Origin of the sequence: Neoalteromonas facilis, assembly GCF_002807665.1 — a bacterium.
In the GTDB taxonomy this organism is placed as follows: domain Bacteria; phylum Pseudomonadota; class Gammaproteobacteria; order Enterobacterales; family Alteromonadaceae; genus Alteromonas_E; species Alteromonas_E facilis.
This window is the reverse complement of record NZ_PEAY01000005.1, coordinates 1-57,671: the sequence shown is the minus strand read 5'-3', so window position 1 is coordinate 57,671 and position 57,671 is coordinate 1. Positions and strand designations below refer to the sequence as shown.

52 protein-coding genes, 1 pseudogene and 1 riboswitch (1 of these 54 running past the window's edge) are annotated in these 57,671 nt (G+C 40.3%); of the genes and pseudogenes, 27 read left to right on the top strand and 26 right to left on the bottom strand.

Annotation, left to right across the window (positions count from 1 at the left end; translation table 11 throughout):
• The 3 genes in view from CSH93_RS14820 to CSH93_RS14810 are tightly spaced (each overlapping or abutting the next) and all read left to right on the top strand, a layout consistent with a single transcriptional unit that may run on beyond the window.
• Positions 1 to 773, top strand: the 3' end of a protein-coding gene (locus tag CSH93_RS14820; RefSeq protein WP_100644074.1) for a Z1 domain-containing protein. The gene continues 1,987 nt to the left of window position 1, outside the view; 773 of the gene's 2,760 nt are visible here — the last part of the coding sequence; its start codon lies beyond the left edge, outside the window; the stop codon is at positions 771 to 773.
• Positions 766 to 1,734: a PD-(D/E)XK motif protein gene (locus CSH93_RS14815; RefSeq protein WP_100644073.1), complete on the top strand. Its 969-nt coding sequence runs from the start codon at positions 766 to 768 to the stop codon at positions 1,732 to 1,734. The genes CSH93_RS14820 and CSH93_RS14815 overlap by 8 nt, the downstream gene beginning before the upstream one ends.
• Entirely contained in the window at positions 1,724 to 3,799 is a 2,076-nt protein-coding gene (locus CSH93_RS14810; RefSeq protein ID WP_100644072.1) for an AIPR family protein, read from the top strand. The genes CSH93_RS14815 and CSH93_RS14810 overlap by 11 nt, the downstream gene beginning before the upstream one ends.
• A 90-nt stretch (positions 3,800 to 3,889) precedes the next feature.
• Here the strand turns inward: CSH93_RS14810 and CSH93_RS14805 are convergent, their stop codons facing one another.
• From CSH93_RS14805 to CSH93_RS14795, 3 genes are read right to left on the bottom strand one after another with little or no spacing between them, the layout of a single operon-like run.
• Entirely contained in the window at positions 3,890 to 4,912 is a 1,023-nt protein-coding gene (locus CSH93_RS14805; protein WP_100644071.1) for an HNH endonuclease signature motif containing protein, read from the bottom strand.
• A gap of 1 nt (position 4,913) precedes the next feature.
• Positions 4,914 to 5,525, bottom strand: coding sequence for a class I SAM-dependent methyltransferase (locus CSH93_RS14800; protein ID WP_100644070.1), 612 nt, complete (start codon positions 5,523 to 5,525; stop codon positions 4,914 to 4,916).
• 60 nt (positions 5,526 to 5,585) lie between these two features.
• Positions 5,586 to 5,789, bottom strand: coding sequence for a helix-turn-helix domain-containing protein (locus CSH93_RS14795; RefSeq protein ID WP_100644069.1), 204 nt, complete (start codon positions 5,787 to 5,789; stop codon positions 5,586 to 5,588).
• Between the two features lie 154 nt (positions 5,790 to 5,943).
• Here CSH93_RS14795 and CSH93_RS14790 point away from each other — a divergent pair, with 154 nt between their 5' ends.
• From CSH93_RS14790 to CSH93_RS14775, 4 genes are read left to right on the top strand one after another with little or no spacing between them, the layout of a single operon-like run.
• A complete protein-coding gene (locus tag CSH93_RS14790) occupies positions 5,944 to 6,183 on the top strand; it encodes a hypothetical protein (protein WP_100644068.1) in 240 nt (79 codons plus the stop codon).
• Positions 6,184 to 6,217: 34 nt separating this feature from the next.
• Positions 6,218 to 7,357 carry a site-specific integrase gene (locus tag CSH93_RS14785; protein WP_240615623.1) on the top strand — a complete coding sequence of 380 codons (1,140 nt, stop codon included), beginning with the start codon at positions 6,218 to 6,220 and terminating at the stop codon, positions 7,355 to 7,357.
• Positions 7,347 to 8,195, top strand: a complete 849-nt coding sequence (locus CSH93_RS14780) for a hypothetical protein (RefSeq protein WP_100644066.1) — start codon at positions 7,347 to 7,349, stop codon at positions 8,193 to 8,195. Before CSH93_RS14785 ends, CSH93_RS14780 begins: the two co-directional genes overlap by 11 nt.
• Before the next feature lie 55 nt (positions 8,196 to 8,250).
• Positions 8,251 to 8,817, top strand: coding sequence for a DNA-binding protein (locus CSH93_RS14775; protein WP_100644065.1), 567 nt, complete (start codon positions 8,251 to 8,253; stop codon positions 8,815 to 8,817).
• 486 nt (positions 8,818 to 9,303) lie between these two features.
• Here the strand turns inward: CSH93_RS14775 and CSH93_RS14770 are convergent, their stop codons facing one another.
• The 6 genes from CSH93_RS14770 to CSH93_RS14745 form a co-directional block, all read right to left on the bottom strand.
• On the bottom strand, positions 9,304 to 10,635 hold the full coding sequence (locus CSH93_RS14770) for a serine hydrolase domain-containing protein (protein ID WP_100644064.1): 1,332 nt from the start codon (positions 10,633 to 10,635) through the stop codon (positions 9,304 to 9,306).
• 257 nt (positions 10,636 to 10,892) lie between these two features.
• Positions 10,893 to 11,213: a DUF3718 domain-containing protein gene (locus tag CSH93_RS14765; protein ID WP_100644063.1), complete on the bottom strand. Its 321-nt coding sequence runs from the start codon at positions 11,211 to 11,213 to the stop codon at positions 10,893 to 10,895.
• Positions 11,214 to 11,612: 399 nt separating this feature from the next.
• Positions 11,613 to 12,512: a sensor histidine kinase gene (locus CSH93_RS14760; protein WP_164078387.1), complete on the bottom strand. Its 900-nt coding sequence runs from the start codon at positions 12,510 to 12,512 to the stop codon at positions 11,613 to 11,615.
• 202 nt (positions 12,513 to 12,714) lie between these two features.
• A complete protein-coding gene (locus CSH93_RS14755; RefSeq protein ID WP_100644061.1) occupies positions 12,715 to 13,431 on the bottom strand; it encodes a LytR/AlgR family response regulator transcription factor in 717 nt (238 codons plus the stop codon).
• Between the two features lie 355 nt (positions 13,432 to 13,786).
• Entirely contained in the window at positions 13,787 to 16,984 is a 3,198-nt protein-coding gene (locus CSH93_RS14750; protein ID WP_100644060.1) for a TonB-dependent receptor domain-containing protein, read from the bottom strand.
• A 328-nt stretch (positions 16,985 to 17,312) separates the two neighbouring features.
• Positions 17,313 to 18,833 carry a tryptophan halogenase family protein gene (locus CSH93_RS14745; RefSeq protein WP_100644059.1) on the bottom strand — a complete coding sequence of 507 codons (1,521 nt, stop codon included), beginning with the start codon at positions 18,831 to 18,833 and terminating at the stop codon, positions 17,313 to 17,315.
• A gap of 509 nt (positions 18,834 to 19,342) precedes the next feature.
• On the opposite strand from CSH93_RS14745, the gene CSH93_RS14740 reads away from it, so the two are divergent.
• Entirely contained in the window at positions 19,343 to 19,927 is a 585-nt protein-coding gene (locus CSH93_RS14740) for a hypothetical protein (protein WP_100644058.1), read from the top strand.
• Between the two features lie 295 nt (positions 19,928 to 20,222).
• Here the strand turns inward: CSH93_RS14740 and CSH93_RS14735 are convergent, their stop codons facing one another.
• Positions 20,223 to 22,214: a S41 family peptidase gene (locus tag CSH93_RS14735; RefSeq protein ID WP_100644057.1), complete on the bottom strand. Its 1,992-nt coding sequence runs from the start codon at positions 22,212 to 22,214 to the stop codon at positions 20,223 to 20,225.
• Positions 22,214 to 22,855 (bottom strand): GntR family transcriptional regulator, encoded by a 642-nt coding sequence (locus tag CSH93_RS14730; protein ID WP_100644056.1) that lies wholly within the window; start codon positions 22,853 to 22,855, stop codon positions 22,214 to 22,216. Before CSH93_RS14730 ends, CSH93_RS14735 begins: the two co-directional genes overlap by 1 nt.
• Positions 22,856 to 23,038: 183 nt before the next feature.
• Here CSH93_RS14730 and CSH93_RS14725 point away from each other — a divergent pair, with 183 nt between their 5' ends.
• The 3 genes from CSH93_RS14725 to CSH93_RS14715 all read left to right on the top strand — a co-directional run bounded on the left by CSH93_RS14725 (position 23,039) and on the right by CSH93_RS14715 (position 25,297).
• Positions 23,039 to 23,761, top strand: coding sequence for an NYN domain-containing protein (locus tag CSH93_RS14725; RefSeq protein ID WP_100644055.1), 723 nt, complete (start codon positions 23,039 to 23,041; stop codon positions 23,759 to 23,761).
• A 21-nt stretch (positions 23,762 to 23,782) separates the two neighbouring features.
• Positions 23,783 to 24,442, top strand: coding sequence for a HEPN domain-containing protein (locus CSH93_RS14720; RefSeq protein ID WP_240615622.1), 660 nt, complete (start codon positions 23,783 to 23,785; stop codon positions 24,440 to 24,442).
• A gap of 90 nt (positions 24,443 to 24,532) precedes the next feature.
• Positions 24,533 to 25,297, top strand: coding sequence for an HNH endonuclease family protein (locus CSH93_RS14715; protein WP_100644054.1), 765 nt, complete (start codon positions 24,533 to 24,535; stop codon positions 25,295 to 25,297).
• A gap of 37 nt (positions 25,298 to 25,334) precedes the next feature.
• Here the strand turns inward: CSH93_RS14715 and CSH93_RS18230 are convergent, their stop codons facing one another.
• The 4 genes from CSH93_RS18230 to CSH93_RS14695 all read right to left on the bottom strand — a co-directional run bounded on the left by CSH93_RS18230 (position 25,335) and on the right by CSH93_RS14695 (position 28,083).
• Entirely contained in the window at positions 25,335 to 25,463 is a 129-nt protein-coding gene (locus CSH93_RS18230) for a hypothetical protein (RefSeq protein ID WP_276307708.1), read from the bottom strand.
• A 117-nt stretch (positions 25,464 to 25,580) separates the two neighbouring features.
• Positions 25,581 to 26,603, bottom strand: a complete 1,023-nt coding sequence (locus CSH93_RS14710) for an alpha/beta hydrolase family protein (RefSeq protein WP_100644053.1) — start codon at positions 26,601 to 26,603, stop codon at positions 25,581 to 25,583.
• A 660-nt stretch (positions 26,604 to 27,263) separates the two neighbouring features.
• Positions 27,264 to 27,788, bottom strand: coding sequence for a 5' nucleotidase, NT5C type (locus CSH93_RS14700; RefSeq protein ID WP_164078385.1), 525 nt, complete (start codon positions 27,786 to 27,788; stop codon positions 27,264 to 27,266).
• Positions 27,781 to 28,083: a hypothetical protein gene (locus CSH93_RS14695; RefSeq protein ID WP_100644051.1), complete on the bottom strand. Its 303-nt coding sequence runs from the start codon at positions 28,081 to 28,083 to the stop codon at positions 27,781 to 27,783. The genes CSH93_RS14700 and CSH93_RS14695 overlap by 8 nt, the downstream gene beginning before the upstream one ends.
• 6 nt (positions 28,084 to 28,089) lie before the next feature.
• Positions 28,090 to 28,203: riboswitch (SAM-I-IV-variant riboswitch) on the bottom strand.
• A 176-nt stretch (positions 28,204 to 28,379) separates the two neighbouring features.
• Here CSH93_RS14695 and CSH93_RS14690 point away from each other — a divergent pair.
• Positions 28,380 to 28,796 (top strand): antitoxin Xre-like helix-turn-helix domain-containing protein, encoded by a 417-nt coding sequence (locus CSH93_RS14690; RefSeq protein WP_100644050.1) that lies wholly within the window; start codon positions 28,380 to 28,382, stop codon positions 28,794 to 28,796.
• Positions 28,797 to 28,913: 117 nt separating this feature from the next.
• Here the strand turns inward: CSH93_RS14690 and CSH93_RS14685 are convergent, their stop codons facing one another.
• Both CSH93_RS14685 and CSH93_RS14680 read right to left on the bottom strand, forming a co-directional pair.
• Positions 28,914 to 29,813, bottom strand: coding sequence for a hypothetical protein (locus CSH93_RS14685; RefSeq protein WP_100644049.1), 900 nt, complete (start codon positions 29,811 to 29,813; stop codon positions 28,914 to 28,916).
• The gene (locus CSH93_RS14680; protein ID WP_100644048.1) at positions 29,810 to 35,041 is read right to left on the bottom strand and encodes a hypothetical protein; all 5,232 of its coding nucleotides are present in this window, start codon (positions 35,039 to 35,041) and stop codon (positions 29,810 to 29,812) included. The genes CSH93_RS14685 and CSH93_RS14680 overlap by 4 nt, the downstream gene beginning before the upstream one ends.
• A gap of 576 nt (positions 35,042 to 35,617) precedes the next feature.
• On the opposite strand from CSH93_RS14680, the gene CSH93_RS14675 reads away from it, so the two are divergent.
• Positions 35,618 to 35,803, top strand: coding sequence for a hypothetical protein (locus CSH93_RS14675; protein WP_100644047.1), 186 nt, complete (start codon positions 35,618 to 35,620; stop codon positions 35,801 to 35,803).
• Between the two features lie 259 nt (positions 35,804 to 36,062).
• On the opposite strand, the gene CSH93_RS14670 is transcribed toward CSH93_RS14675, so the two are convergent.
• Positions 36,063 to 37,445 carry a HipA domain-containing protein gene (locus tag CSH93_RS14670; protein WP_100644046.1) on the bottom strand — a complete coding sequence of 461 codons (1,383 nt, stop codon included), beginning with the start codon at positions 37,443 to 37,445 and terminating at the stop codon, positions 36,063 to 36,065.
• Positions 37,432 to 37,710, bottom strand: a complete 279-nt coding sequence (locus CSH93_RS14665; RefSeq protein WP_100644045.1) for a helix-turn-helix domain-containing protein — start codon at positions 37,708 to 37,710, stop codon at positions 37,432 to 37,434. Before CSH93_RS14665 ends, CSH93_RS14670 begins: the two co-directional genes overlap by 14 nt.
• Before the next feature lie 296 nt (positions 37,711 to 38,006).
• Between CSH93_RS14665 and CSH93_RS14660 the strand changes: the two genes are divergently transcribed.
• The 8 genes from CSH93_RS14660 to CSH93_RS14620 all read left to right on the top strand — a co-directional run bounded on the left by CSH93_RS14660 (position 38,007) and on the right by CSH93_RS14620 (position 49,978).
• Positions 38,007 to 39,011, top strand: a complete 1,005-nt coding sequence (locus tag CSH93_RS14660) for a helix-turn-helix transcriptional regulator (protein WP_100644044.1) — start codon at positions 38,007 to 38,009, stop codon at positions 39,009 to 39,011.
• A 141-nt stretch (positions 39,012 to 39,152) separates the two neighbouring features.
• Positions 39,153 to 39,416 (top strand): hypothetical protein, encoded by a 264-nt coding sequence (locus tag CSH93_RS14655; protein WP_100644043.1) that lies wholly within the window; start codon positions 39,153 to 39,155, stop codon positions 39,414 to 39,416.
• Between the two features lie 75 nt (positions 39,417 to 39,491).
• A complete protein-coding gene (locus CSH93_RS14650; protein WP_100644042.1) occupies positions 39,492 to 42,095 on the top strand; it encodes a PD-(D/E)XK nuclease family protein in 2,604 nt (867 codons plus the stop codon).
• Complete coding sequence (locus CSH93_RS14645; protein ID WP_100644041.1) at positions 42,092 to 45,232, top strand: UvrD-helicase domain-containing protein; 3,141 nt, start codon at positions 42,092 to 42,094, stop codon at positions 45,230 to 45,232. Before CSH93_RS14650 ends, CSH93_RS14645 begins: the two co-directional genes overlap by 4 nt.
• A 142-nt stretch (positions 45,233 to 45,374) precedes the next feature.
• The gene (locus CSH93_RS14640; RefSeq protein WP_100644040.1) at positions 45,375 to 46,253 is read left to right on the top strand and encodes an AbaSI family restriction endonuclease; all 879 of its coding nucleotides are present in this window, start codon (positions 45,375 to 45,377) and stop codon (positions 46,251 to 46,253) included.
• 527 nt (positions 46,254 to 46,780) lie between these two features.
• Complete coding sequence (locus CSH93_RS14630; protein ID WP_240615621.1) at positions 46,781 to 47,278, top strand: YqiA/YcfP family alpha/beta fold hydrolase; 498 nt, start codon at positions 46,781 to 46,783, stop codon at positions 47,276 to 47,278.
• A gap of 31 nt (positions 47,279 to 47,309) precedes the next feature.
• Positions 47,310 to 48,605, top strand: a complete 1,296-nt coding sequence (locus tag CSH93_RS14625; RefSeq protein ID WP_100644037.1) for a DUF2130 domain-containing protein — start codon at positions 47,310 to 47,312, stop codon at positions 48,603 to 48,605.
• A gap of 170 nt (positions 48,606 to 48,775) precedes the next feature.
• The gene (locus CSH93_RS14620; RefSeq protein WP_100644036.1) at positions 48,776 to 49,978 is read left to right on the top strand and encodes a hypothetical protein; all 1,203 of its coding nucleotides are present in this window, start codon (positions 48,776 to 48,778) and stop codon (positions 49,976 to 49,978) included.
• Positions 49,979 to 50,340: 362 nt separating this feature from the next.
• Here CSH93_RS14620 and CSH93_RS14615 read toward each other — a convergent pair whose 3' ends face one another.
• The 5 genes from CSH93_RS14615 to CSH93_RS14595 all read right to left on the bottom strand — a co-directional run bounded on the left by CSH93_RS14615 (position 50,341) and on the right by CSH93_RS14595 (position 53,222).
• Positions 50,341 to 50,976: a hypothetical protein gene (locus CSH93_RS14615; protein WP_100644035.1), complete on the bottom strand. Its 636-nt coding sequence runs from the start codon at positions 50,974 to 50,976 to the stop codon at positions 50,341 to 50,343.
• A gap of 27 nt (positions 50,977 to 51,003) precedes the next feature.
• On the bottom strand, positions 51,004 to 51,702 hold the full coding sequence (locus CSH93_RS14610; protein ID WP_100644034.1) for a hypothetical protein: 699 nt from the start codon (positions 51,700 to 51,702) through the stop codon (positions 51,004 to 51,006).
• Positions 51,703 to 51,960: 258 nt separating this feature from the next.
• Positions 51,961 to 52,263, bottom strand: a complete 303-nt coding sequence (locus CSH93_RS14605; protein ID WP_100644033.1) for a hypothetical protein — start codon at positions 52,261 to 52,263, stop codon at positions 51,961 to 51,963.
• Position 52,264: 1 nt separating this feature from the next.
• The gene (locus CSH93_RS18025) at positions 52,265 to 53,011 is read right to left on the bottom strand and encodes a nucleotide pyrophosphohydrolase (RefSeq protein WP_205663361.1); all 747 of its coding nucleotides are present in this window, start codon (positions 53,009 to 53,011) and stop codon (positions 52,265 to 52,267) included.
• 13 nt (positions 53,012 to 53,024) lie between these two features.
• Entirely contained in the window at positions 53,025 to 53,222 is a 198-nt protein-coding gene (locus CSH93_RS14595; RefSeq protein ID WP_100644032.1) for a hypothetical protein, read from the bottom strand.
• 73 nt (positions 53,223 to 53,295) lie between these two features.
• Between CSH93_RS14595 and CSH93_RS14590 the strand changes: the two genes are divergently transcribed.
• From CSH93_RS14590 to CSH93_RS18165, 3 genes are all read left to right on the top strand, one after another.
• Entirely contained in the window at positions 53,296 to 54,429 is a 1,134-nt protein-coding gene (locus CSH93_RS14590; protein WP_164078384.1) for a WYL domain-containing protein, read from the top strand.
• A 403-nt stretch (positions 54,430 to 54,832) separates the two neighbouring features.
• The gene (locus CSH93_RS14585; protein WP_100644030.1) at positions 54,833 to 55,063 is read left to right on the top strand and encodes a ribbon-helix-helix domain-containing protein; all 231 of its coding nucleotides are present in this window, start codon (positions 54,833 to 54,835) and stop codon (positions 55,061 to 55,063) included.
• Positions 55,064 to 55,222 (top strand): type II toxin-antitoxin system RelE/ParE family toxin, encoded by a 159-nt coding sequence (locus tag CSH93_RS18165; RefSeq protein ID WP_240615620.1) that lies wholly within the window; start codon positions 55,064 to 55,066, stop codon positions 55,220 to 55,222.
• Between the two features lie 56 nt (positions 55,223 to 55,278).
• Here the strand turns inward: CSH93_RS18165 and CSH93_RS18160 are convergent, their stop codons facing one another.
• Both CSH93_RS18160 and CSH93_RS18155 read right to left on the bottom strand, forming a co-directional pair.
• Positions 55,279 to 55,458 carry a hypothetical protein gene (locus CSH93_RS18160; protein ID WP_240615619.1) on the bottom strand — a complete coding sequence of 60 codons (180 nt, stop codon included), beginning with the start codon at positions 55,456 to 55,458 and terminating at the stop codon, positions 55,279 to 55,281.
• Positions 55,459 to 55,551: 93 nt separating this feature from the next.
• Positions 55,552 to 55,680 (bottom strand): annotated as a pseudogene (locus CSH93_RS18155) (IS110 family transposase); the annotation flags it as partial.
• Positions 55,681 to 55,787: 107 nt separating this feature from the next.
• Between CSH93_RS18155 and CSH93_RS14570 the strand changes: the two are divergent.
• The 3 genes from CSH93_RS14570 (at position 55,788) to CSH93_RS14560 (ending at position 57,493) form a co-directional block, all read left to right on the top strand.
• Positions 55,788 to 56,321, top strand: a complete 534-nt coding sequence (locus tag CSH93_RS14570; RefSeq protein WP_100644029.1) for a cytochrome b — start codon at positions 55,788 to 55,790, stop codon at positions 56,319 to 56,321.
• Positions 56,322 to 56,433: 112 nt separating this feature from the next.
• On the top strand, positions 56,434 to 56,973 hold the full coding sequence (locus tag CSH93_RS14565; protein ID WP_100644028.1) for a manganese efflux pump MntP: 540 nt from the start codon (positions 56,434 to 56,436) through the stop codon (positions 56,971 to 56,973).
• Between the two features lie 211 nt (positions 56,974 to 57,184).
• A complete protein-coding gene (locus tag CSH93_RS14560) occupies positions 57,185 to 57,493 on the top strand; it encodes a type II toxin-antitoxin system HigB family toxin (protein ID WP_100644027.1) in 309 nt (102 codons plus the stop codon).
• Positions 57,494 to 57,671 lie beyond the last annotated feature (178 nt).

The window sequence follows — 57,671 nt, the reverse complement described above, 5'->3', positions numbered from 1 at the left end:
ACGATGCAGATGTAAACCATCAGCATTTCAAGAGGATCGCCCAATTTCAATCTCATCTCATGAGAGACTATAAAGATACATATAATGAGAGCAATGGAGCTTTAATTTGGGAGGGTGTCGACGCTTCAGAAATCGCTGATTTAGTGAGAGTGTTTGATTTACCACAGACTGATTTCATAAAGATGAGTGACAGTGAGTCTTTGTTAAGTACTTATATAAGAGACCGAGCAAACTCGTATGCCGGTGGAGAGAAATGGACGGTAGCTATTCCCTATGCTTCTAACCCCCGTGGTGTTCATGGGCCTCGAATCAACTTTCCGTTAAGTACTATTAGTGTCAGGGCTTTTTGTCGCCAACGCTTTAACGGTGTAAAAGTGGAAAGTAGCGGGAATTTGAAAGCAACTGAAAAGAATGTTGTAGCTGACTTACCATTCACTGATCTCGTTTGGGGAGAGGATTTGGGTGAAATCAGACGGCAAATCTCAGACCTGAGGAACAGCAATCCAGACGAATCAATAAAGGATCCTAGAGCTATTCTGAATTGCAGGAGGCAACCGATCTTGCTAGTTCATATATTTCAGTATTCGACGAAGGATAATAGTGATATCTCGTTATCAGCTGAAGTACCTGTTGTTAGTCTTAGTCTTGGGTTTACTTCAACAGAGTTTAGACCGAAGGAAAAGCTGTATGCAGCAACTGTGCGACTAATTGAGCAGTTGAGAGAAGTCTCTCAAAATGAAGAAGATGATGACGTGGTAGTAGACAATGATTGATTTTTCTCAAAAATGGGATGACATTGAACTACCGCTTCGCAAAAACATAACAACTAGAATCGCTGCTGATCACGCGTTGGACTTACTTATAGGCTATTCTGAAACAGGTTGTAGGCAATTAAAGCTGCGTTCTGAAGAGCCAATTTTTGATGATGTTGACCTACCAGAGTTCGAAAACATTAGATTAGGTTTGAATGTACTGCCGAGAGTTTACGAACTAAATATGGTTTTAGAAAACAATGACCTTAAAGATCTTTTTTCAGCAATTGCATTTGATCTTGTAAATGCTTCTTCAAATGCGCGCACAAAAGCTGGAGCTGCAGATATTTTTATTAATCGCCTGAACAGATGGGCAGACCTTTTACAGGAAAGATTTCGCAAGGGTTTATCTCTAGCGCAGCAACTTGGTTTATTAGGAGAGTTGTCATTTCTAAAAGATATTCTAAAGCAAAAGTTGGTGTCAAATTCAACGGCAATTGCAGGATGGAGAGGACCAGATGGCGACGCTAGAGATATTTCTTTAGGTGCTATATCGATAGAAGTTAAAGCATCGCTGGCAACAAGCAAGAATGCATTAAAAATCTCATCTTTGGATCAGTTGGATACAGTTGAAAGACGGTTGGTAGTATCACGCTATCAGTTCTCAAAGTCCGATACAGGCGTATCACTCAGCAGCCTCGTGGAGCAAATTTTATTCTTATTGAAACCACACTCTCCAGAGAAAAGCGACTTCTGGAGAAAGCTTTATCTATTGGGCTATGATCCAGACAGCAACTATGTGGAATCCACTTACACTTTTTTAGGTGTGGAAGCTTACTCGGTAGAAAGTGATTTTCCAAGGCTGGTTCCATCAAATGTTGCGCAAGGAATACGTTCTGTATCATATGAGATTGATTGCTCGTTGCTTAGTAAATACCTCATTTCCGACAGTGATCTAAAAAGGATGTTAAATGGCAAATAAGTTATTAGAAGAAGAGTATCACCAATTAGCTCAAGAGATTAAAATAGGAAGCTTGGCTGAGCACGACTTTGAGGTTACACAATTCTTCAACATATATGGACAGATTGCTGCTGAAAATGGCGATACGCCAGACTTAGAGTACAGCCCAATAAGGTTTGAAGGAACGCCGAAATACAGAATAGATGGATATTCATTTGATATTGTTGAAGGAGAAGATAAAGACTCTGGCGATTTATATTTAGTAGTCTGTGATTACTATCAGGAGTCTGAAATGCCTTCCATTAACGCTAAGCACATTGACCAGTCAGTAGATTATGCCGAGCGTTTTTTAAAAAAAGTACATGATGATAATCATTTCAACTCTCTTGAAGAGGAAGATCCTGAATTCCAATTAAGTCTTCTAATAAGGCAACACTACGATAGAATCACACGCATAAGAGTTGTTATTTTCACCAATGGATACTTAAAAACTAGAAAGAACGTTTTTGAAACTAGGCTCGTAGGCAATAAGGTACTGCATGTAAATGTAATCGATCTGGAGAGATTCCATGTCATTTCTTCAACTGGATCGGAACCAATTGAAGTTGATTTTGCCGGTGACTTTGGTGGAGGAGTTGACTGCTTGTCTCCGGAAATAGGGGAGAATAAATATTCCTCATACCTCTTTACTATACCGGGCTCTGTTTTAGCTGAAGTTTTCGCTGTGTATGGGAACCGATTGTTAGAGCAGAATGTGCGTACATATTTACAAGCCCGAACCAACGTTAATAAAGGCATTTTAAAGACTATATCCAATGAGCCAGAGATGTTTCTAGCATACAATAATGGAGTTACTGCTACGGCTTCCGAGGTTTCGATAGATAGTCAAATGAGCGGAAAGCTTGTTATTAACTCAATAAAAAACTTTCAAATAGTAAACGGCGGTCAAACAACAGCATCCCTACTATACGCTCGAGACAGCATGAATAAGGATTTATCTAAAGTTTACGTGCAAGTTAAGTTGAGTGTAATTGATGAAGGTAGAATTGAAACCGTAGTCCCAAAAATCTCTGAGTACGCTAATACTCAGAATAAGGTTTCTCTTGCAGATCTAGCTTCTAATAGTCCTGTTCAAATACAGATCCAGAGACTTTCTGAAAGCGTCACTCCACCACAGAAAGCCGGACATTTACATGTGGTTAAGTGGTTCTACGAGAGATCAAGAGGTCAGTATAGGAGCATGTTTGCGTACAAAAGTGCATCGGAAAGGAAAAAGAAAGAGCTTGAATATCCCAAAGATCACTTAATCGTGAAGACTGATTTAGCTAAGTATGAGTTTTCATTCGATGGCCTTCCTCATATCGTTTCAATGGGCGCGCAAAAATGCTTCCTTAAATATGCGGATGAGCTAAAGAAAATGGCTTCAGGGAATAGCTTAGCTTTAAATGAAACTTGGTATAAAAGAGTTATTGCTAAAGCAATTTTGTTCATTGAATTAGATAAGAGTATAAATAAATCTGATTGGTATAAAGCCGATCGAGGATACAAAGCTCAAATTGTCACATACACTATTGCTGCTTGTGCAGACGGATTTAGAAAGTCAGGTCATCAAATAAATTTGGATATGATTTGGGAAGAGCAAGCCGTACCACATGAGCTTTTGCTTTGGATGCAATGTGTCGCGATTAAAGTAGCAGAGATTCTAAAAAAACCACCACCGGAAGTCAGGAATATAGGTGAGTTTGCTAAAAAGCTTTGGTGTTGGGAAAATTCGGTGAGAGACAATGCTGGGAAACCAAGTGACAAGATTCAAAAAGATTTTGGAGTATCGATTACTCAATTTAACTACGATTTAAAGTCGGGTAGAAGAGAAGAAAAACGGAATAAAGATTTAGACGTCGAGGTTAAACTCGCAGAACTTGTGCCACAGGCAAGAGCAATAAAGGCATCAATTGAGTCAAAGGGAATCGCTTCTCCAAAAAACATGTCTGCACTAAGAAAGTTAGAGGTTGGCAATATTAATTTGAGTAAAGCTGAAAGAAACGCTCTCAAATCGGCGCTTGTTCGTCTAGACATCAAGCTTTAATACTTCTAAATTTTTCGGATAACCAAAGAAGTTAGTGCCTATACTAAGCGAATTACGGGTTGGAATCCGTTCGAGGCTCATTTTAGTGTATCAAGAAACAAAAATATCCGTTGCCTTAAGCCAAAATTTATTGCCATTACGATACGCCATATTGTAAGCCCAGTCAGCAATAAGAATAGAGCGTTCTGCGTTACATTCATAAAAGCTTGATAAAGACGTTACTATGGTTTTCTCGTGTTTAACTAAATTCTGTTCTTCCCAGTTTGAACGATGCTCTGGAGCTGCTAGATAATCTCGCTTATTGTGGTTGCAAATTTTATGAGTCAATACGAAATTGTGACCTAGATCATTGCTGTACTGTGAGAAAGGAATGAAGTGGTCGACCTCTGGCGACTCTCTTAAAGGCTTTTTACAGTAAAAGCACAGATTCTTTTGAATTTCCATAAGAACATTTTTTGCAGGCAATAGAGAGTTCCTGCTGGAGCCAAATAAAAAGTCATTTAGTTCTCCACTTCGGCCAATTACTTTTTGGTTGCTGGCAATGTTAGATATTTTGTTAATCCATCCTAATCTAGCAAGAGTTATCACTATGTCATGAAACAATCTGAAGCAATGGGCAATGCCACTGTTTAGTTCTATGTAGTTACGATTCTTTATGTGGGGGTAAAGAAAACAATCTTCTTCTTTAGATAATATCTGAAGTCTCCATAATGGACCGTCCTTCAGAGTCTTTATTGTCGTGAGATACAATTGATGCCAATGGCTGGATGATTTTGCCTGAGAAAAGTTTTTAATACCAAGCTGCCTTAAGGTTTGAAGCTCTGAAACCAGTTTTGCTTGCTTGCCGTGGTTCTGAAGCAGCACAAATTCATTTCCAACTTTCTTAGCAAAAAATGGTTGAGAATGCTGCCAATATAGACTAATGATCCTTTCTGCAATATCGCTAAGGGAAACTTTCAATCGGGCGTCATTTAGCCCCAATTTTTGTTCAATACAAATGTCAGCTAAAGCGTGTAAAAATGCAAACTTGTACGTAGATGTGAAATCACCCTCCTTAAGAAGCCTTTGAATGTAAGAAATGAATTCTATTTGTCGCTTGTGAGTTACTGTCATTCTAGCAATCCATGCAATTTCTCTTTAATACAACGGTTTCCCATTTAACATTATCTCTACCAAGGGCATCACTTGTACTTGTCTCAAAGGTCAATTCACAAAGGGGTAAGTTTAGTCTCTCAATAATTTCAAAGATTTCGATTCTTGATACGGGGTACATTACTCTCTCATCGGGAGAACTGCCATGACGCAAAGTGATAACTATCAAGCCATTTGAATCAAGCAGCTCATTAAGGCTTTTCAGTGCTATGTCGCGTTCATCTTGTCTTAAATGCATCCAAACAGCACTAAGCAATATGATGTCAAAATTAAACGAAAGCTCTCTTACGGACTTCAAGTCTGGTAATCTATCATCCATCCATTGGATATCTTGTCCTTGATGGAGCTTTTGCGCTAGGTGTCTCAATTTCTTGGCGGGCTCAACGGCAACCACCTTTAACCCCTGCTTCACCAAATATGCTGCATCTCTGCCAGAGCCAGCCCCAACATCCAATGCAATACCTACTGCAGGTATTAAGTGCAACCAATCTTTGTGAACAGATTCAAAGCTAACTAACTCATATTGCTGAGCAAATGAATCTGCAAGTGCAGAATATATGTCTATAGATTGCATTCTAACACTGTATTTTTACGTTTAAGTGAACCAGCTTTGAGCAAAACATCTTTGACTGGCTTAATCTTTAACCTTCTCTAGTAAGTCAGATATTTCACAATCAAATAATGTGCATAATCTATCGATTGCATCCAGCTCTATCCGCTGGGCTGTCTCTTTGTAGAGCAAGGTGACTGTATTCCGATTTAAGCCAGTTTCTCTAGCCACATCCATGATCTTCATCTTTTTTTCGCCCATTAAGCGAGCTAAATGACACCTAATCACACCGTTTAACCTCGTAAATGACTTAATGTCATCCAGAATAGCAAAAAGCCATTGACAGATGCATTTTGCGATGCATAATGTTATTCAGGATGGCAAATTGAATTTTTGAATATCTATTTGCTGTTTACAATATCACTTAGCAGAGGTAAATGCGATGCAATTAACGTCAAATTTCTTAACGACAGCAGAACTGTCAAATATGATCAAGTACGACTGTCGCACCATTCGCGAGCAGTTAAAGGATTCAGTTTTGATTGAAGGTATTCACTACATTCGTCCATTTGGCGGCCGGAAAATTCTATATGACTGGGATGCGATCAAGCGTGATATGTGCAAGTTTTCAAAGCAGGCGATGGCAATCCCAATGGCCAACGGTGGAGTCGGGCATGCCTAGCATAAACGTCAGAAAAGAGACCGGTAAGCTGTACTTGGACTTTCGTTTCAGGAATTTGCGCTGTCGAGAACAAACTGACCTAACAGATACGCCAGCAAATAGAAAACGCTTACAAGCGTTACTTGATAAAATCCAAGCAGAGATTTTACTTGGGCAATTCGATTATGCGACGACCTTCCCTTATAGTAAGCAACTTAAGAAGCTCGAGCGCACGGCAAAAGTAATCGCCAGAGATATCATTGAAGTGCCTAGTTTCGACCGCTTTGCAAATAAATGGTTCGAAGAGCAATGTGTTCAATGGAGCAATACTTATACTTCAACCGTTTCTAATATAGTGTTTGGCCGGTTATCGGTTTACTTCAGAGGATTACCGATAAACGAAATATCTAAAGAGCAATTGCTCGATTTCAGGCAACATTTATGTGGCATTAAAAAGAAGGATGGTAGTTCTCTATCGCCTTCTCATATAAACCGTCATATGAAAATTGCAAAAGCTATATTTGCCGAGGCGGCAGAAAGGTTCAACTTTAAGAACCCTCATCGCCAAATCAAACCTTTAAAAGTCCCAAAATCTGACATAAGTCCATTTACCCCAGACGAAATTAACAAAGTCCTAACTGTATGTCGGTCTGATTTCTACGAATACTTCCTCATCCGCTTTTTTACGGGAATGAGAACAAGTGAAATAGATGGTCTGCAGTGGAAGTTTGTTGATTTGGCCAAAAAACAGATTTTGATTCGCCAGACCATCGTTCAAGGTCAAATTGGATACACTAAAACAGACTCCAGTCAACGCGAGATTGATATGAGCGAAGCTGTATATAACGCTTTCATATCAATGAAGTCCAGGACAGGTCAGTATCAGTTTGTTTTTGTCAACAAAGCAGGAAAGCCATTAGATCACAATGCCGTCACTAAGAGAGTCTGGTATCCGTTATTGCGCAGTCTAGGTATTCCAAAACGCAATCCTTATCAGATGAGGCACACTGCGGCGACGCTGTGGTTGGCGGCTGGCGAGTCTCCAGAGTGGATAGCGAAGCAAATGGGTCACACCAATACAGAGATGCTATTTCGAGTGTATTCGCGCTACGTACCCAATTTAACCAGAAAAGATGGCTCCGCAGCCAACGTATTGTTTTCTCGTGTATTAGGAAATACTGGCGATGATAACTAAGCAAATCAAATATGCCCCTCTCAAAAGCATTGGGTTGATGAGTCGATTTAAAGGTGTTTATTTTTTAACAAGTTTTGTGACCAAGCTTGATAGGCAGGGAAATGCCTACGCAAGAATGCAAATTGATGATTTAACAGGCTCTCAAGTTGTATATTGCAGAGATGCGTCTTGTATTCACGGTAAATTATCTCCTAACTCATTAGTACATATTGAAGCTAGATTTGAGCGAGGGTTAAAAGGTTCATTTCTATGCTGCAAGTACATTCAATCAGTGTCTTCGAAACAAAGTGGTTTTAATGATATCCAGCAACTGCCTATGCGAGTTTGTAGAGATCAGCATTCACTCATTAAAATGGTCACGCTGTTGTCATTGATTAGGTGCGAATCTCTAAAGCGATTCGTAATTGGCATTGTATTGTCAGAAGATGTGGGGATTAAACTTTTAAAATGCCCAACAGATGTTTGTTTAAATGATAATAATGCGAAGAGTTTGCTCTCTGACATAGTAACTCTAGCTCAATCATTATTAGATAGCCGGCATATGATTTGTATCAGCGGCGATATCGCAATTGCCGTTGGCTTGCTGTATGACATAGGTAAATGCCTTATGTTTACACACGATGCACGACTAGCAAGTTTGGGCTTCTTATTATCCTGCAGAGAGTTAACCATGCGTATTTGTGCCCCTGCCTTGGTCGAGCTAGAGAAAACAAATCCGCAAGAGGCTAGAACATTGGCAGTAATGCTTGGAGATAGTCATTTGAAAAGTCGTTTATGCACGAGACCTTTCACTCAGTCTGCACAACATCTTTCTCAAACGTTAGTATTGCAACGGTAAGAAAGCGGTTATCTATTTTTAGGCAACAAATTAATTAAATTAAAGGAATTAACCTATGGCTCGCCACGCAGAAGTGTCTGAAAAGTCTATTATCCAAGCGGGTATGGAACTAGAGGCGATTGGTAAGCGACCAAATCCCGGTGCTATCAGGGCGCATTTAGGCTATAGAGGTGGTCTATTAAGGATCAAATCTGTTTGGGAAACATTTGACTCGAAGCGCCATCAACAGTTACTGCCAACTAAAACACAAGAACTGACTTTTGATTCACTTCCAGATGATTATGCAAAGAATGCATCACACTTGATGGAAAGAGTGACAGACGCAATTGAGCAACTCACTATTGAAGCGTACATGCATAGTCAGGCTATTCAAGAAAAGCGCGCTTTGGCGATTGAAAAGTCTTATCGCGACAAAATAGAGAAATACACGGAAGCTGAATTAGATGCTGACAAATCTATCAATGCGCTAGAGCAAGATGTGGACGAACTTCAAAATGAGTTACGGGTGCTAGCAGAGCAAAATGCCAAGTTATTAGTGGAGAATGCAGAATTGAAGGGCCGCCTTTCGGTCTTTTCAGCAATTGATAGTAAACCGCAGACAAAAACGAATGCACAGAAATAGAATTGTGATTATTTTTTTCTGGGTTTAAGTTTAATTTTAAAGTGGGCATATAGCGCCGCACCAGAGAACATCAAGGTCAAAAAGCCCATCAAAACCAAAAAAACGAACGTTCCTTCAGTCATAAGAATACTCATTACAGTTCATTAGAAAATACTAGCAAAGTATTTGGGCATTCCAAAAAGAAAGCATATCAAAAGCATTATTACGCATATGTAGAAGCAGGAATAGCCTCTAAACAATTACTTCATATGTGCAGCGGTCATTGACATTTTGAGTAGTAGAATTCTCGTTCATGCAATTTGAACTTGCCATATAGTTACCTGCCAGTTTTTTACCTTTTAAACCGCTAGTTTAAGATAGCAGTCGCTGGCGGCCGTGAATTTATAGAAGCTCCCTCAGATCCAAAGATTTATCTTGAGATCATTTTAAGCTATTGGGAAGAATGATAACTATGATGTGAAGCTTATTAAAACTCGCAAAAACAAATTACTTTCTTGAAATGTATGGATGAGTTTTCGCTGGGCCTTTTTGCTTGATTGCTAACGCTTCCTTTAAACTATCTTCGCCATTTTTATATTGTGGATAAATTTCTACTAAGAATTGAAAAATATCAACAGCGGATTGGTAGAAGTCGTTTTGCAAATATAAGTAACCCATTTTGTTTATTTCCCCTGGACTTGGGATATCCCACCTTTGAGCGTTCTCGGCTCTTTTGAAATGTTCTTTTGCGGCAGCCTTTCCTTCTTCAAAAAGTATCTTGTAGAGATTCATTTGAAAATTTTCATAAGGCAATGATTCGGTCATGCCCAATACGTGATTCGCAAGTTGATTGTATAGAGAATTGATTTCAGCCGGCTGTTGATTCGCAAGAGATATAACAACTAAGTCATGATTAAGATATACAGATAAATTGGCCGCAAACGCTTCATTGCTGCCACTGTGCGTAAATGCTTGGCCTTTTTCACCTTTATTTTGAGGCCAATCATAAGTGTACTTAAAAAGGCCAATATTATGGCTCATCATATATTCGATGTCGTCCTTAGGTACGACCTCGAAGCGCAGCAATTGTTGAATCCAATGATAGAGGTCATTCACAGACGAATACATAGCTCCGTGGCCTATCGCATATGCTTGTTGCTGATATGGTTGTAAAAGTATTTTATTGTGCAGTTGGATATGGGCATTATGGTACCCAGCAGGCTTTTGAGGAGTTAACACTCCGGTATATTCAAGTTTTGCAGGTTTTAAAAGTTCAGTACGCATGACTTCCTGAAAACGCCTTTTTGTTATTATTTCAATCATATGAGCGAGTAACGCATACCCAGCGTTTGAATAATTACGCCTTGTTGAGTCGCTAACCTCTAGTACTGAAAGGAGTCGGCCACGCGTTTCCGAGTTCATGCTTTGAAAGCACTTTCGTTCATCAATAGAAACGAAATCTCTTGGTAAACCACTTTCATGCTTGAGCAACTGTTCTATTGTGACTTTTCCAACCGCTGTGTTTTTAAAATCTTTTACATGCATTTCAACGGTATCTGAAAGTGACAACTTTTGTTTATTTTTTAACTTTAATATCAGAACAGCAGTAAATTGCTTGGCAAGAGAGCCTATTTCAAACACGGCAGGAGTATCTTGGATCCTTGAATTGGTAAAAAGGATTTGATTATTTTGCGCGACAAGTACCTGCCCTTCGAATAAATCGTGATTGGAATATGCGGCATATATCTCATCAAGACCTGAAATTTGTGAGAAAGCGTTAGCACTATGCACGAATAGGCAAGTCGTTATCCAAGCCATTTTTTTTAGCTTATTAAGCATGTAGCTATCCTTTTAAAATCCGCTCCTTACAAGTCGCGTTCAAGGCTAGAGATTTAAGTCGAGCTTCATTAAGATTGGAAAATGTCGGCCGATCCAGAGGCAGTTCTAACTTAGACAGATCTGTCAAAAAGGCAAAACCTCATGTCCAACTCATTCTGTATGGCTTTCATGTAATGTGTCGTTGAAGCCAAAATACTATAAATAGACTGGTGACCTCGCTCATTTTTAGCTATGGTCACCACCCACCATTCGTCTGTTTACTGCTTCTTTACCATTGCAAGGCTAGAATTAGTTTTATCTTTGTTCAGCAGGGCTAGTGTTTCATTGTTGCTATTCAGGCTCGCAAATTCAATTGGCGTCAAACCATTGCAAACTAGTTTTTCATTAATCGTTCTGACGCTGAGTCTGTATCTCTTAAGTATCCTGCGCAATTCAAATTTCGAACTATATTTTATGTTTTCACATAGCCTGACAGCTACCTTTTCGCTCTGTTTATCCATTTCAGCCCAAGCAGGTGCGCTTACGACGCTTGCTGCCATTGATATTCCTATTAGTGTTGGTTTAATTAATGCCTTCATAGTCGATACCCCTTTTATTAGGTGACATCGATTGTAGAGGTGCTAGAGTGGCATTTAGAATCTGTGTGACCAATGCAGCATACCAGTATGTAAACGTCTCTTTTCATGCGATAAGGAATGTCTGCAAACGATATTTGTGCAAAGAACTGACCGATTAATACAGTTCAGGCTTAAACTTTGTTAAAGCAAAAAAAAAGGCAGGTGTACCACACACAATACACCTGCCGCAAAGTCTAAAGATCCAGGGAGGAATTTCTAGACTATGGACTTATCTTAAATAAAAGCATTTACAAACAGGATATAATGATTCGAATCTTACATTTTAAGGGATGAATTGTTCGTCAAGGAAAACAAACATCGGTGCTTGCAACTATTGCAATTTTCCTTCAAACCTTCGAATTATTGATCATCAATAGGAATGATTATTGTGCAGATAAGGCCGTGCGGATCATTGATCTCGAAGTCGAGTGACGCCTTATCACCATAATATAGTGCGAGACGCTTTCTAATATTCACTACTCCGACGCCACTACTGTCATTGATATATTGTAATGATGTGAGTAGTCCATCGTCTGCGAGACGGATCTGCAAATTTTGCTGCACTACGCTAGCCGATATATTTAAAATAGTGGGATTCAACTTATTGGATACTGCATGTTTAATTGCATTCTCGATTAGAGGCTGAATTAGAAAGCTAGGGACCAAACACGATTCAGCATCGTAACTAACATTCCAATTGACGACTAAACGCTCGCCAAAACGAAGCTTTTCTACTTCAAGGTATTTTTGCATTACTGCAAAATCTTGTTTCAAAGGCATCTTATCATCAGTCGAAATATCCAAAGTGAAACGTAAGAAACTGGCTAAACTAGCCAAAACTTGACTTGTCTTCTCCCCATCACCGCGCAATGCGAGATTTGAAGCCGCGTTTAAAGAGTTAAATAAGAAATGAGGATTGAGTTGATAACGTAACAACTGGAACTTTGAACGCTGACTGTCGGTTTCAATCGCTGCGTGCCTTTTAGTTTGCTCCAACATGTAAAAATGAGTTTTGATACTAAAATAACCAGCTGTCCAAACCAGCAAAATGAAAAACGAATTGGAATAATTAAAGAAGATAGCATAGAAAGGTAATTCCCCAGTTTCCCATTTAACTGCATGAGCAGGAAACAATGTATACCACATGAATGCATTTTTTGCGCCGGTCCACAACAATGAAATAATAAGGGTCAATAGAAAACATATGAGCAGAAAACGGTATCGATGAGATGTATCAAGACGCTTATATATGTAACGCATGAAGATAGTACACATCAGTCCACTAATACTAAATAGCGTAAAGACCATAATAGTCGTCATGCATGGAGTATTACTTTGGTAATTAAAGAAAATATTGTCCCAGACAAATATCAACGCATAACAAAGCCACCCTAAACCTTGTAGCATCCAGTACAGCTGTCGACGTTGCATATTTGAGAAAACAAGATAATTAACCATAGGGTCACTCGATATTTAATAACTGAAACAATTCGCTTTTGTGTGCATGACTTATCCGCACTTCGTCGCCATTTTTCATTATCACCAGCGAGTAACGTCCCAGTTCACTGCCAATTTTCTGCACATAATCTAAATTGACCATTGACGATCGGTGCACTCGAACAAATTTTTTTGTCGGTAGCCGTTGCTCAATAGCTGAAAAGGTTGCTCGATGCAGATGGACTTTATTTTCACAGTGCAACTCTACGTAATTTGATGCGCCCTTAATCCACATAATGTCCTGAAAGTCTACTAGGCATACTTCACCAATTGACTTAACTGCAAGAAACGAAGAATGTGACTGCTCTCTATTTTCGGCGTCAGCTAACTGGGCCTCTGCCTTCTTCAATAAATGTATGAGCTTAGAGTTTTCATAAGGTTTGAGTAGATAACCCAGTGCATCGATTTCGAAAGCATCTATTGCATATTCGTCATAAGCAGTGGAAAATATCCACTTAGTGGTCAGGGAATGGCGTAATTTTTTCGCTAGCGCCATGCCACTGCCGGCAATAATACTGATGTCCATAAAACATACATCTGGTTCTACAGAGAACAATGTTTGTTCCGCATGATTGTAGTCCTGACAAATAGCGACGACTTCCCATCCCGGTCGCTTTTTAATCTCTCGATGCAATCGGTCAATCGCCATTTCTTCGTCTTCTACGATAACACAACGGATCATGCGTAATTACCTGACATATATTAATCGATACACTAGTTTCAGAAATAAGATGTTCATCATATTCAGCAACTCTGAGAATGCACAATTATGTGTCAGACTGCACATCAGTAGGGACGAGTAAAGCATATTTTGGGGCGAATTAAATTCGAGTCATTGGGCTCAATACGTTGTCAGCCGCTCAAAAAGATAACCTGAGTGAGTATTTAGCATAGACACCATATGGGCTTAGTGCTGGACAAACGACCCTCACCGCCATAGGAGGGGGGTTAAAGACTGAAAATAAAAGACCCACGACTAAATAGCTATGGGTCTTTAGATTAAGTGTTAAATAAAGCTAGTCCTGTATCTATGCCACTTAAAACTTATATTTAGCCGACAAAAACATAGTTCTGCCAACTTGATCATAGCCCGAGCCTGTCATTCTGCCACCACGATCATTGCCTAAACCAGACGAAACTTGTGCTGGTTGCTCATCGGTAAAGTTTCTAATACCTGCTGTCGTGCTAAAGCTTTCATTAGGTGTCCACGTCAGAGATATATCCGAATAATATGCCGATTCTGCTACACAGTCTCGGTATACAGTTGGGTCACCTATAATCGTCGCTGCACTTTGTCCTGCGTTCCTAGCTAAGCAATTGCTGCTGGAACCGGCCAGATCACGAATAAAGACGCTGGTTTCATCGATAAAGCGACCACTATAGGCCAAAGTGAAGTCTCCCATGTTGACGCTCAGTTGAGTAACTAATCGAAGTTCAGGTGTACCAAAAGTGCCAACAAAGTCATCTTTACCACCATTAGGTAAAGCTTCATCTTTAATGATTGTTTGGCTTCTCTCATCCTGAATAGTGGCTTGCACTGTCCATACAATGTCATAGTCGTCGAAATTTAAGCCCAAACGAGTGTTGATGTCGTACCCCTTAGAGGTTTCTTCCCCAATGTTCACAAAAGAAGCGTCAACACTACTAATAAAACGAGTAGACTCTCCAAGGTTTGGATTTCTGGGGCCAACATTATTACAGAACGGGCTGGCCAAACCCGGCAGGTCCTCAAAACAACGGGTCATAATAAATGCAGCAGATTGTTGCTGAATTGTGTTTTCTATTTGAATATCAAAATAGGTCACAGAGAAATCAAAACTCAAATCTTCATTACTAATTGGCGTTGCTTTTAAGGTAAGCGTAGTTTGGTCTGATGTCTCAGGAAGTAGCGAGTCTACTGAACCACCCACTCTAATTGGGATATTGGTTGAACCTGTTGTACCTAGAACAAACGGGTTAGCCCCACTTAGCACACAGTTGTCCAAAGTCACTTGGCTGCGTGTATCCAAAGAAGGGTCATATACAGCCGGTTCACCAGACAAATAAGGTGAGGCATTACAAGGATCAATACCGCCGCTTTCTCCGCCGAATTGATCCCCCAAGTATTGCTCACGTAAGTTTGGCGTTCTGAATGAAGTACCATAAGCAGCACTTAGTGAAATCCAATCTAATGGAGAATAGGTGATACGTACACGTTCTGTACTTTCTGAACCGAAGTTAGACTCATCGGTGTAACGCATCGCTAAGTCCACTGTCAATTCGTGGGCTCCTTCCACTTCACGGAGAACTGGAAGACTAATTTCACCAAAAATCTCATTTATTGTTCTTGCGCCTGCTGTAACGCCTTCAGTACCTGGGTCCTCGGCGACTAAAAGACCATTAGCACCAAGGAAATCTACTTGAGAATCAATTGCATCACGACGTGATTCAACACCGAGTACTAAACTTGCCGCACCGCCATTTTCAAAGGAAAATAAATCGCCTGATACATAACCTGACAGCAGGGATTGTGTTACCACGGTTCTATTGACACGCTCACCGATTAAGTATGCTGCGGCTTCGTCAGATAGAGCACCTGTGCTGCCGTTACTGTTGCCAAACAAGCTTTGATTTAAGAAGTCTACGACAACACAATCCTGCGCGCTAATGATGCCACCCCAAGGGTTGTTGGCTATAATGGGCACGCCACACTTTAGATTTCCATCAGAATCTAAGCGTAAAGTTTCTAATGCAAAAATGAAGTTGCGCTCATCTATGAGCGGCTGACTTGCAGCGCCGTCTCCTCTGTCATAGCTTAAATTAACATTGAAATTCCAAAAATTATCTTTAGCCCACTCGCCAGGTAGGTCACCTGAAATTCCTGTGCTAAAGCGGAAATGATCCAATTCTACGTCGCGCGTTTGTTTTTTATTGTCGATTGTATAAATCGGTAGCGCATCTGTACCGAACGGATTTAGTGGGTTGGCCACCATCACTCTAGAACCATCATCGTTGAGCATAATATTACCCTGCTCATTTTCTTGAGGAATAAGTGCTGGCACCCCTGGATAAATCTGTTCCGTTGAAGCTCGATTGGTCAAGTGACGATGAAAATAGGAAGTGTCGAACGAGATGGCAATGTTGTTGGCTTCACCCCACTCAGGGAAATAAGTACCACTGGACATCAGTGAAAATCGTGTTGTCGGGGATACTAAGTCACTTGCCAGACGGTCGTTATTGTCGTTGTAATCAGGATTGAGTCTAAACCGATCAAGACCGCTTTGCTCACCTAAGAACGAATAACGGTCACTCCACACATCAGGAATGTTCTCCGATGTACTAAAGTTATCAACAGGTTGACCTGTCAATGGATTAATTAGGTTGGATTGACCTGGTGTATAAAAATTCCAAATGCTACCGCTATCAGCAGTGGTTGAAAGAACGGCATTATCGGGGAAGCCATTGTAACAGTATTCGTACACCTCACCGGTTTCTGCATTTATCTCTCTTCGCTTGATACAGTCAATTCTAGAGCCTAGCGTAATACGTTCACGTTCATAAAATTCACCTCCAAAGATAAATTTGAATCGCTCACCTTCTCCACCGGTTACAAATGACAGTTGCCTTTCTTCACCCCCATCATCGGACGGTGTCGACACATCAGCACTTATCTGAAAACCATCAAACGATTGCTTTAAGATAATATTAATAACACCCGCTACCGCATCTGCACCATAAACTGCCGATGCTGAATCTGATAGTACTTCGACCCTATCAACCATATCCAAAGGAATCAGACTCATATCAGGCTGAGAGGGAGCTCCGCGTACTCCTGATGCGCCAAGGCGAGTGCCGTTGAGTAATACCAAGGTTCTCTCTGCCCCCAGACCGCGCAAACCCACATTTACAGAGCCAACCCCACCGGCAGGAGGTGCTTCTGTCGCATTTGAGTTGCCTGAGTTGGTATTAATGGTGTTGTCAATTTGGGTACCATTGACTAGCGAGATTCGCTGAAGCATGTCAGCCACATTAGTGATACCTGCGCGCTTTGCATCGACAACACTAATCACCTGAATCGGTGAAGGTGAGGCAAATTCATCACGACGAACACGACTACCAGTGACAGTAATTTTTTCTAATTCTAAGTTTTCTTCTTGTTCTTGCTCTTGAGCGTGCAGTGCTGAAGGCATGGATAGCCCAAAGGACGTAGCCACTGCCAATGCAGCCATGCTGCGCTTAAATGTGGTTTCTCTCATTTGAAAAACTCCCTGAAAGTATTTTTGTGATTTTCTTTATCGGCGGGTACAAGTGCCGATTTTGCGACACTATCAGGGCTAATTACTGCTACGGGGGTTATGGGATAAAGCAATCAGGTTATGGGGTATAACAAGCAATTTGTGGGATATAACAAGCAGTTAAGTAATCTGCTAACGCATTATTTCGATTAAGCCAACATTTTAACTTTTAACTAAGATTAGCGAGCTAGATCAATGCAAACGCGTGTAAAAGCCGCCGAGAGGACTATGCATGACCAATGGATACTAATCCAAAGTGATTGCTGGCTTTATATGAAAGGCTAAAAACTTACTGCAAGTTTAGGGTTGAAACAGCAGTTAGATGCGTATCAAAATTCGAAGCACATCGCTTGATGAAGTCATCAAGTGCTCGCATATCTGTAGATTGCATCCCCTTATACAAGGGCTTGACTTGCTCTTGGGGCGGAAATACACCATAGCCGGCAAAGAGGATCAGCCATGATTCCAAAGGAAAATATCGGCTTGTGTCATAACGTGCTACTTCATCAGCTAGACTATTTTGCGAAGCTCCAAACCAGCTTTGTACTATAGCTCTATATGAATCGCTGATATTTGGATTGGCAGCATTGTCTCGCCAATAGTCGGTATCGCGGCGCGAGTTTAAGCGATAATGGGCTACGATATAATCGGCCACGCCATCAAACGCGCTTTCAATTAATCGGTTGTACTGCGTCTGATGTTGATTGGTAAAGTTGCCCCTTTCAAACTCAGTAATGAAATGCCCAACACTGTGGTAAACCAGATGTAAAGCCATGGCCTCAATTGGCTCTAGGAATCCTTGGGATAGACCAACGGCCAAACAGTTGTGACTCCAGTTGTGCTTTAACCGTCCTTGCTTCCATTTTACGCTGCGAAACTCAACATTAGCATCTAGCAGTCCCAAATGTTGTCTGAATTCGATTTCTGCTTCGTCTTGCGTGCAATAGCGAGAACTGAACACATAACCGTTGCCGATCCTGCTAGTTAACGGAATATTCCATGCCCAGCCATATTTCAACGCCGTGCTTTTTGTCTGTGACGGCAAATTTTGCAGGTCAACGGGAGTCGTCATTACGATGGCGGTATCATTGAAAAGTACTTTATCCAAAGTGACATAGGGCACCTTTAAGGTCTTTTGCATTAAAAGTCCTGAAAAACCGGAGCAATCAACAAAAAAATCCCCTTTAAGTGTGCCCCCTCCTCTAAAGTCTAGACTTGCAATATCGCCATTTTCCTTCAGATTGACGCGCTCAACATGTTTTTTTAAATGAGTAACCTTGCGTTGTACCGCCTTCTTTCTAAGAAAGTTGCCCAGTAAACCTGCGTCAAAATGATAGCCATGGGGGTGGTCAAACGGAAAGGCATAGTTTGCTTTTGGACTTTTACAATTTTGGGAAAGGTAAGACCCTAGAAAAAATCGGTCTGGATGGGCATCCACATCAAAGTTGTGACGTCTCATTTGGCAGTTCAAGTCAAACTGAGGAAAGGTAAATTTATCCATTTGAGATGGAAACGGGTGGCAATATTTTTCAAAGCCAGGCATTGAAGACCAACTTTCAAAGGTAATGCCGTTTTTATAGGTGGCATTGCATTCTGACATCCACTCTGATTCTGCTACGCCAATTTCTTGGAAAAAGTTTTGCATTGACGGAGTGGAGCCCTCTCCAACTCCAACAACACTAACATCAGGAGATTCAACCAAGATAAGTTGGATATTTTTATCCTTCCATCTGGCCGCCATTAAATTAGCAGTCATCCACCCTGCAGTTCCACCACCGAGAATTACAATGTTTAATTTATCTCGAAGCATTTTTCACCTTATGAATATGATTTACGTGACTAAGGCGAGCGCCCCAAATTTGTGTAGAGATAAAGAACGGTCAACGCTGTCTTTACTCTGCTTTAGTTTAGGTATTTCATATATTCAAATAAATGGGCAAATTACGGATTCGTCACGGCATTCGTAAAGTTCGTCACATTGACCAACCATGCTTAACTGATTTGTCTAAAGATTGTTCATGAGCCGCACCTAGATCATTTTGAAGACATCAGCAGTTATCGCTTGTTATGTATTTTCTACAAGAATAACTCTCTGCAGGCACCTATTTGCGGTTGCCAGTGAGTGTCTTCATGCTTCAAATAAGCGAGTCCTATCGAGGTTATTAACAAAATGTCATTTCTGATTCGATAAGCTGACCACTTCGTATGAGTACAATCAAATTCTTCTATCAGCGCCATAATTGAATGTGTTTAGCCAATCAGAAAAACATCTAAAAGCCCGATAAATCCTCGTTTTTAACAAACAAAATGGAGAAATCAATGTTTAAGAAATTGCTATGTATAATGTGCTTGGTCGCCGCGCTAAGTGGATGTGATAGTGAACATAATGATCCTGAAATCACTTTTGGGGAATATACCTTTGCGGTCATATTTGAAAATTATGGTTGGTCTGAACAAAAAAAAGGCTTTTATATCAACGGTGAAGGGGAGCTGTTCACCTATAACATCAGTAACATTGGATTGGATAGCATTCTCTATAAAGAGGAATTAACACAGCAACAACTACGCGACTATTTCGAAGTGCTGCCGGTTTATGAAGAAACCATAGACACAACGTTATTTGATTACCAGCTTGCTCTTGTTAATGATGCAAAGTTGGGTGAACTTTCTGAGGAATCATTCGAATGTTTCGATTCGGGACATTTTTTTTATTATGCCTTTGAATTGAACTCAGAAACGGGAAATTATCGTCCAATTCTGCTCTATCACACAGGAGATGTGCGTCAGGAAAACTTGTCTCAGAGCGCTATCATTTTGAAGAATTGGTTGATTGAAAAGGCGGAGCGCTATCAGATTGCCTATCGACTCGTTCAAGGTGAGAATAACTGGTGTTCTGGTCTTTAGTTGTCTTTCTATATATCTTTGCAACCGGTATGAAATTAGCAGGCCACGCAAATCATTTAACTGTGTGTTTCGTGAAAGCGTGAATCGCCTTGGTTATGGTAGTGACCGTCATGGTTATATTCAACCTTTCTATAGTATAAATGAATCGTGCCCGCACTCAGTACTATGCCCACAATCATAACCGTGAATATGATTATGATTCTTGTGGTTTGCCGCTACACTCGTAAATATTAGTAAAAGCAAACTCACGCCTATAACTATACGCATTCCTAATCCATCTAATAATATAGGTAACTCACTGATTCAATGAGTTCACCTTAAAGTTACTCCACTCTGAAGGCGACATTTGAGTAATCGATTTCAATTCAAGTTTCCCTGAGACGTAACCTGGTTCGTCCGGTTTGGCTATTGCAAATGCAACCAGTGTCCCCGTTTTCTCTTCAAACCAAATTTCTCCTCCTTTATTATTTAATCCGAGTCCATCAATCGAGTATTTTCGCGTTTCAAATGATTTATATTCTTCTATTCCCAGAAACTTCATATCAACGCGCCCAAACTTTTTCAATGCTATAGGCCTAGCAGTCAGATCGAAATCATTTATCTCGAAAGAATAGGTTTCTTTAGATTTTAAATGGGGGTATATATATCCTAGGCTAGCAAAATCAAAATCATAACTGTGCCAGGGTAAGCCATAAGTCTTTAAGTATTGGTGGTTTTCTCCGATAGTAACGTCGAGTGTATTACTAGCACTGGTTGTCAAGCTCAGCGAATGCGTTTCTTTACCTAAATTGTCCATCCGGGAAGCGTCAAACTTGTCAACGATTAAAGTGGATGGATTCATTTTTGCTCGCACAATCGTTGCATGCGCACTACCTACGCGCCACTTAAAAGATTCAATATTATAGTTATCGTGATGGTACACCGCGATATTCCCTGAGTTACTTCCGTCAAGATTTGATTTCTCGTAAAGCAACATACTGCCGACCATTGACAATTGGTCATTATATTCTGCTTTATCCGCGCTCAGATAATTGATTGCAATATTGATAGCTTCATCTATCCCTGAAAAAAACAACTTACTTGAATTATCGATATGGATATCAGGCTCTATCGATATTCTATCGTCGTTCGGACGAGAGTTCTGCCAATAGAGACTCGAATATAGAACGGATATTTTGCTATGAGGCAATTGAAACACATTTGTTTCGCCGTAATGATTAGGGCTGCTGCCAGTATTTTCGCCAATAAAAGTCGCCTTAGTATGCTGTTCAAGATCTGTAGCCAGCATCATTCCCGCGGAGAATACTCTTGACGACGTCAAAACGACCAGATCTTTTGGGTTGTTAATTTCGTGTGTAGCGAGCTTGTAGATAAGTGGCCATCTTTTGCTCCCATTTCCACCTCTATTCAGCCTGATATCAACGATCATTTTTTCAATTCGTTGACTCTCAATGTCTTGAAATATGCCATCGACGAACTCGGAAAATACCAGGTCATCATCACGAAGCGCTTTAATTTCTATATACATGATTTTTGTATGGGGAATAATAACTTTACAATAGTTGTCACTACAGCTCGCCACAGGCTTCTCAATTTTTGTATTGACCCACTCAGGATCATCTGAATCTTTTACAAAATAAGACTTAATCCATTGAATAGAATGCAGGTACTCTTCCTTTTCAAACAAGACAATGAATTCCTGCCCTTTATCATTGAGCAGCGTCAAACTAGTTGTCGCGTCTGTTTTGCCACCTAATGCCCAATTCACGAGGGATACATTGCTTAGATAGTAATTCGCTATGTCTGCTTCCCAAAATGGGTTGTCTTTTGAAATCAACTGCTTAATTCTAGAAAGTACTGCTGAAACTGAGTCCCCACCGAATTTTACGACCTTTTGGCCAATGAGAGCAGAGTGAGATGTGGACGCAGAGACAATATAAAGTCCATCGTCAAACTGCTTAAATTGGACAGGGAGATATTGAAAATTCATCCCTGTATCTATTGGAAGGTCAATCAAGGGCAGCAGAGTATGGCCGTCACCAACCTTAGCTAGCGCTTGTGCTAGCATTATACGTCGTAGTTCAGGATCTTTAGCTTCCTTGGCCACGTCAAATGCTTTTCTCAATTCGACTTCATTTGCGGAATGATAGAAATTAGCATGCTCCTTCTCGAGATGAGCATAAAGAGTGTTAACATCCTCAACCCAGTGAATTTCAGAGACAACGTCTCTTGAATAGGCGGTCTGAAAAAGCAATGCGGTAAAGGTAAAAAGTACTAATGTTTTCATTAAACATCCTTCTCTAAAAGACCTTTTAAATACGGTAAGCAAGACTGCCAAGAGTTTGCCAAAAGACTTGAAGCCATAAGAAACTTGCCATTTTCAATCAGCCTGACAATTTCTTTGTGAGCGTCGAACGCCACCTTCAAATCATCAACGGAAGACAAGACTAAGTGCTCATAAGGAAAAGCAATATATCTAAGCTCATTGCAAGTACGCTTTAATAGCTTATTTCTACATTTGCTTATTAGAGCGTTTTCAAATGAGGATAAGGTCTCGAAAGAAACTGATTTTGTAGATGCCTCAAATTCAAGGCGCATCAGCAGTTCGTTTAATTTGAAAACCTCTCGCGAAGAGAACTCCTCAGACATTTTTAAAGCCATTCCTTCAAGGCTACTTAACAGCTGATAACACTCTGCAGCGGTTTCAAAAGAATATTCATTTAAACTAAACCCCACATTATTGGCAAATTTTAAAATCCCGCGCTCAGACAAACCAAACAATGACTCTCTGACGGGCGTTGGACTAACTCCTAAATGCCTTGCCAATGCCGCAATATTTATCTTTTGACCAGGCTTTAGTTCGCCTGTAAACAACTCATTCATCAGTGAGTCTTTCACTTTGTCTCGAAGAGACTTATCAATGACCATAAAATTTTATATTTAATCCGTAGTTTATTATTCGTATATCATATATGATTTGTGGTTCGAGGATAGCGAAGAAATGTAACAGAATCTGTTTAAGGATAGGCAGTCAATAAAAGACAATGGACTAGTTTGACCAAACTCAACGTTAGGAGCTAGTATCAAAGGGTTACTTTGAAAGGAATCGACATGGCAAACAGGAAGTTAGCGGTACTTATAGACTCTGAGAACACCCCACATTCCAAACTCTCTCTTATCATCGAAGAACTTTCGTCCTTTGGCCAAATAATAGTCAAACGTGCATATGGAGATTTTTCTTCCGATCACCTTAAGAACTGGAAGAAGCCATTAAATGAGCTTGCCATACAGGCAAAGCAACAGTTTTCTTATACCGTGGGTAAAAATTCCACAGATGCACTTATGATTATTGATGCGATGGATTTGCTGTACAGTGAGCGGTTTGATTCATTCGCAATCATCTCAAGTGATAGTGATTTCACTAGTTTAGCGACGCGCTTAAGAGAGTCTGAGATTTACGTTATTGGTGTAGGCAAATCATCAACTCCTAGTTCATTTAAGAATGCATGTGGGGACTTTATTGCTTTAGAAAACTTAGGTTTAAATGAGTCACCAGAAAGCAATATCAGCGAAAATATCGAAGCGGATAAAGAGTTGTGGCAACTGATGCATCAAGCTTGGCAAAATTATCGTGATGAAGCTGGTTGGGCGAAATTAGGTGAAGTTGGAAAGTACCTCAAACGCTTGAAATCTGATTTTGATACTAGAAGCTATGGCCTAAAGAAGTTGTCGGACTTTTTTGAGTTGCATCCCGATAGATATAAAACGCGTAACACAAAAAATTCAGGTCTTGAATTTCAGCTGATTACAAAATCGAGTCGCTCTAGTTCTTAATTAAACTGTTGGGAAGTTCGCATGATAATAAGCCATAGTAAACTTAAAGCTCGACAACGAGCAGAGCGAGATGGGCATAGTGAGAATCTCGCGTTAAGAGTCCATCGAGCACTCAGTTGGCTGAAGAGAGCAGAGGCGGAAGTGGATGATTTAGATGCTAAGTTCATTTTTTTATGGATCGCTTTTAACTCAGCATATGCGCATCAGATCCATGACAATAAATTGTTTTCTGAGCAAGAGACCTTTCGAAATTTTTTGTCTCGGTTGTGTGAGCTGGACAATCAAAGCCGATTATCGGATCTGGTTTGGAGGGAGTTCACATCTTCGATTCGAATGTTGTTGAACAACAAATTTGTGCATGCCGGATTTTGGGACTTTCAGCGCGGTGAAAAAACTAAAGAAAAGTGGCAAGAAGAATTTGATGCTTCGAAATCCTCCGCTAGTAAGGCTCTAGGTAACAAAGATACTGCTGCAGTCCTAGGCATCATTTTCTCACGGCTATACACCCTTAGAAATCAAATGATACACGGGGGTGCAACTTGGGATAGTAAAGTAAACATCGACCAAAAGAGAGATGCTGTTAATTTCCTAGCTAAGTTTGTGCCTTACACTATAGAAATAATGCTAGATAGTACTGACGTGGTATGGGGAGAGGCTAGTTACCCAGTGGTGAAGGAATAGATTCCTAAGCTTTGTACTTTCGGATCCCATACTATGATGCAAGCATACCTGATAAATAGATAGCATCTTATTTAGGCTCATGGAGCACACATGAATACACAAGCATTACTGATTGCTTTAATGTTGATTTGCTTTTCTTCAAGTACATTTGGAGTGGTAAAGCAATCTCGCTCTGGAATATGTCACCCTCCCGATTCACCATGGTATGCAAAGACGAGTAACAAGGTTACATTTAAAAGCGTAGAAGCCTGCATAGAAGCAGGAGGACGATTACCGAAGGGGTATGTCCCGTCAAAGTCAGCCGCTGATATGGTAGAGGATGCAACCAATGACGCTATCATCGAAGGACGAGATTTTGTTACTCTCTATGACCGGAATGATTACAAGCATTGGTCAGATTTTGATGGAGATTGCCAGAATACTCGTCAGGAAATTCTCATTTCGACCTCTCAGGTAGAGGTGACATTTACGAACGCAAAGGCATGTACTGTAAAAACGGGTAAATGGTATGACCCTTATACAGACAAAACGTGGACGAAAGCTTCCGATGTTGATATTGACCACATTGTTCCTTTAGCCGCTGCTCACTCGCGTGGCGCTTATGCGTGGTCTCCTAGTTTAAAAGAACAATTTGCCAATGATCCTCTGAATCTTATACCTGTCGAAGACAATACTAATCAGGAGAAGGGAGCAAAAGGACCTGCAGACTGGATGCCGCCCAATCACTCATATCGATGTGATTACCTAAAGCGTTATCAACTAATAATGAATAAATACGGTCTGTCTTATCATTCATCTGAAAGGCGCGTAGTGGGCCGGATGATGAAGGCTTGCAACATCGCTATTGATTTTTAGCTGGGTTGCTCTTTTTCAACGGTATGCAAAAACGTTGTTAGCTTTGCTCGTTCGCTTTTTGTTTACGCTGATTACGCTCTCTACTTTCTTTTATCAAAGCTTTGGCTCTGGCTGCAGATGCAAGTGCGCTGGCTCTAGCCAATACCTTCTGTGCTTGTTCTGGCATATTAAATCCTCTGCATTTCTAGTTTCATACTACATAGAATTGAGCTTGTAGGTCAATTGCATCGCGCGAATACGTGTTTTGATGACGAGTTTGAAAGCCAGTGGCAAGTGGTGCTTCTCATTCGCTAAAACTGATGGCCTTTAGGTATTCATCAATTTTGGGCAACAAGCTTGGCCAATAAGAAGGCAGGTTGTGCTTCGCTCCATCAATGATCATGAATTCATATGGCACATCTGATTTCTTTAACTGCTCTGCTAAACGATACGCGTTTCTAATATCCACGCGCTCATCTTTATCGCCGTGAATAATTAACACAGGTGGTGCGTGTCCGACTTCGCCATACCATCGAGCGGGTGACCGTTTGTGAAATTCGTTGTCTTTTGTTTCGTCGGTATATTGGATACGCTTTTTCAACATGGTTGCAAAATTATCGTCTCTCTCTTCCATTAGCCAAAGATCAGAAATGCCGGCGAGTGTGACTACTGCCTTTACCCGCTCTGTCTGACTAGCAGCTACCAATGATTGCATGCCACCTCGGCTGATACCTAACATAGATATGTCCTGCTTATTGGTGTTGGGCATTTCATCAATGATGGATATCAGACTTAAAACGTCGCGAATATCAGAGCCGCCGAACTCATCAACTCCTTTATTGAATTTTAGATTCATCTCGCCTCTAAGGTTGCCCCGATAGTTGCTAGCGATAACAGCATAACCTGCATCGGCAAAAGGCATTAGCAGCATCATCACACTACCAAAGTTCCAGGAGCCAAAAAATCCGTTACCACCTCGGTTAACAATGAGCACCGGCTTTTTCTCTTGCCCTGTTTTGCTAAACATGTAGTAGCCGTTTATGTCAAAGCCATCCACTTTGTATATGATCGTCTTGCAGTCGAGATTGTCTCGATAGTATTCAAATGTACTTTTAGGGAATGCGGCATCAAATGCGGCCTCTCGCTTGGCTCTATCTTCACCTTCGCGCCCCTTCATTAGTTGTTCTTTCCAGCTTTCATGATCTGCAAAAACACCTTTGAAACATGGCGCCGACTTATTGATGAGGCTTTCACCTCTTATTTCATTTGAATGTGCGACTAATGAAATGAGGATTGATAGTAGAATGATGATCCGTGGGCGTTTCATGAAGCAGAATCCTTTCTGGTGTTTCAATTTTGGGCCGAGTAATTTTTCGCCTAGGTAGATAAATGGCAAGGAAAATCGTTCCGCAATTCATCATATATTGTTTAAGTTTACATGATAAAGCAAAGTTACCATTATGATATTGGTATTAAAAATTATTAAAAGAAGACTAGTGCTATATTTACACTGTTCCTGAATTTAATTTTTGATGGATTACACACAATGGAGAAAGCGCTGCCTAAGCCAAAATCTTCAAACGAGGATTATGATATCTACTACAGAGACTTCTTTTGTATTATGTCATCCGATGGAATGTGTATCTCAGGACTCGCCGAACACCCTAGCACAGTTGTGAAGAGTGAAGGTTCAAGTCAAAAAAGGCTTTCTAAAGAAGTCACTTAGACGATTTGCCCTGACTTTAATCTTGGGAAGAGAGTGAATGTCAATGTATCAGTTCATCAAAACATCTCGACAATCTGCCTCAAATGCTCCGATTTATGATATGCCTCAGGACCTCATCGATAAAAAACGTAGACCAACACAGGAGGAATTTTGGGGATCAGTATGGGCTAGCGGCGTTACGAAGGAAGAGTGTGCTGAAGCTAGACGAAAATTAGCGGCCTCACTTACAACTAAACCTCAGCATAAAAATAGCGATGGCTTCTAATCCTCAGGTTTTCTCGTTAAAAGGCATTGAGCGTCATTAATATTCAGCCCTCCATTTGCAACATGTCGCATATGTTTCATAACTGAATGCCAATTTGGGAATTCTTCTTTACCAAAGTGAATGTGAGTGCCTTTGAATCGATCTGCTCCGTTGGCGGTTCTATCATCGATTAAATAGTCGCCCTCATTTAGATGCTTGTTGTGACTCAAAATGAGTCTTTTATATGCTGCTTTACCTAAGTGTTTCTTAACCCATAATAATTTATCTGACCATGCTGATGGGTTCTCCCATGGGGATGTGGACAGGATATAGGTATCGCAGATTGTCGATAATTCATTGAAAGAATCAATCGCACCCTCAATAGGCTCCATTAAACTGAAGATCCCTTCTACTTCATCAAGTCGATTGTCATACTTCTTCAGTATCTCGGGAGGTAGCTTAGGAAAGGCTGACGGGAAGTCGACTAGTACATTGTCCATGTCGACATAAACTGTTAGTTTCCTTTTCATTTGATTACTCATTATGGCTCCTTGGTTTCGGACGCAACGTATTCAGCCCGCCAACAATCACAAAGGCTTTATCTTTTGAAACTTCCTTTTTCTCTACAGGCTTGAGCATTGACTTTTGAATTGTGCTTATTCCTCGCGCGTGTTTAATACCTGACAATATTCCAAGTATCGACACGTCGGGTTTATGCTGTTCTACATATCGACGGATATAACTCTCTTTCTCTGATACAACGAACTGAGTAACTTTATCATTACCGCGTTGAAAAATGACTAGATATAGATTCATGCTTAGTGTTTCCTTTTGCATGAGCACATCGCCTTTTCCATTTTCCTATATTTAGGACACATCCCATCATGTTTGATGGAAACCACCTTATTCGACGAGAACAGGTTGGTGAAGTCTGGCGACTTACTCTTAATGTTTGATTGATCAGATATTAAGTTAACATGTGGACGTCTAGATGTCCATACTGGTTATTCCTGTTTTTCTTTTGCTTACATTTGAGTTTAACTTTTAGCGAATAGGTACTAAATTTAAAAATACGAAAATCACAAACTCACTAACTCTTTAGTGAGCGTTAGCGCGCGTCGTAACAGGGTTATATGAATACAATAATAGCTAATACACAAACCGAAGAAGCTGCCTCTCCCGAACAGTTATCAAAAGGGCTTCATGTCGCAATAAATGTCTTAAGAAAATGGAATGCAACGCCGGCGCAGATGTCAAGCATATTGGGTGTATCGACTGCGACTATCAATCGAGTCAAGCGTAAAGAAATCGTGAGGTTGAGTAGAGACCAGGCCGATCGCGCGAGCTATGTTCTGAATATTCATGCTTCACTCAGGACGGTGTTTGAAAATCCGAAAAATATTTACGGATTTGTTAACATGGAAAACCACAATCCATTTTTCAATGGCCGCACGCCCTTGTCGCTGATGGTCGAAGGCTCGATGGCTAATCTGTATGAAGTCTTTAAACGAATAAATGCTTTAGAAATGTTGCATCATCAGCAAACCTAGCTTGCTGTTTGCTGATCACTCTCTTTTTTATTCTTTATTAGATCTTTTTTGACAGTAGCCTTTAAATCTAGAGTCTCACTCACGTTCAATTTGCCTACAAGGCGTCCCACACTGTAGTCATTCGTCATCAATAAAAAGATCATCAAACTTATCAGAGCTTAAGTTATTTTCGATGACTTCTACTATGTCCGCTACATGACTAATTCTCCTATTATTTAAGTTGTCAGTTTCGACGACTAATTTGAGTTTAACTGGCTTTCCGCTGTTATTTCGTTCTAAATCCAATAGTTCACATTTAATAGATTCTTCATAGGTAACTGTTCGGTCCCTCGGAATCAGAAAATCGTTACATGTCGCTTTTGACAATTTAACGTGCGTGTCACTCCAGATCATGCCATTAACGTAGGCTATATGAGTAATAGTTTCTGCGCTTACGATTTCTGGCGTGCTGTTGGCAAGGCGCGGGATTGTCAATGTCACTCCGTTGAGATCGCATTGAGTCGCTCGTTCGGGTAGGTTTCGGCTGAATTTGAGGAACGACTTTAATATTCTAGCTTCGGTGTTATTTGAGACCGCTAATTCTTTTGTTTTGATGCTGCTGTCAGTATCGAGTAGGTTCTGTTGAGCAAGGTTTTTTATTTTTACTTCGATGGAATCAATATTTGGGCTATCAGCCAAATCAGCCACCGCATCTAAACTAGATTGGATCATGCTTTCACACTCTTGCATTATGTTTAACCAGGTCTTCTGCGGCATGTTCATATTTCGTGTCTGTGCGATGAGCGATAATTGAAGTGAGTTGCTGTCTTTCTTTATCTCCTTGATGATTGTGAAAATAACCATGTTGTCGTTTATCTTAGTTGAAAATTTTGAGAACAAAGCTGCTCTGATATTTTCTAGATGTTCGCGTGCAGCCTTCTGGGTTCTTTCGTCGACTGGGGACCAACTTAGATTGCCGTTTAATTCAGAAATATTGCATTCGTGTATGCTGATCAGATGATGCATTCGGTGATTCATTTTTTAATCCTTAGTTGTATATAGTTGTTTGAAATTTGCTCACTCATCATCGACTCACTTGACGTTATGAGCTTTAAGTAAATGTTTAGAATGAAGATGACGCGGTGGATAAGTCGCCGGTCTGACAGTGCGTTGATTTTGAGTGACGCCATCATTTGCTGTAGGGCTTTAATTTTTGCCGTCCGAGCAGGTAGTTTTCCAACAGTCGTCACAACATCGCTTAGGAAAGCAGCTGGCCAGGTGTCTTTGATGGTTGGTTGGCTAAATTTGACGCTTAGTTCGACATTGCTCTTGATGAATTCAAATAGCACTTTCAGGCTTGTTGCGTCCGCTGCGTTTAATACCAAATTGGTTTGACTATCAAAATCAAAAGTATCTACCCACAAGTTTAATGCGTGATTTAAGTCCTTTAACTTTTTGTCAAGGCAATCGCAATTTTGAAGATTTTCTAGTGCTTTATAAAAGCGAGTTTCAGCTTCTCTATTAAAATGTGAAACGACATCATGTGCTTCTGAATAGCTAAGAGCATCATTTTGTTTTTGAAAGAGGTTATAGATAGAAAAACCGGAGTTGATTTCTACTTGAGCAGCAGCATCAAAGACCGAATGGCTGTCAAAGAAACGATTCATGCTACAGTTTTCGATAGCGCTCGCGTTGATGGCAGATTGTGAGTACCAAAGCAGCTTGTTTGCGATGCCTATCAGCGTCACTTCAGTATGTGCAACGTTCAAATCAAGGCCAGCCTGTGTTACTTCTCTTTTTTTTTGAGTCTCAAATGGTGGCGTTGAGATAAGCTTCGAAACCCTTTTGTTTATTGTCAATGCGGAAAATGACTCGCTTTTGTTTCCTCGACTTCTTCGTTTAAGCGCAGCGCCACTTTTATTGGCAAGGCAATAGTCTCGCCCAGCGTCAGTTAAATGACTTGAAAAATCGGTAAGAGTATTTCTTAAAAGTTCGCTATGACAATGCGTGTAAGAAGTGAGTGTCGTTAACTCGTCTGAGTGGCCAACTGCGGTCGCTATGTGTCTAAGCGGATAAATGTTTGTATTGAAATTTTCAATATCTTGTTTGCCGTATGCTTCTCGTAGTGACTCAAATTTCTGCGAAAATTGTCGACCAACATAGCTATGCCTGAAGTGGTGAAACCTTAGCGATCCGTCGCCGGTTATACCGCGTAGGCACTTATGAATTATGTCTATGGTTCGTGATGGCGATATTAACTGTCTGCCAACAGCATTTTGGCTGTTGAAGAGTGGCGTTAATTCATCTCGTTCTCTTTCTGCAATCTTTGAGATAATTAACGCTTCTAACGCTTGTTTTTCGACATCGTGAAGAGACTCATTGCTGACAAATGCCCGCTTTCCGTTTTCGCTTTTGAGTCCGCGAATGATGTTTTGCTGAATAAGTATTTCGAGACATTCATTGTCGATGACATCTCGTGCCAATAGGCCAAAGGCTTCAAAATAGCGAAGTGCAGCGCGATAGCCTAAAACGACAAGCGCTATCAGTTGTAAGCGCTCGTGCTCGTCAATAAAGTCAAGAGTACTTAAAGTGGCAATTAGATCTAGATATTCGCTCTCAGAAATAAAATTCGCGTCGATATTGAATGGAATACTTGAGCTCTGCGCAGCAGCAAAGATAATGCTCCACTCAATATCTTCGAAACCGTAGCTCTCGCACAATAGACCATGGAAGGCTTTAATCACGGTGCACATGACGTCCTTACTTTTACCGCTAGTTCGACTTAATGCATCACAATAAACTTCTTCCCAGAACACGGCATTTTGTTGAAAGAGATCGACGCCAATTGGCCTTTCGTCTAGCGGTAAAAGGACTTTAATGATGGTACCTAAATATTGTCTCACCGTTGAATATGCAGGGTCTGAAGTAGCTTTGGTACCATTTTTAATCATCGATAGTGCGTAGTCGGCTACCAAACCTGCTTGAAGTGACCAATTATTTTCAGAGGTAAAAAGTTCATTAATCGCATTAAGGAGGTGATTCTTTTGCTTTACGTCGCGTTTTTCGTTTCCCGCAAATGCTAGAGAGCTAATATCTTTGTTTATCTTTCTTAAATCCTTTTTTAGGCAGAGCAAGTTTTTGCCAGTGTTTTTCCCAGAAAGTATTAATGGCAACTTTGTGAAGTTTCGTTTGCGTGCTAATTCTTCTTTAATATTTTCATGTGCCAGTGATTGGTCACTTGATAAACGTGTTACTACTTTGAGCGGTAAACTCGCTGTTAGGTACGTTCGATTCGTATAGCCTCGTAAGCATCCTGGCAGCTCTATGATGGCAAGGCAGTTCGCTGAATGAGCGAGGTAAGAACTGGGATAATTAGCCTTTACGTGTAGAGACAATAAAAGTTGAGATAACGCTTTAGTAAATTTTGACGTTGAGAATCGATAGGACTTTCCGTTAGTTATTTTTAGATATGCGAGGATTAGGCCGGAAGTTATGGCGTCAGCGCTCCACTGATAACGATATTCCGGGTCATCAGAGCATTGCGTAAAATCGATGATGATACTGTCATCTATCTTAAATAGAGACGTGTTTAACATCGAAGGGAGCCTTTGTATAAAAGGTTCATAAGACATCCCCCCCAACAAGGCTGCAGAAACTGTTATCTCAGCGAGACGAGTGTAAAGTTCAATATCACTCAGAGATTGTTTGTTGAGATAGGACAAAAATTGAGATCTTAAGCTTTGGGCGTCGGCGTAATATTTAAGTGTTAAGGCAGAAAATGGAGTTGCCTCAGAACGAGCGCTGGCAAATTCGCGTGTTTTTGAAAGTCTTAGCGCCAACTCTTTGCGGATCTTCGCTAAGCAGCGTTGTGTTAATTTCTGTTTGTCCCTTTTTGTTACATAAAGCTCTTCTAAAAACGTCAATTCATCAACGTTAAGTTGACTGATTTTTCGTTTGTGAAAATGCTCGACTATTGTTTGCTTTAAGTGATGTCTGGCGGCTGCCTTGTTCATCTCGCTTACTTTTTGTCGCTTTTCATAGCCGAGTTTCCGTTTGGGATCTTGGATTGGCTGCGCGAGCTTAGGTAAAGATGTCGTTTTACGTATAGGACTTACAATTGGCCTCCAATCGTGTTCGAGTAAGAATGATTCTATACAAGGCCTAATAATATTAAGTGCATCAAGACAAGAGATAGTTGAGCGAACGCCAAAAGGGTGCTGGGGGCCGTATATGTGACCCAGTTGAATTTTAACCAGATCACCGCTGGGTAATAATTTCATGAGCTCTGTGGCTAGAATATGCCTAGTGAAATTAACAGGCCATCGCCAGTAATTCTTAAATTGTTCCTTTAATATTTTTTGTGTAATTGAGATAAATTGATGTGGGTTAGCATCATCTAAGTAAAAGAAAAGTGGGAAATTTGAGCTCTTCTCGCTTAAAGCTGCTTCAAGTTTATGGGCCAGATTTCTGAGAGCTTGATTTTCAAACAACTTGCTCGGAAGCGCTTTTAGATACGAAAGATAATACTCGACTTGTTTAACAGCTGAATTGCTAAGCGCCGCAATGCGCCAAATCGAAGAAGCAGAAGTTGATTTGTCTGAAATGGCGATTAGGCCATTCTCTAAATCGATTTGCTCTAGGCTGCCAAACGGATCTTCGACGGGGCGATGCCCTGTGGCCAAAAACAACAAGGACAGACAATAGTCAGTATATCGATTATGTATCTCGATGATATTTTTGCAGTCTTTGGCCAACGAGATTTCATTAAGAATTGACTTTCTTAGACAATCGATGTCGTTTCTCGACGGGTGAGGAAGCGTGACTATTTTGGCGTCGCAACTTTCGCTAAGTGGGTTTGGATCTGACGGTACATAGAAATCTTCAGTTAAAAGGTTCTGCGTGGCCTTATTATATGCCTCTTTAAGTCTTTGTATTTCATGAGAAACATAGTAACCAAGATATGCGTGTGCCTGCGAAGGTTTACTTGCCAGCAAAAAGCTTAGACTCTCATCCCTATAAAGTAGCTGAAGTTCTAGATGCAGGGCAGCTGGTACTTTGTCCATTTTGATCCGCTGACATTGAGGAAATTTGCGAATCTTTCGGAGTAACCTTTTAATACCTTCGGTTGCGTCCTCTTTGCCTTTGAATAAGCTATTTAGAATGCATTGTTTTCGAACGGGAATGTGAGCAAGCCATTCTTGCAGAAACTCAGGGAAAGGTAATAACACTTCATCTGCAACTGCGAGTTGGGAAGGTGTCTTAAAATCTGGTGTGTAACCATCAACAGGCCTACTAATTTTTCTTCTATAAAGACCATGCTCTGTGATTTCACCCGTAGTGCTTTTTTTAAAGTTAAATACATCCTCAAGATATTGACCTGTTAAATACGAGATAAATAATAAGCCGGCTGAATTTCGTTCAGAATCACAGTCGCCCTTTAACGCCGAGACTAATGCACTTACAAAGTGTTTTCTTTCAATGGCAGTTAATCTTCTATAGTCATTCGGCGTTAGAAATTGACACTTCTGTATCCAATGCTTAGAACTTTTTTCGTGATCAATTTCGCTTCCTTTTGAATTGTCGAGGAGGCCATTTTGGGGGGCATCGCTTTGTGACAGAATTTCGAGATGAACGTCAAATAGCCTTATAAGAACTTTGATGAACCTTTTTTCCTTGCTATTAAGGTTGCCGTTTTCTGTTGCTCTATTCGCTTTATCAATAGCTTTATTTAAATCTTCCCTATCGCAGCCTATTTGGGCATACCACGCGAGGGGGAGAGGCGAGCATGCTCTGTCACTGATAAACGAGCGTATATCGTATGCGAAGTTCACAAGTTCTAAGTTGTGTCGAAATATTGAGGCGCAAAGTAAGTCACAGAGTAATTTCGTCAGTCCCAACTCATATTTATGTTTAGAGTCCCCTATTAGTTCGAGTTTCGCGAAAATTAAGGCCGGAACTGGATAGCGTATTTTAGTACCACTAATTAGATTTTGTTTATTGTAGGAGTGCGTCGGGGGCGTACTATACTGATCATCTTCTAACACACTTTTTAATGCACAAAGCGTCTCTTTTTTTATCGATTGAAGCGATTCAGAATGGTTTAAGTCAAAGCTGAACAACTCAATTAGTCGCTCAGCCAGAATAAAACGACCTTTAAAATGATGATCAATTCCTAGCGTATCTTCTAGTTTATCTAACACTTTTTTATATTCCGGGGCTGCATAATGCGACAAAGGCAGGATCAGCCGATCACGAAAGTTGGTCATAAACCCCCCGGCAAATCGAGTACTTTGAGTACCCCACTAAATCTGACTGATTGCTTTTCGTCGTCCTCATCGCATTGCTTTCCGAATAAACTCTCTTTTACCATTAGCTTGTTAAATAATTTTCTAGTTGGGCTTCGCTTAGTGCTTTTTTCAACGTTACCTCAAATAAACGTCAATATTTTTGGTAGACGCAGGTTTTTTCCCGGCCCCACGCTTTTTCTTTGAACATCAATTTGCTTTCATTGGCGGCCTTAGATTAGTAATGCGAACTTTTTTCACTTTACTGGCGGTGAAACCGAAATTTTTTCGCAATCAAGAGAAAAACCGATGGAAGTAGAGAGTTTGCTAATTATTCGAGTCGGCATTGAAAGCCTGATAAAGCTATAATTATCAATTGGATATGTTTAATTTGGTCATTCGTAGGGATGACGTTACGAGTTAACTTCGCTGCCAAGCCTGAGTGAAAAATTTAATTCTTTATTACTCAATGCTTTAATGGCGAGTTCGAAAATCAAGCGAAATTTCATCTTTTTTACTGTGATCTTTGGGTTATCCTTAATCTCAGAGGTGAAGAAAATGAATGAAATATTCACAATTAAATCATCGAATTTATGGACATCTTTGAGCACCTTGTTAATGAGGGGTGTATTAACAGAAGACCAACAGCTGGATGCTGAGCGTTTTACTCTGCGCTGTGAAAAGAATAATTGGACCTATGAGACGTTAGGCGATGGAGAGTCAATTCGGGTTTTGGGCTATTGACCTTAAACCTAGGAGTTTATCGGCATGTGGGTTGAGCATGTTGCTGCATGGAAAGTTTACGGGCTAGTCGTAATGTTGCTTGGACCTTTAGTGTTGGCTCTATTAACAGAGGTTATATGTCCTGTTGATAAGGAAACAGGCCGACGATATTTCCGATTCACTCCTAACGCAGACAAAAGTCAGTAGCTTGTCTCTCTATAAATTTGTCCATCAACTTCACTTTATGCGGACTTGTTGAGCGTAGTTGAGAGGTATTAAATTAGATTAATTGAAACATTTCTGTGATCTGCTTTGATTCTTCTTTTAACTCCTCAATGGCCTTTTGAACGATGCTGACACAGAGTTCGACATGTTTGCTTTCTTGATCTGAAAGGTCATATTTTAAGGTTAGGCTCTTGGCTTTTTCGATCCCCAGCTCTACTTTGCTTATTAGTTGAGTAATGAGCAGGTGAAGGCGTTCAGGGCTTATAGCAAAGGAAGATGCAAAATCAGCTAATGCATAGGCGGTAATAGGGTTTGTGAAATTACCTTTCTCACCCTGCTCATACTCTCCGATGGACATGGCATAGCTGCGAAGTGCAGCTTCTTCACTAGCATTTCCCCCACTTTGTTTTTCAACCTCGCATAGCAGAGCTTCTATGTTAACTAAATCATAAAATGGCGTTAGTTTCATTCCCGCACGGTTGATAAAAAAGCTAATGTTTTTTCCGTGTGCATCATAGTTTCGATTTAACACATTGAATATCAGCCATCTGATGAGTGATGTTTTGTATGCTGCTTGATTCGATGTTTTGATGCCGAAAAGCTTTGGAAATGAGGCGCCATCTCTAATGAATGCACCATCTCCGCTATCACCATGTTGTCTCTCATACTTATAAGAAGGTGGTAAGTTTATCGCTTGACACCCATCAATTACGTGTCGTCGCAATACTACATCTTTGTCAGGCGTCCATTGGCGGTCAAAGCGATCTATCACGAATGTCCTTACACCACCGTAATCACGGAGTTCGATATGGGGAATCTCTAATCCTGCTTCTTTTGCCAACGCCATGGTGAAAAACTCATTAACGGCTATAAAAGGGACCTTTCCGGTTTCGAATTTAAAAATGCGATTTGAACATAAGTTACCTTCTCCGAACCCAAGTTCACCATTTCTCTCAAGAAAGTTGAGTTTATCTTGCACGCCTGCAACCGATAATCGAGTCGTTCCATCCCATTGTGATAGCGAAGCTGCACTTGATTTGAATTTCTTGAGCCTGTCTGACAGCTCTTCTTTTGATACGGCTCGAAATGACGTTTCCACAGGGGGAGATTTAAAAGGGCGAAATGAGATGGCCCCTGATGTATCGGCACCAATAACTCTAATGAGACCAAAGGCGTTGTTTTTTGAAACAGTTGTATTGGACGTAATTTCCTCTAATCCGCGACCTTCAGGTAGAAGGTTTTGAATAAAGTTACGAACAGCTCTGCTGTCGAACTTTCCATCTAAGGGGAGATGAGGAGAAAATGCAAAGCCTTCTTTCACCCAGCCCGGCTCATATACCAGTGACATTTCAGATTCTGTTGCAGATTCTAAAGTCAGGGTAGCTATTTTGTTTAGTCGAGTGCCAATGAATACATCTAATGAATTAGAACCAGTCATCTTGTATAGCCTCGTCACTTACTTTTTCTTGCGAGTCAGTTAAGTCATCAGAAATTATTTGAAATGAGAGCCCTAAGTACTCCATGACTTTTAGTAAAATCGCAAAATTAACCTTATCGTCGCCTTTCTCAATTTTAACTAATGTTTGTTTTGATATAGAAAGCGTCGTTGCGACATCAATCAAGCGTAGCTTCATGCCAGTTCGTTTAGCAGCAATCGCTTTGCCAAGAAGCCCTGTGGAAAACATGCCTGTCAAATCAGGCATAGGATTTGGTTTGACTGCTTTTCCGCCTCTGCGCTTCATAAAAGTATATTAAATTGGTATTTTGTGTTGAAGGTAGCGAAGAATGGCCATTAGGTCAATCTTAATGGACTTATTGCTGTCTATTATGGGATGCCCATAACGTAGTCATGTGGAACAGGTGTATTCTAATTAAGTCTATTTAAATGGTCATTAAGCCAGGTTTCTTAATGTGCGGACCTTAAAGACTAATTAAGTGAACTTTAATCGGACGTGCAGGAAGCGGCAAACAATGAAGAAAAATATTAGAGGGAGTTAACATGTCTAGTTCGCATGAAGCTATGAATCGATTTTGGTTTATCTTGAGCAAGATTCCTCGTTTCCCTCAGACGGTCACGGTGAAGGAGTTAAAAGCATCACTTGAAGACGACGGTATTTATGCAAGTCTGAGAATGATACAACGCGATCTTAACTTTCTTTCTTCGATGTCACTTTTCCCTATAACACATGAATCTATAGGTAAAAAACACGCATGGTTTTGGCCAACATCATGTGCTTTTTTAACGTTGCCAGCTATGTCGAGCAATGTAGCACTGACTTTCCATTTAGCTCAAAAATATTTGTCACCTCTATTGCCTCCTCACTTGTTGAATGATCTACAGCCGTATTTTGATAGTGCAGAGAGGATCCTCGATTCACAGGCTTCTAAAGCAAACGGTTGGAGAGACAAAATTCTTCATATCAATTCGGGGCCGTTTTTTCATCATGTTACAGCCGAACCAGATATCTTAGCGTCTATATATCAAGCTGTTTTCCAGCAGCACAAATTCAAAGCTGTATACAACCGCAGAAACGGAAATCCCAAGTGCTATGTGTTGTCTCCCCTAGGGATAGCTGTAAAGGGGGCTAGGATCTACTTAGTTGCGATGAATGAGAAGGGAGATGTTAAGCAATACTTCGTAAATAGATTTATTTCTATTGAATTACTAAGCGAGTCTGCCGCGATAAATAAGGATTTTTCTTTGGCCCATTACGCAGAGCAGCAAGGAATGTTTGATTATCCAAGAAGTACCAATTTAGAAACCATAGAGTTAGCGGTTAAAGACGAGTTCATTTTTTACTTTAATGAAACGAAGATAGGAGAAGATCAACATATTTTGAGCGATCAAGATGGTACTTACATGGTACGAGCCAAAGCATTGATCACCGATGAGATGCTGTGGTGGCTAGTTGGTCGGGCAAACATGATTAAAGTCTTGTCTCCTAAAATGTTGAAAGATGAGGTCAAACGTTTACTAGTCATTGGACTAGAGAGTTATTCCTAATCTCCTTCAAGAAATTTGGCGTCATTACTTCCAAACTCTTTGGCAGCGAGTTTTATTTTCAATTGCGTCACAATGTGACGCTTTTAGAGTTTAATCTTAGTCTCATCATGAAGAGCGGATTGCTGAAACGATAGGATTAACATGCTTAAGTTTAAAGAATACTTAGAAATGTTCTCTAACTCTGGAGATATTAAAGTTCATGTTGAATTTAAAAAATTTGGCGGCTCTATAGCACCCAGATTTATGCAGTCCAAGGAGATATTAGCGCTAGTATCGGACAACAAATTCATATCAGAGATTATGTTTGATGGACATCCATTTAGGGTTATTGAATATAAGATAAAGCCATCAATTAAAGCGTTAGTTATCGTTGCCGAGCCTGTCAATGGGGACGCTATATGTTGATTGTGAGGCGTTATTCCTCTACAACAGTATGTTCAAGGAAAGAATATGCGGCTTATTTAAGGAGTCATATCTAGTATGGAATTTGTTTTAGTATCAGATCCTGTTGCTGCCAATTTTGTCAGAAGAGAACTCGCTAACTCAAAAGTATTTAATGTTAAGGTCGGTAATTACAATGCATTGCTAGAAGTACTAAAGGAGCTTTGGATCCTTGATGAGCCTTTAGATGAGTTTGATGAAGAATTACGTAGAAAGGCCGTTATGCTTACGGATGCATTCTGGTCAAAGTCCATACGAGTCGATGAAGAGAGTGTAATTCGGACATTATCTGAGACTATTTCTTTAGTCCTTAATGGGTTACCACTCGCTCAAACCGTTAATCCAATTATGAATATCGATGACCGAACTCAGAGATATTTCAACGATATTGTTAGATTAATAAACTCGTTGTCCAGCAAACCCAGAAGCTATCAAATTTCTCTTGATTGGTTTTCAATTCCTCTTAATGAGTCTTTGGCAAACCTTATTCTGCATACACATCAAAATGTCCATCTTTATCCATGGCAAAAGGATGTAGTGCATAGACTTACAGATGGGGGCCAAGTCCCTTCACAGGAAATTCAAGATGCTTTTTTGAAAATGAGTGAGATAGGCGGACCTCAATTCAATGAGGTTGCAAATAGTTTGTTTGTACAAGATTGCACTGTTACAAAACCTGAGCAATTTTATGCCATTTCATGCAGAGACCAGCAAGAAGAAGCTGAAGTTTTAGCAAATCGAATTGCCTCGTTAATCAGTACCGGTACAGACGCATCGCAGATAGCCATTATTTATCCGAAAGAAATGAAACACTTGCACTTTCTTGTGATGGCTCTTCAAAAGAGAGGCGTTTGTATAAGCAATTTCCCGATGGGAGAGGAAGTTTATGATTGGCAGAGTCAACTCTTAAGAGACCTAATAAGTTTGCAAGATGACAATGCACCTCCAATGGCATTGAAATCTGTGATAAGTAACCCTCTTATGCCTTGGTCATCATCAAATAAACTCGAACGTATTCTCAATCTAGATAGCGCCTCAAAAGAAATTGCAGATGAGATAGCACCGGGACTCTACGATAGTCTGACTAAATCTTTCCAAGATCTTTCTTTACTGAAAAGTTGGCTAAACGATGTTGGTTCATTTTTGAGTAATAATAATCAGTCGGGTATGACTAATGCGCGTTGGGAACGGTTAGTCGATTCGATTTTGGAGCTCAATCAAGAGCCTTTTGAACATTCATTTGATGAACTACGTGCGAAATTGCTGAATAAAATACAAGCTAAAAGTTTAACGCTCTCTGACGAAAAAGGCTTTTATCTGGATGCGGTGCTAGCGGTTAATTCTGAGGAGGATTTGCCTTTTCCTGTAGACCACCTATTTTGGATGCACATGAATGATGGTCACTATCAACTTAGCCAAAATGCCTTGATAAAAGGTACGGTTTTTGATCTTCAGCAATACCATGATTTAGGATTGGGTGCTCATTTGGGAGCTGAGCTCGATAAGAGAAAGTCCATTTTAAAACGAAGTATCAGTAGAGCGAAGAAATCAATTACCGCTACTGCATGTGAATTCGATTTAGATGGTTCAGTGATCCAATTAGGAGATATTACCCTAGACTTAACACTATGTTTTTATGAGCCCAAAGAAGCCAATCCAAAAGCACTATTTGACGGAATTTCAGATCTTGAAGATAGCTTTTTCACTTGGGAAACGATACCTATTATCGCAAGCGAAAATAGACTTAATGCTGACTTAAACTTTTCGCGCAATCTACTGCATCTAAACGTCGACAAAGATGGTAACCCAAGGCCTGAATCTCCCAGTAGCCTCGAAAAACTTGTGATTTCACCTCTATATTGGCTACTGGAACGGCAAGGAATTGTAGATAGATCATGGAAGGTTCAGAAGTTAGATCCTAATTTGGAAGGTAAAGTTGCTCACAAAGTGTTTGAGTTGTTTGAAGAGTATCAGAGCAATAGGGATATTGAGAGTTACTACGAAGAATTATTCTTTAACGCTATTGAGATAGAAGCTCCATTCTTGAAGGGGCCGGAGTGGCGTTTGGATAGAATCAACTTAAGTCGAGACATAAAGAAAGCTCTAGATGTTTTCAGCAAATGGTTAGCAGAAACTAAATGGTCGATTGATCAAGCAGAACTTATGCTCCACGGAGAATTATGGGGGATCCCAGTAAAAGGGTTTAGTGATGCGGTTTTAGCAAAAGACAACAAGGTTTTAATTTTAGACTACAAAAGATCGAAGTCAGACGAGCGCTTTCGCCGACTATCGAAAGGGTATGATTTGCAAACATTCATTTATAGAAAGCTTTATTCTCAAATGTTTGGAAATTGCGTCATTCAAAGTGGTTACTACATTCTGAAGGATCAGACATTTGTGCTTGACATTTCAGAGGCTGCAAACGGAATAGCCAAGTTATTGTCGCCAGATTGTTCTCTAGATGAGCAATCTATCAACGCGAGGAGGTGTGTTGAACAGTCTTTATCAGAGTTGTCAAATGGCTTGGTTAAATTGAATAGTCATGATGATTTAGAACTTTGGAAAAAACGAGGTGTTAACCCAATTGCCATCGAAGAAAATAGTTTGATTCAACGCTTTTTACGCGAAGGAGATAGCAAATGAGTAGCGTAAATCCTTCGAAACTATTGAAAGGTGAATATATAAAGGCTGGTGCCGGCGCAGGTAAAACTTTCAGCATTATGCAACGCGTTACACAGCTCATACAGAACGGCGAGATAGGGGCAGATAAAATACTAGCCGTTACTTTCACCAATGCTGCTGCAAATGAGATGAAAGAAAGGATCAGAAGAGACTTACTTGAACTAGGGCTTATTGAACAGGCAAATAAAATACAAGAATCGACGATTTCAACAATACATGGGTTTGGATTGGAGTTGATCAAGCGGTTTGCCTTTGAAAAAGGCATTTCTCCAAATCCAAGACAGTTAATAGAAGCAGAACAGAAGCAATTGATACGTTCTGCTTTGGAACAAGTTGAAGTAATTGAAACCGTCGTAAACGATTTAAGAAAATATGGCTATAAAGGCAGCCAGTCAGAGGGGGCTGTAGACAAATTTCGGACAAAGCTTTTGAGTGTTACAGATAAACTGCGCTTAATTGGGAAAGGATGTGAAAATGAATTAGAAAATTTGGTCAAAGACGCAAAAGATCATCTATCCATGATCTATGGACCAATAATTTCTGACGCCGACGCTTTAAATTTATCACTCTGGAACGCTATTCAGGTCTTAAGACATAACAAGCCGGACGTGGATATCATTATGAAAGAGTGGGGGTCAAACCGCTACGCTAGAAAATTCATTGAAACTGCGTACTCAACAGACTTATCTGATATTCAATCCGATTGGAGCGTATGGACTTCTCTTCAAATGGGAGGAGCCCCTAAAATTGAGAAATCGCCAGATAGGCATCTAGCCGAAGCCATCTGGGATGCGGCTGATAGACTGTCTGCACATCCTGGCCCACTATTGGAGGCTTTGTCACATATTGAAGCTCTATTGAAAGGTGCTCTAGAAGTTTTGGATATCTACAACTGTGATAAGGAGTATGCAGGCCTAATAGATTTTAACGATATGGTTGCTTTGGCGCACAGTATCCTAGGTTCCGAAGAGTTGAAGAATGAAATTATAAGGAAATTTGATTTCCTTATAATTGATGAATTTCAGGATACTAATCCTCTCCAGTTTGCGTTGCTTCATCAGTTCGAAAAAGCAGGCATACCGACACTTATAGTAGGCGATTTGAAGCAATCGATCATGGGATTCCAAGGTGCCGACTCTAGACTATTTCAAAGCATCTTAACAAAAGGGAATGAGACTGAAGAGGTTGTAGTAAGAGAGCTCTCCAATAATTGGCGAAGCACGCCGGAGCTTATGGAATTCATTAATGAGATCGGCAATGAATTATACGGTGAAGAGTATCATCATTTGTTTGTTAAAAAAGAGGCATCTTATAAGTCAGACTTCCCTGCAGTACAAAAGCTAGTCTTTGATCCTGAACATTGGGCCCCAGACAACCGCTCTACGAACAAATATTCAATGAGCAGTGATGCCCATTATGTCTTAGCTAAACACATAAAAGAGATTATTGATTCGGGAAAGCCTGTTACTGATCGGCATACTAAAGAAAAGAGGAAAATTAGACCTTCAGATATAGCGGTACTAGGTGATACTCATCAAGTTCTATCGGAGTTCTCTCAGGTCTTAAATGAATTTGGACTAGAGACCAAACTAGGCAAAGACGGTTTCATGGAAGAAACGGTAGTGCACTGGATTACCAATGCATTGAAGTATGTAGCAAACCCTCAGGACCATTTTGCAATACTCGATTTGGTTACATCTGATTATGCCAATGGTTCATTAAATGAATTGTTATCAGGATTTTTTGAGAAGCGATTCTTTGATTTAGACGTCACTCATAAACTTCGACAAATTTCAAAGGGCTGTCGCTATTCAGATATTCCATCAGTTGTTCAAGCTACGATCGAAGGACTAGATATTTGGACGAAACTGAAAAGTCGATCTGATTACTTACAGCAGCGAGCCAACATGATTAAGTTTATAGGCTTAGCAGAGCGCTTTCAATCATTGCAGCCCGAATCTTTAGAAGCGATGGGAATTTATGGAAAGAATCTGAACACATTTATCTTGTGGTTAAGTGAATCTTCTGACGATGACACTATAAAGAATTTACCGGCTGTTGAAGCTTCACCTGAAGATGCAATCGTTTTGAGCACTTGGCACAAATCGAAGGGGCTCGAGTGGCCTATTGTTATGGTTTTAAATCTACATAAAGATAGGGCTCCGCGGCTTCCGGACATTAACTTTGACTATAAGTCTTCCGATATAAACACGATGTTGGAAAGTAGTTACATTAGTTTCTTCATGGACTTTGCAAACTCAGCCACAAAAGAAAATTTTAAAAGCTCGCTAAGAGTTAGAAGTTTATCTACAACGAGAAATCTGGCGTATGTAGCACTTACAAGGGCAAGAGAATCTCTCATCCTCCCTTACTATGATAATGATTGTGACCTGTCTATTTTGGCATTAATTAAAGGCGTCTTTGAGAAGCCTACTTTTGAGTGCCATGAGGTAGAAGCTATTTATGTTGATAAACCGGATAGCTTGCGAGATGTATCGGTTGCAAATAGAGTCCTGTCAAAGCAGCACCTTAAACTATCAGTCAAACCTGCAGTTGTATCACCATCAATGAACCATTCAACAAGTACAAGTGAAATAGCTGCAAAATGCATTACATATGGTGTTTCCATAGACTTGAGTCGTCTTGATGAACGGTGGGAAGCCAATCGAATAGGTAATTGGTTTCACAAGTGTCTAGAAGTGAGCATTAAAAATCCCAATTTGATGGCTCGATGTGTAGGCCTTTTACCTCAGGATATTAGAGAGACAGATATCCAAGATCTATCAGTTGCACAGGTTCATCATTTTAAAACTTGGTTAGATTCGCTATCACCATTAGAAACATTCTGTGAGGTGCCTGTATTATCAAAAAATGGTGATGGTCAAACCGTATCTGGAACCATTGATCTGTTGATCAAAACTGATAGCGGATATTGGATTATTGACCACAAAACGGATAAGACTACTGATATTGATAAGCATCTTTCTCAGTTGTTTAGCTATGTGCAGATGCTAGATGAATCAAAACCTGTGATTGGTATTGGTGTCAATTGGATAAGAAAGGGCTCCTTAAGTTTACTTCCATTGCCACTTGAGTAGATGCACACCATAAAATTAACGATTACAAAATGAGGCCTTTTCTTTATCTCGCTCGAGAAGGTACGTTCAGATATGTGTATTAACACAAGAGCGGTTAAGGTGAGCCTCGTCATAAACATTGCTAAAAGCGTTAAATAGAAGAATGGATAAACAAGAATACATCCTTAGAAGCTTGCAGAAAGTTTCCAGTAAAAAATGGGAATTATTTATCATCTCTAGAATATTTCATTCATTAAATGATCTAGACATAGAATTTGTGACGCAACAATTTGTTCGCCGTCCAAATGGGAAGCGAGCACTAACTGACTTGTTCTTCCCTCAGTTTGATTTGCATTTAGAAATAGATGAGCCGTTCCATCTGAATCAAATTGATAATGACCAAAAACGTTCTCAAGATATCGTAGACATAACTGGGCATGAGGTTGTCAGAATAAAAGTCTTAGGGGCTGATGAGCAAACAAAATCTATGGAAAGTTTGTGCTTTGAAATAGACGAGTTCGTTCGCCATCTTAGAGAATTAAAAACAAAAGCGGTTAAAAGCAATTCTTTTGCTCGATGGGATTTTGAATCTAGGCATTTATCGTCCAACGTCATCAAGCGAGGCTATGTTTCGATTAAGGACAATGTAACATTTAGGACTCAAGTAGAAGCATTGAAGTGCTTCGGGTTTAAAGGTAGGGGCTATCAACGTGGCGCTTGGAAGATCCCTGATGGGAGTGAAGACTGGGTGTGGTTTCCCCGACTTTACGAGCACGGTATGTGGCACAATAATTTAACCGAACAAGGCCAAGTGATCGAAGAGGTTGCAATAAACGAAGAGGGAATTAAATCAATAGAGCAACAAAAGAAAACTCTAGAAGATAGACCTAACGGGAAAGCTATAGTTTTTGCCAAAGCAAAGGATGCTTTAGGGTTTAACTTGTTACGCTATGTTGGCACTTTTACACCCGATCTCAGTGTCAGTGACGAAACGAAAATGATATTTAGGCGTGTTGCAACAATAGAGCCTGTTCGCGCTTAACTAAAGTTAAGTGATGAAAAGTAAATATGAGGCCTATACAGTTAAGTCACGCAATTTTAAGGTTCGAAGTTGTAAATTAATATTTTTGCAGAACTATACTCAGATTAATGCTGTTAAAGAGAGAATTTAGATGCGTCACCTGAGCAATGAGCAACGAATTCAGCTGCTTAAAATAGTACCGAGGAATATGAAAAGGGCTGGTTTTACAGATGAGCACATAACAGAGCAATCGAGGCTAAATAGATTGAAGCTTCTGAGAACAGATGAGCAAATATACGAAGATAGTTGGTACAAATCTCTAGATTTGCAAATGGACAAGTTACTACAAGAGCGAAACTTAGCTAATCAGCCAGATTGGTACAAAGCTTTGAAGCGATGGTTGTCCATCTAGAAAGCGAGCGTTGTATATTATGTTCTTTGCTAAAGCCAAATCGAGTGAATATAAGCGAAAGACACTAAAGCAAAGGCTGCTTGTTTACTGTGTGCAGAATACTTTTACAAACGGAGACTAAGATGAGAGCACTATCGTGAAAGTAATTTTTTCTCACGGGAAGGAAAGCGGCCCATGGGGCAGCAAAATAAAAAGCTTGGCTGAGATTGCTAAATCTGCTGGGTTTGAAGTGGATAGTATTGATTACACATTGACTTACAACCCTGACGAACGAGTAGACATACTCTCAAGTTACCTAGCAAAAGAAACAGATGATTTTGTTTTAGTCGGCTCCAGTATGGGCGGCTATGTGAGCTTAGTGAATGCAATGGAATTGCATCCAAAAGGCTTGTTTTTATTGGCTCCAGCCCTTTTCATGCCTAATTACGCTGTGCAGCACTATAAGCAGACCTGTCACACGGAGATTGTTCATGGTTGGTCTGATACCGTCATACCCATTGAACATTCCATCCAGTTTGGTGAGAAAAATAAAACGACACTGCATCTAATTGATGGTGACCATTCGCTAAGTTCATCACTCCCTACGATAGAGCCATTATTCAATCAATTTCTTATTGTTTGCAAAGGCACGTAAGCAATATTGGAACAAGAGATAAGGATGAAACATGCAAGAAATCAAATGTCCGAACTGCGGGAAAGCATTCAAAATTGATGAAGCGGGATACGCGGATATTTTAAAACAAGTTCGCGATGACGATTTTGATAAGCAGCTTGCAGAACGTTTGTCTTTTGCAGAGAAGGAAAAGCATTCAGCCGTCGAACTTGCAAAACAACAGGTTACGACTCAGCTGGAAAGGAAAGCTGCGGAAAAGGATGCTGAACTGCAGGAATTAAAGAACAAGCTTGAAAATTTGACTACAAATCAAAAGTTGCAACTGACAGAGGCATTGCGCCAAATCGAGCAAGATAAAGATTTAGAAATTCAGAAGCTCAAGTCCAAGCTTGAGTCTAGTCAAACTGAGCAGCAGTTAGCGATTCATACCGCTGTTTCACAACTAGAAAAAGAGCGAGACAACTATAAGATCCAACTTGAAAAAACTGAGATTGAGAAAAAGCTGGCAGAAACCTCATTAAAAGAAAAATACGAGACCCAGTTAAAAGATCGCGATGACGCGATTGAGCGACTAAGAGATATGAAGGCGCGGTTATCGACAAAAATGGTTGGGGAATCGCTTGAACAACACTGTGAAATAGAGTTTTCAAGAATAAGAGCTATGGCATTCCCTCGAGCCTACTTCGAAAAAGACAACGATGCTAGCGGTGGAAGTAAGGGGGATTATATCTTTCGTGACAGCGATGAGAATGGCACAGAGATTGTTTCTATCATGTTTGAAATGAAAAACGAGAATGATGAAACGGCCCACAAAAAGAAGAACGAAGATTTTTTCAAGAAATTAGATAAAGATAGGAATGAAAAAGGATGTGAGTATGCGGTATTGGTTTCAATGCTGGAACCTGAAAGCGAGCTGTACAACGGGGGGATTGTCGATGTTTTCCATCGCTATCCCAAGATGTATGTTATCCGCCCACAATTTTTCATTCCTATCATTACCTTGCTGAGGAACGCAGCAATGAACTCGCTGAGGTATAAGAATGAGTTAGAGGCGGTGCGTGCGCAAAACATCGATATTACCAACTTCGAAAACGACTTAGAGCAATTTAAGACGGCGTTTGCCAAAAACTATGATTTAGCGTCTAGAAAATTCAAAACGGCTATTGATGAAATTGATAAGTCGATTGACCATCTTCAAAAGACAAAAGATGCATTGCTAGGTACTGACAGAAACCTGCGTTGGGCTAATGATAAGGCCCAAGACGTGACGATCAAAAAACTGACTCGTAAGAACCCCACAATGGCGGCAAAATTTGAGGAATTGGGACAATCGGGTAAATCAAGTTAACTATGACCATTACAAAACTATTAATTCAAAGAGAGTATTTGATGGACAAGCGGGTTGTAACTGAGTTTATCTAAATCGTTTAGTTCATCGACATTTGCTTTTATTCAGAAGCGATGCTCATAACATTAACAAGCCAATCTCTGTGGGTTAATTTATGAAAGGATATACAAATGAGTAATATCAGACAGCACTTATTAGCGGAAGTCGAAGCCGGAAAAATGGATACAACTTTTACTCTCAAGGAACTAGCAGAAAAATTCGGTCATGACGAGTTTTGGCTTATTGATGGTAAGAAGTATGACGCGAATACGGTCAAAACAATTTTCTCAAATAATTCAATTGGACCTGGAGACAGGGTTGGAGAATCAGTAAAAAGAGGTAGCACTGCATTATTCATAAAGGGTGAAGAAAGAGGTACTTATACCATTTTGATTGATGATGAAAAGGGCAGTGAATGTTTTAATCTTCGACCGGGAAGGAGCAATACGGTTAGCTCTATTGCTCGGTCAAATACTCTAGTGTCGAATAAAGATACTTTGATTACATCCCCTCTGATATCTCAGTTTGTGAGAGAAATGGCACTTCTTATTGCGGATAAAAAACGTTTTGAGCACTCATTTGATATAAAAGATAAGGCTTGGGGTAGAGCAAAAGGAACTAAGTGGAGTTGCGGTTCTCTTTTGCACGCAAAGAAAGAATATTGGTGGAATGGTGACTATGAAACTAATAAAGCGCAGTTGCATGCATTATCGCAAGGCCTGAAGGAAAGCATCGATTCAGAGGATGAAGTTAAAGCACTATATTTCAGCCTTAGAACATTGGAATGGGGGGAAGTCTATAGGGGGGCAGTGAAATTTTTATTAGATTCATTTGACAACAAATGCATTGTAGAAAAATTAAAGACTGCGCGAAGAATATTAGATGGGAATGAGTATGCTATTGAACAGTTTGAAAATGGTCATTTAAGAATGGATTCAGGTATGACCAAAGTTTATTCACTGATCTGTAATGCGTCCGTGATAATGGACTCTCGTGTGGCAGCTGCCATGACATTGATTGCTGAAAGACTATTTAATCGAGAGGAAAAGCAGGAGTTATCAACCCTCCAAATTTTTGCTTGTGGTACATCTACGACATCCGATAAAAAGCGACGAACGATAAATAATAAGAAAGTTTTTAGCCGTGTGTTAAAGCCTGCCAATCAAGCGCATCACAACATTATGGCTAATTGGCTTATTCAAGAGTCGGTTTTACAAGCAGAATTAATAGAGCCTTCACTCTACGAACTTTGGGAAGAAGAGAACCGTTCAGAACTAATGAGAAGCGTTGAAGCTGCATTATTTATGATTGGATCAGATATTTCAAATGGGTAAGAATTACGAAAATACAGTCTGTGTAAGTTTTGAATAACTTTATTTTGTGAAAAATATCCTAATGATTTTGAAACATCGAAAACATCAATCCGAATAATGGTCGTTAAGAGAAAGTGCTTCCTGTTAAATAAGGTTAATCAAGTGGATCGATTTGTTGAGAATCAAGGGTTGCGCACGTAAACTGGTTAGTGCAACGCGCGCAACCACTCTTGACTAATCAAAGCGCCCTTTTGTAGTTAGGCTGCTCAACGGTAGTAGATGTTCAAACAAGACTACTGCTCCCGTCAAGGTAGCATGACAACCTCAAGTTGTTGTAAAAAATTACAACAATGTTTAGTTTACGTTGGAAACGGCAAGAGTGGTTATTGGTGCCCCCGCCATGCAAACTCGATTTGCCACATTCCCTCTACCGATTGGTTAGCAAGATATTGTTTAATTTTTTGAATAATTAGACTGTATTGCTTATTGTCGAGTTGCGTCCATGCAGGCACACCAGAGTTTAGTTTGTGATTCGGAAAGTCATGCTTTTTAAAAGAGAAGTGTTCTTTGTCTATTTTTCGCAACTGCTCTAATAGCAGTCGATCAATTGGCGGATGAATAAAGTCTGCGAACTTTTTCGCTCCTAGCTCTCCCAAAAAGAAGACCTTCAAGTAAACGTTTAGCATCTTTGCTGCAATACCATAAGTGAAGTTGCGACAATCCAGCGATTTTTTGCTTTCAAGATTAAACCTAGTGATTACTTCATTTACTCTTGACTCATCTAGCATTTCTAAAATGAAACTGTTGTGCCAAGCGTCAAATTCCTCTTGCGATGTAAATTCTTGGACGAGATTAATGCGCTCTAAAAATTCTGTCTCACTCAAGTTGCATTGCATCAAAAGTCTTTTTCCAAGCTCAACACTGAATCTGAATTTGGTGCTGTTATTAGCGGCTGTGCTCGCAGCCCAGGCAGCAAGGATGTGTTTATGAGCTGGAAGTGTATATTCTTGTATATTCATGTAAGACTCCTTTAAAGAAAATTTTTGTTAGTTAAGTTTTGTTGACTTCGTTGCCTCTGAATTCAACATCAGCTTTATTTTTTGCATTTGGTTCGTAATGTACTTATTTGCAGCTGGGTTCTGCTTTTCCCAGCCCGTCACGTTCGATGCTTTTTCGAAATACAAAAAGTAAAAACTCAGCAGTTCAAACAACTCATAGCGCCCTTCAGGTCTAACTAAATGCTTTTTATCATTTTGCATTTTGGGGTACACATAGGTGTTGAGTACTCCATGCATAAAGTCGTCGTTGATTGGATAATCATTAACCGGCCTATCCAATCTTGGAGTTGGTCTAATACCTATTGGTTTGGGCATAAAGCCGACCGAGTAAGGCAGTTGCTTTTTAAACCTAGTAAGCTGTTCTTTTAACAAGAGGGTTCGCCAACCATTTAGCCCATCTTCTTTGCATTTCCATTTTTCCTTTGGGACGGTGAGGAAGGATGTTTTCTCATAAATCATGTCGCAACACTTTCTAACCAGCTTTAAATCTCCTTCTGATAATTGATATCCATCTTTGATCTCGGGCAGTGAGTGAAACACATTGCGAGCCTCATTTGCTTTTTCCTTGGATTCAAAGTCTTGAGTAGTTAACCTGTTATTGAACAAGGAAACCATTTCAAGACTAGAAATAATCCAGCTTTCTAGTGATGGGTACCACCAGGAAATATCGTATTTTGTTTTACTCATATAGTTCACCCCTCATAATTGAATTAATGTTTAGCCAGCAGTTGCTGGGGGATACTAATTTTTTGATTGAGACCAAATTGTTAAAGAACTATTGTGCTGTTGAGGCAAGTAAGATTATGCACATCCGCTGGACATAGAGTGTCGTACGCTGATGGTTCTTATGAGGAAAGTGGAGATAAGGCGCTTGAAATGGTTATGACGTGTGCTTGTGAATGTTTAACATCGACAAGCACTTGGGAGCGTCCTTTTAACTACATTTTAGTGCTGTTCTTTCTTGCTTGAAAAAAGAGCTGAAAATTCAATAAGCTCTCCGAGCGTATCAATGAGCAGCGGTTTGTCGCTATCGCTGGCGTTCTCAACCGCGTTTGTAACTGCCTGTAATGCGCCGTTGCAAATCTGTGCCATAAGAATGCTCTGGTCAACTGATAGATGCTTATGACCCTCCTCGCTGCCCGTCACAACGCCTATTGCGGTGCTAATTTCCACAAATAGAGACTTATCATCAAACATTTCAGGCGTATCCCACTGTTTAATAACTGACATTGCAAGTTCATACTTCATATCAATCACCCTTAGCATTTAAAGCTGGATTGCTTTTGTGTCTGTTAGCGTCCCTGTTGGTCTTCTTCTCCATATTTCGGATGAATGCTTCACTTAGGTTGATATCCATTTGGTTGGCCAAACAGGTAAGGACAAACAATACATCGGCCAGTTCATCGGCAATCGCGCCTTTTACATCGACAGGCCTTTCATTCGGTTTAAAACTCTGTTGACCGAACTCTCTGCCAATTAATCGTGCAACCTCACCTACCTCTTCAACTAGGTTGGACATATTGGTGAGTTCATTAAAATAGTCAACACCCACACTCTTAATCCATTTATCTACCTGATGTTGAAGTGCTGACAAATCAACTTTAATGTTTTCATTTGATTTCGTAGTTTGACTTTGCATAAGGTCCTCCAGAACGGGAATTTTGTGTGTAATTAGGTAAATCGAATCTTCATATTCGCTTAGGAAGCTAGAAAACTGAACCACAAGGTAGTTATAGCATTGACTGAGCGAGCCAATTGCAGCGAATTCAACTAATGAATCAGCATTATCAACGAGCACTTTGGCAACCATTTCTACCTGCTGAATGTTCTCAAACATAGGTAGATCGCCTGGTTCAATATATATTGACTTAATAAAGAGCTTAAATCGTCCTGAAACCGAGTTTAAAACCCCCGCCATGCCCAGAAGTAAGGCTGCATCACTTTGAACAGATTGAGGGATCGAAAAGCAAAAGTAATCACTGGTTAGTTTCTCCATACTCACCTCAATTTTAACAGCGCGCTAAAAGAAGCATGGTTTGATCGCCAAATCCCATCCAACTGCCAGTCTTTGCGTCTATTGTTCTGTCACTAGATGCATCATACCAACCTAGTAATATCCCATTGGCAGAGTATATGCGTTTGTTACCGTTATTCAGAACCCAAAGCTTGCCAATCGCTATCCCTTGATTGTCTCGAATATATTGCATAGTTTTAACTCCAGTTATGAATATATTTAGTTAACCATGGTTCATGGACAAAATGTGTCGCAGTGAGGATCGCATGACAAAGGTATTTCGAAATTCAGTTGAACGGTTTGAGATTAATGCTGACATTGCGTCTGTAATTGCGGTTGGAGAGTCAAACAAGACTAATTTTCCTGACATTGTGAGTTATTTAGCGCCTCAACATCAGGAAGGAAAATCTGACAGTGCTTTTAAAAAGGAAATAGAAAGGCTATGCAAAAAGATGGTCGAAGAGACTTACGACCCTGAAGATGCAACAGGGTTAGTGAAAGTATCGTCAACGGGAAAGGCCACACAGTATTACTGGTCAGACGAAGTCGACAAGTCTATCTATATTGAAAAGTTCATCATCACGACACCAAGAGCTCTGGCGTTACAATTTAGCAAAAAACATTTATCGACGCTTTTGCCATCATCGCTGCTAGGTGGTTTGGAAGAAGACTTCAGGCTAGCCGAAGAGAAGCTAAACACAGAAGGAGTGAAGTTATCAGACATAATAGATTACTCTCCAACTGGACTAGCGATGTCACATAGAGAGTTCGATGAGGGTCTCCATAAGGTGATCAATATAGTGTTTGATGCGCTTGTGAACAGACGAGTTATCAAGTTCAAATATGAATCTATTCACGCTAAGTTCGAAGGCATGAACGTTGTATCACCACAAAAGCTTCTTTATTTATCTGGGCAAACTCGATTACTTGGATATGAGCACACTAAAGACGCGCTAAAGTACTTCAGCATAGATAAGATGATGGATGTTGCCTATGAAAACGACAAACACTTTCGCGAGCTTGACAAAAGTGAGTTCGAGACTACTCATGAACTTATTATTAAGTGCCATAGCTGGGTAAAGGATTTACTTATTCGTAGTAGCTTCAGTGAAGCTGTGAACTGTCATGAAGTTGCGAAAGATGTTTGGAAGGTGAAAGATCAAGTCACTATCCCCAAGCACTTCAACGACGGCCGTCCTGATGTTTTCTATATTGCCAATTATTTATCGTCATTCGGTGATTCTTTAAAAGTTATTGAGCCGATTTTTTTGGTGAATGAAATGAGAAGAAGAGCCGAGAAAATGAAGGAATTATACAGCGGAGAGGGTTTAAGTGACGAGTCTATATTATCCAAAAGTCCTGAAGAAATGGCCTTTAAGAATAATCGCAACGAAGATTGAAACCACAGGGAAATAGTACTGTGGTCTAAAGGTTCTTTGCACAAAGTGTGCATGAATCACCAAGGGTGAAATAAAAATTATCCCCATATATCAGTATCTTGGTAAAGTTTGAGGGGGCGAGTCGGGAAATCCATACTAAAGTCATGGAGTTGTACGACTTGTTGTAAATTACAACACCGCCTAAATCAGCGGTTAAATAATGTGAATTAAAATAATGTGAATTAATCTCGACTTAAACTGACATATTCGATAACAAGGCGGAACTGAATCTGACAGACTGCTGTGTACCTTGAGTTCAACTGGTGATTATTTCCGCTTTTGTTATCTCCCTATTACAAAATGCTGACATTTACAGAGGCCTGGTGCAACATTGCACCAGGTGGTATCTATTGGAGTTAACATCATGCCTCGTCAAAGTATTACTCTGACTGAAAAAAATGCTGGGTGGCTTAAAAGCCATGTAGAAGATACGCAAGAATATGCTAACAAAAGTGAGCTAGTGAATGATTTGATTCGTCGGGCCAGACGCGCTGAGGAAATAAATCAAAAGCTCGTCAGTGCAGAAAGAAGTGGATTTATCGACCAATCGCCTGAAGACATGCTGAAAGAATTCAAGGCTGAGTTAAAACGATAAATGGAAAGCTACAAGTTATCGTTGAATGCCAAAGAGGATCTCAAAAGAATTTATGCATATGGATTTGTAAAATTTGGCGAATTCCAAGCAGATAAGTATTTCGAAGGCTTTCTTCAGACATTTGAAAAAATTGCGAGTAATCCAACTACATATCAATAAGTTGAGCATATTCGGCAGGGTTACAGACGCTGCGCTCACGGTTCAGACAGTGTTTATTATCGCTTCAATGGTGTTGAAGTTGAGATGATGGCAATACTGGGGGGCAAGAAGTGGTTGAATGGCTCTAAACCATGCCAACCAACAAAGCTCAGTGTCCGCTCTTTGTCTGTTGTTGCGATACAAGGGCATTCTTCAGCTGTGTACGTATTGCCGACATTGGCAAATTCTACAATCAATCCAAAATTGCACTCAAATCGGCAGTCGCTGAGTGTTTAAGTTTCAACGACTGCTATCAAAGGCAAAGCTGACGTTAGTCAGTCTATCTGTCTAGCCACTTCTGCCAGCAACTTGCTTCCTTTGATGGTTTTTCGCAGTTTTGTCTTGCCATGCTGATTTCTTCCATGAATACTAAAAACTAGTTTGGCTAAATCAATGCCAACGACTCTAATTAAGGACATATGGACTCTCCACCGTATTTTGAAATCTCGCAATTTCACTATGGCACATCAATGCCGAAAAGGTGGCGAGTCCATATCATTCGTTAGACAACACTTAGGAAGGAAAAATGACGAATCACAATCGCTACTCTGCAGTCTCTACGGTTAACCACTGGGTAACTGCTCTTCTTGTCGTTGTGATGCTGGTTCTGGGCTATGCAGTGGCGGCCGCGCCATCACAAGTGATCGAGGATTATATTCTGGGTATTCATGTATCCTTGGGATTTTTTGTGTTTCTTTTCGTCACATGGCGCGTAATATTCAGATTATATGAAGGATTTCCTGAAAATGTCGGGAAGACTGCATTGGAACGCTGGATCGCGTATGTAACTCACAGAGTAATATTACTTCTGTTAGTGCTCATGGTCGTTACCGGCCCTATGTACCTTTTTACAGAAAACGAATGCATCAATGTTTTCAATTGGTTCTCTGTTTGCCTACCTTTAGAAAGTTTGTCGATTATTCATGAGCCAATGGAATGGCTGCACGTAAACGCCGGCCTTTATGTGCTGCCGGCGTTGCTTGTGCTGCATTTCGTCGGCGCAATCAGGCACTACACACTACGCACCACGCGTAATCAGGAGAGCCCTTCGGAGCTATGAATAATTACACACTGCATGTCTAACATTACACTTCAAGCGACGCAGCAAAGTTTCGCGCCTGAGCGCGGCGTTACTAGAGTTCAGGTTCCGAGAATATTTGTGGGATTTTCTAATGATTGAAGTTTTCATTCTGGCCGTAGCACTGAGCATGGATGCATTTGCGGTTTCTGTAGGGCTTGGTTCAAAGCGATTCAAGAAAACTAGCTCTCTGGCAATGATCTCCGGAATATATTTTGGGCTATTTCAAGCAATAATGCCCCTTATAGGTTTCTTAGGCGGAAAAGGGGTGCTTGGTTGGGTTGAGGACTATGCACATTGGGTGGCTTTTTTTCTTCTTTTACTTATTGGTGGAAAAATGATTTATGAAGCTATAAGTGAGGGCATAGAAGAAGATATTGCGCAAATTACTCATAAAGTAATGCTTATTTTGGCTATTGCTACAAGTGTAGATGCTATGGCTGCTGGGTTTACACTAAATCTAATTGAAGTCAATCCACTATTAGCTTGCGGAATTATTGGTGTTACCACTTTTATATTTAGCCTGGCTGGTGTTTTTGTAGGTGCCAAGAGCGGAACATGGCTTGAAAGTAAGGCAGAGCTATTGGGCGGTACAATACTTATTATGATCGGGTTCAAAATTCTGGTATTTTGATTCTACGCTCTGGCTCCGCCTGCGCTGGGCGTTCTCAACTGTCCGCTTACAAAGCAAAGTGATCACTCAATTCTCAAGTAGCTAGACCTAAGATCCGCAATCATCCACTATTAAAAATTCCAAAATGTGAATGTCGGCTGCTTGTCTATTCCTGAAGTTGACATTTTGTCAACCATGAGTTAGTGTTGCCATATTGTCAATTGGAGTTCGCATGCACATTATCTCTAAACGTCCCTTTAATGACGCGGCAAAGGAGTACCCAAATCAGAAACAGGCTATAGAGGATGTTTATAATGTGCTACGTAAAGCGAAATTCTCCTCTCCAGACGAAATGAGGAAATTGTTTCCATCGTTGGACAATTTTAAATATGAAGATAAATGGTGGGTAATCGACATAGGCGGAAATCACTTGCGTCTTATCGCCTTTATCCAATTTGTGCAAAACCGTATCTATGTTAAACATATCGTTTCACATGCTCGGTACGATAAAATTTGTAAACGCTATGCCAGAGGAAGTTAATTATGACCGCTCTCGCTATTAAAGATGCCTGCCACAATTTTGCGGAGTCAGCGGCTCCTTATTTGTTTATCGTCGATGAGCAACATTACAGAGAAGCCTTGGAACTTATTGAAAGTCTGCTTGAAGAAGCCGAAGATACTCCTGATGATCCGCTTAATCAGGTCATAGAGTTATTAGC

Coding starts and splice junctions, on each gene's coding strand:
- CSH93_RS14745 (WP_100644059.1), bottom strand. CDS start 18,833: ATGCTTCGAGATAAATTAAACATTGTAATTCTCGGTGGTGGAACTGCA.
- CSH93_RS14710 (WP_100644053.1), bottom strand. CDS start 26,603: ATGAAACGCCCACGGATCATCATTCTACTATCAATCCTCATTTCATTA.
- CSH93_RS14800 (WP_100644070.1), bottom strand. CDS start 5,525: ATGCAATCTATAGACATATATTCTGCACTTGCAGATTCATTTGCTCAG.
- CSH93_RS14610 (WP_100644034.1), bottom strand. CDS start 51,702: ATGAGTAAAACAAAATACGATATTTCCTGGTGGTACCCATCACTAGAA.
- CSH93_RS14645 (WP_100644041.1), top strand. CDS start 42,092: ATGAGTAGCGTAAATCCTTCGAAACTATTGAAAGGTGAATATATAAAG.
- CSH93_RS14685 (WP_100644049.1), bottom strand. CDS start 29,813: ATGAATCACCGAATGCATCATCTGATCAGCATACACGAATGCAATATT.
- CSH93_RS14700 (WP_164078385.1), bottom strand. CDS start 27,788: ATGAGTAATCAAATGAAAAGGAAACTAACAGTTTATGTCGACATGGAC.
- CSH93_RS14655 (WP_100644043.1), top strand. CDS start 39,153: ATGCTTAAGTTTAAAGAATACTTAGAAATGTTCTCTAACTCTGGAGAT.
- CSH93_RS14750 (WP_100644060.1), bottom strand. CDS start 16,984: ATGAGAGAAACCACATTTAAGCGCAGCATGGCTGCATTGGCAGTGGCT.
- CSH93_RS18025 (WP_205663361.1), bottom strand. CDS start 53,011: ATGGAGAAACTAACCAGTGATTACTTTTGCTTTTCGATCCCTCAATCT.
- CSH93_RS14620 (WP_100644036.1), top strand. CDS start 48,776: ATGAGTAATATCAGACAGCACTTATTAGCGGAAGTCGAAGCCGGAAAA.
- CSH93_RS14735 (WP_100644057.1), bottom strand. CDS start 22,214: ATGAAAACATTAGTACTTTTTACCTTTACCGCATTGCTTTTTCAGACC.
- CSH93_RS14780 (WP_100644066.1), top strand. CDS start 7,347: ATGATAACTAAGCAAATCAAATATGCCCCTCTCAAAAGCATTGGGTTG.
- CSH93_RS14570 (WP_100644029.1), top strand. CDS start 55,788: ATGACGAATCACAATCGCTACTCTGCAGTCTCTACGGTTAACCACTGG.
- CSH93_RS14765 (WP_100644063.1), bottom strand. CDS start 11,213: ATGAAGGCATTAATTAAACCAACACTAATAGGAATATCAATGGCAGCA.
- CSH93_RS14560 (WP_100644027.1), top strand. CDS start 57,185: ATGCACATTATCTCTAAACGTCCCTTTAATGACGCGGCAAAGGAGTAC.
- CSH93_RS14730 (WP_100644056.1), bottom strand. CDS start 22,855: ATGGTCATTGATAAGTCTCTTCGAGACAAAGTGAAAGACTCACTGATG.
- CSH93_RS14690 (WP_100644050.1), top strand. CDS start 28,380: ATGAATACAATAATAGCTAATACACAAACCGAAGAAGCTGCCTCTCCC.
- CSH93_RS14595 (WP_100644032.1), bottom strand. CDS start 53,222: ATGCAATATATTCGAGACAATCAAGGGATAGCGATTGGCAAGCTTTGG.
- CSH93_RS18230 (WP_276307708.1), bottom strand. CDS start 25,463: ATGCCAGAACAAGCACAGAAGGTATTGGCTAGAGCCAGCGCACTTGCA.
- CSH93_RS14565 (WP_100644028.1), top strand. CDS start 56,434: ATGATTGAAGTTTTCATTCTGGCCGTAGCACTGAGCATGGATGCATTT.
- CSH93_RS14695 (WP_100644051.1), bottom strand. CDS start 28,083: ATGCAAAAGGAAACACTAAGCATGAATCTATATCTAGTCATTTTTCAA.
- CSH93_RS14615 (WP_100644035.1), bottom strand. CDS start 50,976: ATGAATATACAAGAATATACACTTCCAGCTCATAAACACATCCTTGCT.
- CSH93_RS14680 (WP_100644048.1), bottom strand. CDS start 35,041: ATGACCAACTTTCGTGATCGGCTGATCCTGCCTTTGTCGCATTATGCA.
- CSH93_RS14675 (WP_100644047.1), top strand. CDS start 35,618: ATGAATGAAATATTCACAATTAAATCATCGAATTTATGGACATCTTTG.
- CSH93_RS14590 (WP_164078384.1), top strand. CDS start 53,296: ATGACAAAGGTATTTCGAAATTCAGTTGAACGGTTTGAGATTAATGCT.
- CSH93_RS14660 (WP_100644044.1), top strand. CDS start 38,007: ATGTCTAGTTCGCATGAAGCTATGAATCGATTTTGGTTTATCTTGAGC.
- CSH93_RS14725 (WP_100644055.1), top strand. CDS start 23,039: ATGGCAAACAGGAAGTTAGCGGTACTTATAGACTCTGAGAACACCCCA.
- CSH93_RS14805 (WP_100644071.1), bottom strand. CDS start 4,912: ATGACAGTAACTCACAAGCGACAAATAGAATTCATTTCTTACATTCAA.
- CSH93_RS14605 (WP_100644033.1), bottom strand. CDS start 52,263: ATGAAGTATGAACTTGCAATGTCAGTTATTAAACAGTGGGATACGCCT.
- CSH93_RS14640 (WP_100644040.1), top strand. CDS start 45,375: ATGGATAAACAAGAATACATCCTTAGAAGCTTGCAGAAAGTTTCCAGT.
- CSH93_RS14585 (WP_100644030.1), top strand. CDS start 54,833: ATGCCTCGTCAAAGTATTACTCTGACTGAAAAAAATGCTGGGTGGCTT.
- CSH93_RS14625 (WP_100644037.1), top strand. CDS start 47,310: ATGCAAGAAATCAAATGTCCGAACTGCGGGAAAGCATTCAAAATTGAT.
- CSH93_RS14650 (WP_100644042.1), top strand. CDS start 39,492: ATGGAATTTGTTTTAGTATCAGATCCTGTTGCTGCCAATTTTGTCAGA.
- CSH93_RS14790 (WP_100644068.1), top strand. CDS start 5,944: ATGCAATTAACGTCAAATTTCTTAACGACAGCAGAACTGTCAAATATG.
- CSH93_RS14755 (WP_100644061.1), bottom strand. CDS start 13,431: ATGATCCGTTGTGTTATCGTAGAAGACGAAGAAATGGCGATTGACCGA.
- CSH93_RS14775 (WP_100644065.1), top strand. CDS start 8,251: ATGGCTCGCCACGCAGAAGTGTCTGAAAAGTCTATTATCCAAGCGGGT.
- CSH93_RS14715 (WP_100644054.1), top strand. CDS start 24,533: ATGAATACACAAGCATTACTGATTGCTTTAATGTTGATTTGCTTTTCT.
- CSH93_RS14670 (WP_100644046.1), bottom strand. CDS start 37,445: ATGACTGGTTCTAATTCATTAGATGTATTCATTGGCACTCGACTAAAC.
- CSH93_RS18165 (WP_240615620.1), top strand. CDS start 55,064: ATGGAAAGCTACAAGTTATCGTTGAATGCCAAAGAGGATCTCAAAAGA.
- CSH93_RS14760 (WP_164078387.1), bottom strand. CDS start 12,512: ATGCGTTACATATATAAGCGTCTTGATACATCTCATCGATACCGTTTT.
- CSH93_RS14720 (WP_240615622.1), top strand. CDS start 23,783: ATGATAATAAGCCATAGTAAACTTAAAGCTCGACAACGAGCAGAGCGA.
- CSH93_RS14810 (WP_100644072.1), top strand. CDS start 1,724: ATGGCAAATAAGTTATTAGAAGAAGAGTATCACCAATTAGCTCAAGAG.
- CSH93_RS14815 (WP_100644073.1), top strand. CDS start 766: ATGATTGATTTTTCTCAAAAATGGGATGACATTGAACTACCGCTTCGC.
- CSH93_RS14770 (WP_100644064.1), bottom strand. CDS start 10,635: ATGCTTAATAAGCTAAAAAAAATGGCTTGGATAACGACTTGCCTATTC.
- CSH93_RS14740 (WP_100644058.1), top strand. CDS start 19,343: ATGTTTAAGAAATTGCTATGTATAATGTGCTTGGTCGCCGCGCTAAGT.
- CSH93_RS14665 (WP_100644045.1), bottom strand. CDS start 37,710: ATGCCTGATTTGACAGGCATGTTTTCCACAGGGCTTCTTGGCAAAGCG.